This window comes from Desulfovibrio sp. 6_1_46AFAA, from assembly GCF_000224635.1.
Classification (GTDB): Bacteria; Desulfobacterota; Desulfovibrionia; order Desulfovibrionales; family Desulfovibrionaceae; genus Desulfovibrio; species Desulfovibrio fairfieldensis.
The window spans coordinates 129,461-187,131 of sequence record NZ_JH114305.1; the positions used below are offsets into that span (position 1 = coordinate 129,461).

Sequence of the window (57,671 nt, forward strand, 5' to 3'; positions counted from 1 at the left end):
GCAGGCCCAGCAGGGTATTGAGCTTGGCGAGATAGGTGTCGCGGTTGTTTTCCACCTGGATCAGCTGGTTTTCCGCCTGGCTCACATTGACCTCGGCCTGGAGCACATCCAGGCGCGGGCGCAGGCCCACGTCATAGAAAGCCTTGGTAATGCGCAACTGGTCGCGCAGCCGGGCCAGGGAATCCCGCTCGCTGCGCACGTTTTCCTCGGCGCGCAGATAATCGAGGAAATAGGTCTGGACCTGTTCGGTCATGTCCAACTCGGCCTTGCGCAGGGAGGCCTTGTCGCTGTCGGACTGGAGGGCGGCTTTCTGATAGGTGGCCAACAGCCTGAACCCCTGAAAGACCGGCTGGGAAACTTCCACGGCCCAGGAATAGGTGCCCAGTTCCGGCGGGCGCGTGCTGGCGGGCGAACTTTTCCTTTCCTGTTTGACCGCCGTGTAGCTCATGCCGAGTTTGGGGCCAAAGGCCCCGCGCGCCGACTTGCGCCCCTCTTCCGAAGAGCGGCTCTGGGATTCCTGCGACCCCAGGCTGGGATTGAACTTCAAGGCCCGCTGCACGGCCTCGGGCATGCTGACGGCATCCGGCAGGCCCAGATGCGCGTCCTTGCCGTCCGGGGAACGCTGCCCCGTGTAGAGCGGCGCGGGTGGGGACTTCATGGCTCCGGCCCCGGACGCGGGCTGAGCCGCGGCCACGGGCGGATCGGCAAAAAAAAGGGCAACGCAGCCCAGCCACAGCCCGGCCAGCAGGCAGAGCGCGGGAGCGCGGCGGAAAAAGACGATTATGCGCATGGCCCATAGCATACACGTACAGACGCGGCATTGGCAACACAGACTTTATCCCGGGCCAGGGCAATCGAATGAATAGGATGAACGTGTATCCAAAGCGAAAGAGAAAAATACTCTTACGGCAGCCCTCCTGTAACTTTGCGGTTATTTTGCGAAATCCGCCTTTTCCGCGCGGGTGGCGTTATCGGCGCGTTTTTGATGCTCACATATCCGGAGATGAGGCATGCATTCAATTGCCCGGCAGCCTGAACCCGCCCGGCGGTGACGTCCGCGCTCGGAACGGGCGGTGCGGCGCTTTCCGCCTTGACGGGGCCGTGAATTCGTCTTTAACTAGCTAACTATACGTCAGCAACAGGACAATAACCATTATGGATGCAACCGCCGCGCGGTCCATTGATGCCGTCCGCCGTTTTTTCAGGGCCTATCTGCGGGAGAGAAACCCTGAAAAGACGGCGCACTGTCTTTGTGAGGATGTGCGTTGGATCGGCATCGGCGCATCCGGAACCATTGGGGAGGGTCTGGAGGCGTTCCGCGCGCTGCTGCGTGAGGAATTCCGGGCGATCCCCGGTCCACGTGATTATGAACTGCGTAATGCCCGCGCCTTTGTCTGCGGTGCGGACTGTGCCTGCGCGGGCGGCGAATTGCTGCTGTCCGGAACGTCGCCCGACGGCGAAGCCGCGCGCCTGGAAATGCGTTTTTCCGCCGTCTGCCGCTGCCTGGGAAAAGAATGCCGCATCTGCGGCATCCATATTTCCATGCCCGGCCAAGGGCGGGGCACGGACGGATTTTTTCCGGCCAGCCTCGGCGAAACCACCACCGCCGGGATGTCCTTCCGCTCCAAGGAACAAGCCTTTGAACTGCTCAAGAACAGCATCCCCGGCGGCCTTATCGGCGGCTTCATGGAGCCGGGCTTTCCTCTCTATTTCGTCAACGACAACCTGATCCGCCACCTGGATTACGACTCTTACGAGGAATTCGCCGCTGATATCCAGGGGATGGTCGGCAACGGCATCCACCCCGAGGATCGTGAACACGTCAACCATGTGGTGTCGGAATCCTTGGCGGTTTCCGACCATTACGAAGTCGTCTACCGCATGCTCGCCAAGGGCGGCTCATTCATCTGGGTGCTGGACCGGGGCTGCCTGACCACGGACCGGGGGCGCAAGGTCATTGTCAGCATCGTCATCGACATCACCCAGCAACGCCGGCTTCAGGAGCGGCTCCAACGGGGCATGGCCTCGCTGGAACGCAAAAACGCCGAGCTCGGGGCTTTTTATCAGGTGGTGGTCAGCGGCATCGCCAAAATCCTGGATGACCCCGGCTATACCCTGCTCTACGCCAACGACCAGTTTTTCGACAATCTCGGCTACACGCGGGAGGAGATCCTCTCCCTCTTCAACAACGAGTCATTGCGCATCATGCACCCGGTCGACGCGGCGGCAACGGATAAAAGCATCCGCGAGCTCAAGGAGCAGGGGCGCTTTTCCGTCAAATGCCGCTTCGTCAAAAAAAACGGCGAGAGCGTGCGCATCCGTCTGGACGGCTGCCAGACCAGCGAAAGCCACGACGGCTACAACGTCATTTACTGCTTCTATACGGACATTGAGGAACAGGAACGCCGCGACGCCGTCTACCAGCGCCAGCAGCACTTCATGTCCCTGATCAGTTCGAGCATCGCGGGCGGTTCCTTCATCGCCCGCGCCGAGGCCGGACGACCGCTGGCCTATGTCAGCGACAGCCTGCTCTCCCTGCTCGGCTACACCCGCAAGGAGTTTGAAAAGGCCTGCGGCGGCAAGCTGTCCGGCATCATCCACCCCGATGACCGCGGGCGCGTCCCGGCGGCCTGCGCGGACCCGCAGAGCGACTATTACGAGGAGGAATACCGGATCAGAAAAGCCGACGGCAATCTGATCTGGGCTCTGGAAAAAGGTCGCCTGGCCACGGACGAGGACGGTGAACGGATTTACATCTGCATTCTTCTGGACATCACCGACAGGAAACTCCGCCACGACGAACTGGTGCAACGCACCCGCCAGGACCCGCTCACCGGCCTGTACAATCACGACTACGCCCGGCAATACATCCAGACCTATCTTGACATCCACCAGCGCGGGCACGCCTCGGCCCTGCTGCTCTTCGACCTGGATAATTTCAAACGCGTCAACGACCGGCACGGCCACCTGGAAGGCGACGCCGCGCTGGTCCGCTTCGCGGAAATACTTAAAAAACAGTTTCGCAGCCGGGATTTCCTGGCCCGCACCGGCGGCGACGAGTTCATCGCCTTTCTGCAGGACATTCCCTCCGAACGGGAAGCCGAGGCCATGGCGGACGGCGTGGCGCGGCGCATGCGCGACTCGCTCGGCAGGGAATACGCGGACTGCGGCCTGGCCCTCAGCGTCGGCGTGGCTTTCACCACCGAGCGGACCTCCTACAATCTGCTCTTTCATACCGCCGACGAAGCCATGTACCGGATGAAGGGCAAGGGCCGCGACGGGTGGGAATTTGTGCTGGACCGGGCGGAACGGGCCTTCGAACGCCATCTGCTCTTCAAGCACGCCTTCGGCATCATTCTGCGCATTGATCTCGACAGCGGGCAATACCACATCCGCTACGGCGCGCATGCGGTCAGCGCCCGACTTCCCTCGACAGGCCTCTATGAGCAAATGCTGGGCGGCGCGCTGCTCCATCCTGTTCTGCCCGAAGACAAAACCATGCTGCGGAAAAATCTGGGGTTGGCGCAACTCCGCGCGGCCTGCGGGCGCGGCGAGGATGTTCTGTCCTGCGAATACCGCGTGCGCCGGACGTCCGGCGAAATCCTGTGGATAGAATCCCGCTTCCACTTCCTGCGCAACGGGGGCCAGAACCTGGCCTACAACGTCATTTCCGACGTCACCGAAAGCAGAAAACAGCGCGAGCAGATCCGCATCGCGGAAATTTACGCCTTCACCCTCCAAGACACTTCGGACGAAATTTACGAACTGGACATGGAGCGCGGACGGTATCAGACCATCCGCAGTTCGGGCGACGAATTTCTGCCCCTGCCCCCGGAAGGAACGCTGGAAGAACTCCAGCGCGCCGTCCGCGACGGCATGATCCACCCCGGCGACCGGGAGCGCTTCGACCGCTTTCATTACCGCGCGCGGGAAGCCCGAAACGGCAAGCCCGGTCGCGAAGACTTCCGCTGTCTCTGGCGGGACGGCGCGTATCACTCGGTTTCCATCAGCGTTCTGCCCGTCAAGGGGTCCGACCGGATATTCCTTGCCTGCGTCATGGGCATTGACGAGCGTAAACGGCTGGAAAATTTTTCCAGCGAAAACGAACAGCTGCGGCAAAACAGGCTGGAGGACGAGCGCTACCGCATCATTGTGGAACAAAGCCGCGGCATTGTGCTGGATCTCGATCTGGAGCGGCATGTCTACTACGCGCCCGGCCTTGAAAAGCAGTTCGTCTGCGATCCCATTGTGCGGGAAGGTCCCATGGGCATGCTGCGCTCCCTGGAGGTCCACCCGGACGACCGCCCGCTGCTGGACGGCTTTCACGCGGCTCTGCGCAACACGTCGGAAGGTGAAACAACCCTGCGCCTCAAGCGGCGGGACGGGGCCTTCATCTGGTGCCGCGTGGCCGTCACAGTGCGCCGGAACGCGGCGGGCCGCCCTACCCGTATTGTGGGCGCCGTCACTGATGTGGACGGCGACGTGCGCACCGTGCGCCAGCTCCGCTACCGGGCCGAGCATGACCCGGTCACGGGCTACAGCAACCTGGCAAAATTCAAGCTGGACGCCACGCGCCTGCTCGTCGCGCGCGCCGGGCGCAAATACGCCCTGTGGCACTGCGATTTCCGCAACTTCAAATATATCAACGACATGTACGGCTACGACGTGGGCAACCGCCTGCTCAAGTACTGGGCCGACCTCACCGCCGCCAGTTTCAGTTCCGAAGAGACCTTCGCCCGCGCCACGGCGGACAACTTCGTGATGCTCTGCGCTTACCGGGATATCGCGGAAATGGAGACGCGCTTCTGGAACGCCGCGGAGCTGCTCGGGCATTTCGAAGAACTGGCCAGCAAACGCTTCCGCGTGGAAGTGGCGGGCGGCTGCTACCTGGTGGAAGACGGCGATGCCCGCGGCATCGACGACATGCTGGACCGGGCTACCATGGCGCAGAAAAGCGTGAAACCCCTGGGCGGCAGCCGTTATGCCTTTTATTCCGAAGCCATGCGCAAAAAAATCTTCTATGAGCAGGACCTCGAGGCCTCCATGGAAAAGGCCCTGCACAACGGGGAATTCCGCGCATGGCTGCAACCGCAGATCGACATCCGCAACGGCGACAGCCTGATCGGCGCGGAAGTGCTGGCGCGCTGGCAGCGGCCGGGGCGGGGTTTCGTGCCGCCCTCCGATTTCATCCCCCTGTTCGAACGCAACGGCTTTATTGTCGATCTGGATGCCTTCATGTTCGAACAGGCCTGCGCCTATCTTGCCTCGCGCCGTTCGCGCGGCCTGCCCCCGCTGCGCCTGTCCGTGAACGTTTCGCGCATGAGCCTGGGGCAAAAGAGCTTTCTCAAGCGTTACACCACCCTGCGGGAACGCTACGCCGTCTCCCCCGGCATGCTGGAACTGGAATGCACCGAAAGCCTTGCGATCAAGGATTTTCCCCTGTTCCGCGAAGTCATGGCCCGGCTGCCCGGCTGCGGCTTCCGCCGGGCCATGGACGACTTCGGCACGGGTTATTCCTCGCTGAACCTGTTGAAAAACATCGACCTCGACGTGCTCAAGCTGGACATGGAATTTTTCCGTAACACGGAGGAGACACCCCGCGAACGCGCCGTGATCGAAAGCGTGGTCAGCATGGCGCACGCCCTGAACATGGCGACGGTGGCCGAGGGCATCGAACGGCCCGAGCAGGTGGAATTCCTGCGCGCCATCGGCTGTGACGCCGTGCAGGGCTATATTTTCTCCCGCCCCGTTCCTCCCGACGACTTTGAGGAACAAGAAGGCCGTTTCGCCGCGCCGTAAACGAGCATTTCAATCAACGTTGGGATGCTCGTTTACGGCGGGCAAAACCCGCCGACCCGCATTTTGCAGTTGAGGATTTGCAGAGCGGTTAACGCATGTTACGCGTCAACCGCTCTAACTTATTCCCCCCGCTCACGCGCCGCGCCGCGCGGCTTTTTGCCATATTTTCCGGGCCGCTGGCGGCGCGGGCCGAAGTTCAGGGGCTTGCGCGGATGCGCGGTGCCCGTGCCGCCGTCATCCACGGCGGCGCTCACCCGCGTCCCGCAGATGAACACGCCGTGATTGAGCACCGCCAGCACATGCTCGGCCACTTCCTCGGCCACTTCCACCACGCTGTATTGCTGCCGGATGCCGATGGCGCCGATGTCGCGGCTTGATATGCCGGATTCTCCGGCAATGGCGCCCACCAGCTCGCGTGGGGAAACCTTGTGCGTATGCCCCACACTGACCCGCAGCTTGGTCATGGGCGCGCTGTTTTTCCGTCCGCGGGGATTCGAGCTGTCCCCGCCCCGGGCGTCACGCGAAGGCCCGCCGTCCGGGGCGGAACGCCGGGGTGGTTCGGCAAAAACATCGGGCTCGCGCGACGCGTCCTGATTGCCGAAATCCCGCTGCATCAGGAGCTTGAGCAAAGCGGCGGCCATCTCGCGGCCGGTGACCCCGCCTTCCGGAAAACGCTCGGCCAGAAAATCTTCCACCAACGCCAGCCAGCGTTCCGGCGTTCCGGCTTCAACAGTCTGGCGCACTTCCTCCAGCAGCCGGGAAGTGCGGATATTGTCCACGTCCCGCAGGGTCGGCAGGCGGCCCTGTTTGATGCGGGCCTTGGTGCAGCGGATGATGTCGCGCAGCTTATATTGTTCGCGCATGGTGACAAAAGTAAAGGCGCTGCCCACGCGGCCCGCCCGGCCGGTGCGCCCGACGCGGTGCACATATTTTTCCACGTCATGCGGCATATCGTAATTGATCACCGCGTCCACATCATCCACGTCAATGCCGCGCGCCGCCACATCCGTGGCGACCAGAATCTCAAGGCCTTCCGTACGGAAGCGCTGCATCACCCGGTCCCGCTGCGCCTGGGCCAGATCGCCGTGCAGACCGTCGGACTGGTAGCCCCGCTGCTGCAGGTGCGTGGTCACTTCATCAACGCCGCGCTTGGTGGAGCAGAACACCAGGGCCTTGCGGAATCCCTGCGAATCCAGGACCCGGCAGAGAGCGTCCATCTTCTGGTACGGCCGCACCTCGTAATAGGTCTGCTCAATGGCCGGAATGGTAAGCATTTTATGGGCAATGGTCAGCATTTCCGGCTCGCGCAGAAAGCGCTTGCTCAACTCCCGGATGGGCGGCGGCATGGTGGCTGAAAACAAAATCCGCTGGCAGCCGTCCGGGGTTCGCTCCAGGATGGCTTCAATATCCTCGCGAAAGCCCATGTCCAGCATCTCATCGGCCTCGTCCAAAACCACGACGTCCACTTCGTCCAGGCGCAGCGTGCCGCGCTGCAAATGGTCGATGATCCGGCCCGGCGTTCCCACCACGACCTGCGCGCCTTTGGCCAAAGCCCGGAACTGCCGTTCAATGAGCTGACCGCCGTACACGGGAAGAATCGTGACTCCTTTCTTCCGCGCGGCCAGCTTGCTCAGTTCCTCGGCCACCTGAATAGCCAGCTCGCGCGTGGGGCAAAGCACCAGGGCCTGAACGCCCTTTCCGGAAATGACTTTTTCCAGAATGGGCAGACCGAAAGCCGCTGTCTTGCCGGTGCCCGTCTGCGCCTGCCCGACCGCATCCCGCCCGGCCAGCAATGCCGGAACTGCCAATACCTGGATGGGAGAAGGCTCCTCAAAGCCCATATCCTTAACGGCGTCCAAAAGGTCTTGGGACAAACCCAGTTCTTCAAAAGATGCGGTCATACTTTTCCTGTGGATAAAAAATTCGTGTAATGAATAATCATAGCCCCATCCCGCCCGATGCACAATGAGCGCGAAAGCCCTGGTACCTTTTGCACTTGCGGGCGATTCCGGAAACGGCGCCGCCCCCTACTCCACACTTGGAATATTTCCTTCCGGATTTGCAAATTTCGCATCTCAAACCGACTTCGTTCTAAAAATAATAATCAATAATTACAGTAGATTGATATAAATAATCAGCATGGCATACGAATTGCTGTTCCAGGGCATCACAATCATGGAGCAGGCTATGTTTCTTCTGTTATTCCTTGTGGCGGTCCTTGTCGGAGGGCTCATCGGCACCGTGGGCGTGGGCGGCATTCTGCTGATTCCGGCCCTCAACGTCCTGGCCGGACTTTCCACGCACACGGCCATGGGCACGGCCCTGTTCAGCTTCATCTTCACCGGCCTGCTGGGCACCTGGCTGTTCTGGCGGCACGGCAGCATCGACTGGCGCATCACCATTCCGGTCTGTCTGGGCGGCCTGCTCTGCGGCTATCCCGGCTCCCTTGCCAACGCGGCGGCTCCAGCCCGCCTGCTGGATCTGCTGCTCGGGGCCGTAATCATCTTCGCGGGCGTCTACGCCCTCTTCCCGGCCAGGGGCGGCAGCCTGGAATACCGGACCGTAAAAGGTTGGGGCACTCTCCGGCAAAAACTATTCCTGCTGGCCATAGGCGGCGCGGTGGGCTTCGGTTCCGGCCTGACCGGCGTGGGCGGCCCGGTGCTTTCCGTGCCGCTCATGGTCATCATCGGCTTCCCGCCCCTTACGGCCATCGCCACCAGCCAGGTCATCCAGATCACCGCCGCCCTGTCCGGCAGCGCGGGCAATCTGGCCCACGGCTTCATCGACACGGGCACAGCCCTCTGGGTCACGGCCGCCGAGCTGGTCGGCGTGATGGTCGGCGCGCGTCTGGCCCACAGCATTTCCCAGGCATCCCTCAAAAAAGTGGTTTCCGTGGTCTGCATCGTGGTGGGCGCGTTCATTGTCCTTCGCGCCCTTCAGGTGATTTCCACATAAAAATAAAAACTGCGTGGACGCAGTTTTTATGTGTCGGCAGCGGCGCGAACGCGAACGCGCCTTGCCTCCGAAACGCTTCCCATTTTGACGCGACATCCCTGTCGCGGATTCCGGTTCTGGAAAAACTTCAGGAATTTTTCTCTGAAACCGGAAAAACACCCGCAAACGGCACAGGAGGAACTTCCATGCCCATTCGTCTCAAGGAACGCCCCATTTTCATGATCGGCGCCGAACGTTCCGGCACCACCCTGGTTATGGCCCTGTTGGGTTGCCATTCGCGCATCGCCGTGCCCGAAGTGGTCTGGTACTACCCGCGCTTCTATCCCTATCTGCACACCTACGGCGATCTCTCGCAGGAAAAAAATTTCCGCGTCCTGGCCGAGGAAATGGTCTTCGGCCTGAAAACCCCCTTCTGGGGCATGCGGGTCAACCCCCGCACCATCGTGGACGAAGTGCTGGAACTGGCCCCGGAACGCAGCTTCGCCGGGCTCTACGCGGGCATGCATCTGCGCTTCGCCCAGTATGTGAACAAGCCGCGCTGGGGTGAGAAGACCCCGCACAATCTCTATTTTGTGGGCCCCATGCACCAAGACTTTCCGGACGCGCAGTTTATTTATATTACGCGCGACGGCCGCGACGCCTGCGTGGACTACATGGAATCCTCCTTCGGGCCCACCAACATCTACTGCGCGGCCCAATCCTGGAAGCGCTGCTGGAATGCGGTCAGGGAATGGCGCGAGCCGCTGCGGGACAAGGGCCTCTGGCTGGACGTGAGGTACGAAGAACTGGTGCGCGAACCGCAACGGGTCATGCGTGACGTCTGCGAATTCCTGGGCGAGGATTTCGAAGACGGCATGTTCGATTTCTACAAGACCGATCTCTGCAAGGCGCGCGGCGCTTCGCGCGACCACGCCCCGCTGGGCAAGCCCATCAGCGACAAGTACGTGGGCATCCACAAAGACCTGCTCTCCCCGCGTGATCAGCGCATTTTCGCCGCCGTGGCCGGCAAGGAGCTGGAGGAGGCCGGCTATAAAAACGACGTGAAGCCGGAAATGCCTTCCGAGCGGGTGATCGAGAAATATCTCGAATTCGACGGCCGCATCCGTGCCGCCACCCTGGACGGCTTTGAAGGCCATATCGTCTTTGAAAGCTACAACGACTGGCTCATCGACCAACGCGAAGAACGCCGCAAAAAAGGCGTCTGGAACCCGGCTGACGCGCCTGTGGTATTTCCCGTGGGAGATCCCGACGAGGAATACATCACAGGTCTGCGCGCCTCCGCCCGCTGGAAAAAACATTTTTCCATCAAGCGACGCTATGTGGGCGACGTGGTGCTGTAGCGGCCACGCCATATCCGTGCGGACCGCACGGGAAAAACTCTCCCCGGCGGGCCGGGCTGCGGCCCGCCGGAAAAGCCCCGGAGAAAGCTCATGTCCGACTCCCCTTCCGCGGCACGCCGCGTTCTGCTTATCCTGAGCGGCCCGGCTCTCCTGCTGCTGGCCCTCTGTCTGCCCTGCTTCGGCCCGCTCAACGCCCGTTTCGGCTTCGGCATCCTGTTCTGGATGGTCTGGTGGTGGATCACCACGGCGGTGGATATCAAACTGACCTGTCTCGTGCCCATTTTCGTGGTCTGCGTCTACAGTTACATGCCGTTGGGCAAGGTGCTGGAAGCCTATGTGCACAAAGAGGCCGTGCTCATTTTCGGAGCCACGGCCATCACCTCCGCCTGGGTGCGCTGGGGCTTCGCCAAACGGCTGGCCCTGAACTTCCTGATGCGCGTCAGCGGCAACGTGCGCGCCCAGACCGCCGGTTGGTTCATCCTCTGCGGCGTCACCTCCTTTGTGGTGGGCAACACCACAGTGGCGGCCATGTTTGCGCCCGTGGCCGTGGCCTCGCTGATGTACGCGGGTTTCAGCACGAATGAAGAGCGCTGGAACTCCAAGGCCGCGTCCAACATCCTCATTGCCGTGGCCTGGGGCGCCAGCGTGGGCGGCATGGCCACGCCCCTGGGCGGCGGCCAGTCCGTAGTGACCTACGGCCTGCTCAACAAGTATCTGGGCTACAACATCTATTTCATCGACTGGACCCTGCGCATGCTGCCTATTTCCATACTGGTGGTGCTCGGCGTGGGCGTCATGATGTACTTCATGAAAACGGACCGGGAAACCTTCGGCGGCAGCAAGGAGTTTTACCGCCAGGAGCTGGCGAAGCTCGGCCCCATGAGCTATGAGGAAAAAGTCTCCTTCTACGGCTTTGCCCTGGCCATTGCGCTGGCCGTGCTCCAGCCGCTCTACGCCCCGTATGCCAAGGGACCGCAATGGGCCTGGCTCCAGCCCACCCAGCTGTTCTGCATCATTCCCCTGCTCCTGTTGTTCTGGCCCTCCCGCACAGCCAAGGGCGAAAGCATTCTTTCCACCAGGACCTTGCGGGAACATTTTCCGATAACTATTCTCTTCATGTGGCCCGCGGCCGTGGCTCTGAGCAAAATTCTGGGCGCCACCGGGGCTTCCGCCGTGTTCGGCCAGTGGATCACGGCCTTTGTAGGCGTCAGCGACACCTTTTCCATCGTGGCCTGGAGCGTGGCGGCCAACGCCCTTTCCCAGGTCACCAGCGATACGGCGGCCGCCGGGGTCATGGTGCCGCTGGCCATAGAGGCCATGAATCACTGGCACGGCCTGCAATTCGGCGCGGTGCCCTGGGTCTGGATCACCGGCGCGGCCATCAGCTGGAGCTATGCCGTGGCCTCGGCCACCGGCGCGCAGGGCATTGTGGCCGGTTACGGAGCCAATCTGCGGACCATGTTCCTCTGGGGCCTTGTGGCGGCGGTGGTCTCCGTGGGCATCACCATCCTCTACTTCTGGCTGACCGTGGTGGTGATGGGCCTGGACTTCTACATTCTGCCGCCCGCGTAAGCCGTCCCCTTTCCCGCATGCCGGGCCTCTCACAGGGGGGAGGCCCGCCCCTCCGTTACCGTGCCCGCCCGCAAGGCGGGCGCGGTTGACCTTTTCCGAGGGCGGCGGCCACAACCGGAACACCGCCCAAAGTTCCCGGCAACCTCCTCCACGGAATACAGCCATGCGCAATGACTCCTTTCACTTCGCCTTTGTCTCCAACTCCCTGCCCGTGGCCCAAACCGTGCGCGACTACGCCGCTGCGCGCCATCTGCACATGGAAATCCGCCTGGCGACCATGGAGGAAGCCCTGCCCGTGGCCCGCGCCCTGCTGGACGACGGCACGGACGTGATCCTGGGCGGCGGAGGCACCGGCAAACTGCTGCGCCGCCATTTGCGCCGTCCGGTGGTGACCATCGCCCGCAGCCATCTGGACATCCTCGAGGCCTTGATCTGTGCACGCGAACAGACGCAGCATATCGCCTGCACCTGCTATGGCGCGATACCCCGCTGGCCCGCGCTGTTCGCCGAACTGCTGCACGTCCGCCTGCTGCCTGTGCCCTTCACCACCACTCAGGAATTGGTGGCCGGAATCAGCCAGGCCGTGGCTCAGGGCGTGGGTTGCGTGGTGGGCGGGGGCATCTGTGCTGAAATCGCCCAGGCCCAAGGCTGCCGGGGCGTGGTGGTCAAGCCGGGCGAGGAGGCTCTGGAACGGGCTCTGGACGAGGCCTTGAATATCGCCCGCTCCCAACAACAGGACCGGGAACAGACGGCCTGGCTGCGCGGCGTGCTGGAATCCCTGCACGAAGGCATTGTGGGGGTGGACACCGAGGGCCGTACAGCCACCAGCAACCGTGCCGCTGAAGCTCTGCTGGAAGGGATGTCCGCTCCGGTTGTCGACGGCACCGGCCTGCCGGAGAGCCTGGGCATCGCCAAAGCCCTGAAAACCGGCCGGGGCGAAGAGGGCATCATCCGCCGCGTCAACGGCCGGGAGCTGGTCATCAATACCCGCCCGGTACTGGTGGACGGCAAACTGCGCGGCGCGCTGGCGGCCTTTGCTCCGGCCGCGCGTCTGCGCGACCTGACCCGCAAACTCAAAAACCGCGGTCAGCGAGGCTTCACGGCCCGCCATAGTCTGGACAGCCTGTTGGGGGCAAGCCCGACCATGCACGCCTTGCGGCTTCAGGCCGCGCGTTTCGCCGATGCGGACGCGGCCCTGCACATCCATGGCGAAAGCGGCACCGGCAAGGAGCTGTTGGCGCATGCCCTGCACCAGGCCGGACCACGCAAAAACGGCCCCTTTGTAGCCCTGAACTGCGGCGCGCTGCCCGAAACCCTGCTGGAAAGCGAACTCTTCGGCTATGACGAGGGCGCGTTCACCGGCGCGCGGCGCGGCGGCAAGGAAGGCTTGTTTGAACTGGCCCAGGACGGCACCATCTTTCTGGACGAGATCGCGGATATCAGCCCGGCCGTGCAGATCCGTCTGTTGCGCGTGCTGGAAACAGGCGAAATCTTCCGCCTGGGCGGCGACAGGCCCATTGCCGTCAATGCCCGCGTCATCAGCTCGTCCTGGAAAGACCTGGTGGAGGAGGTGCGGGCCGGACGCTTCCGGGCGGATCTCTACTACCGTCTCTCCCTGCTGCGCCTGCAAACGCCGCCTCTGCGCGAGCGGCCGGAAGACATCCCCGCGCTGGCCCGGCATATGCTGGACAGACAGGCCATGGCGCGCAAAAAACTTTCGCAACGCGCCCTGCGCCTGTTGGAGGGTTATTCCTGGCCCGGCAACGTGCGCGAGCTGGACGCCCTGCTGCGCCGCTACTGCCTGCTTTCAGACGCCGACGCCTGCGACGAAGCCCTGTTAGAAAAGCTGCTCGACGACCTGCGCGTCACCCAAGGGCGCCTGGCCCCCTCCGTCCCGCCTTCCGGATCTGCCGGGGCAACAGCAGGCCTCCCGGCCCCTACGGGCGGCACGCACGGACAGGGGGGCCTCAAAGAACGCCTGGAAAACCTGGAGCAGGAAATCATCCGCGCCGAACTGGAAAAATGCGCGCACAATCGCGGCCGCGCCGCCAAAAATCTGGGCATCAGCACCAATACCCTCTGGCGTAAAATGAAAGGCGGCCCGCGCTAGTGCCACTTGGCGCCCCCCTGTGCGTGTTTCCGTTCGTGGGAATGAAAACGCGCCCGGGTTCTAAAAAAAATCTTGAAAAAAGAGCTCTCTCGTTGCATTGTTCGCCTCGAAGCCCAGTCGCGGGCTCCGGCGCTTCCGCCCCTTTGCGGTGGACGTTTTTTTGCGTCCGCCGCTCCGTCCCGCGTGCGGCTTTGATCGTGCATTGTTACGGAGAACCACATGGAATTCAGCTTTTTTTCGATGATCGCCCAGGCAAGCCTGATAGCCAAGGCCGTGCTGGCGCTTCTGGTGCTCATGTCCATCGGCAGTTGGGGGATGATGATCCAGAAGTTCATCGCGCTCAACGCCGCCAGCCGTAAGGCCCTGAGCGGCGCCGAGCGCTTCGACAAGGCGGCCAGCCTGCGCGAGGCGGTGCAGTCTCTGGGTTCCGACCCGGCCTCGCCGCTCTATTACATCGCCCATCAGGGCGTGCTGGAGTTCAACCGCTCCAAGGAGCTGGGCAATTCCAGCGAAGTGGTGGTGGACAATGTGCGCCGCGCCCTGCGCCAGGGCGTGGCCAGCGAACTGGCCCGCCTGCAGCGTTCACTCTCACTTCTGGCGACCACGGCCAACACCGCGCCCTTTATCGGCCTGTTCGGCACGGTCTGGGGCATCATGAATTCGTTCCATTCCATCGGCATGCTCAAGTCCGCCTCCCTGGCCACGGTGGCGCCGGGCATTTCCGAGGCCCTGGTGGCCACGGCCATCGGCCTGGGCGTAGCCGTGCCCGCCACAGTGGGCTTCAACATTTTCATGGGCAAACTCTCCCAGGTGGACACCCTGCTGGTCAATTTCGCGGGCTTCTTCCTGAACCGCGTCCAGCGCGAGCTCAACGCCCACCGCCCCGTGCAGCGCGCGGGCGCCACGGAGCTGTAGTCATGGGCGCGAGCCTCGGCAACAGCAAATTCGTCTCGGAGATCAACGTCACGCCCTTTGTGGACGTGATGCTGGTGCTCCTGATCATCTTCATGGTCGCCACGCCCATGATGAGCCAGGGCCTGGACGTGGATCTGCCCCAGACCAAACAGGTGGAAGTCCTTCCCACCGAGGCGGACCACATGATCCTCACCGTGCGGCGGGACGGCAAGATCTTTCTGGATGAATACGGCGTGGACAACATGGAAGACCTGGAGGGCTACCTCCAGCGCCTGGTCAAGGAAAAGAACAAGAGCCTCTTTTTGCAGGCCGACAAGGAAGTGCCCTACGGCATCGTGGTGGAAGTCATGGGGCATATCAAGGCCGTGGGCATTGAAAAGCTGGGCGTGATGGCCGAACAGCCCGAGGGCGCGGCCCCCGGCGGCGCGAAACCCGCTGCCGCCGGAACCCGGAAGTAGGTTCGCATGCGCCTGGCCTCCTACGTTCTTTCCTTCTGCCTGCATCTGGCGGCCTTTCTGCTGATCTGGTTCTGGCCCAGCCATCCGCCGGTGCGGCTGGACACGCCGCCGGTGATGATCAGCCTGGTGGAAGGCGCGCCCGGCGGCAACCGGACGCCCTCGCCCATTCTGGGGCATATGGGCGAACTAGGGGACGGCCCCCAGGCCCCCACCCCGCCCGCGCCCAAGAATGAAATCGCCGCGCCCGCGCGGGAAGAGGTCAAGGAGCCCGCGCCCGTGCCCGCGCCGCCCAAGGAGGCCGCGCCGGTCAAACGGCCCGAGCCCGTGAAGGAGCCTCCCAAGCCGATACCGGCCAAGGAAGAGGCCACCCCGGTAGCCAAGAAAAAGAAAGACCTGCCCAAGAAGGAAGAAGCGCCCAGGGAAGAACCCAAGAAGCAGGAAAAAAGGGAAGAGCCCAAGAAGGCCGACAAGCCTAAAAAAGACGAAAAGCCCAAGAAAGACGGCAAAACCAAGGAAGATCCCATTGCCGCCGCATTGCAGAAGGCCCGCAAGGCCAGTTCCCGCGCCGATTCGGGCGACCGGGGCAACGCCATTGAGCAGGCCCTGGCCCAGGCCCAGCGCAAGGCCGGGGGCAATCGCGGTGGCGGCGGCGGCGAAGGCGACGGCCCCGGCGGGGGCGGTCTGGGCGACGTCTATATGGGCCAGGTCATGTTGGCCGTGCGTCCCAACTGGGGTTTCGCCTCGGCCGGGCGGGTCAATCTGAGCTGCGTGGTCCGGGTCAAGGTGGACATGCAGGGCAAAGTGCTCCAGGCTGAAATCAGCCAGAGTTCCGGCAACTCGCAGTACGACGCCTCGGCGGTCAACGCGGTGGTGCGCACCGGCCAGGCCGGGGAATTCCCGCCGCCGCCCTCGGCTGAATACTCGGACCTGGACCTGGTATTCACCTTTGACGAACTCATGGGGCGCTAACCTGAGGAGAACGACGCTTATGCCATCCATCTTGCGTACGGGCCTTGCGGTCCTGCTCACAACCCTGCTTTTCACGGCGGTTCCGGCTGCCGGGGCAAGTCTGGCGGCGGCGGATCAGAACGGCGGCTACTCCGGCAAGGTGCTGGACAAGGTCATCGCGGTCTGGGCGCCGCCTCCGGCGCTTAAGGGCGAGTTTGAAGTCAGGCTGAAAGTTTCTCTGGACGGCCAGGGCAAGGTACTGAACTGCGCGCCCACCAAGGCCTCGGGCATGGAAGCTCTGGACAGCTCCGCCTGCGGCGCTGTGCGCCAGGCGGCTCCGTTCGGCACGCCGCCCTACGGCATGCCCCTGGACGTGCACCTGGCCTTCTGGACCGGCATGCCCAAGGGCAAGGCCAAAACCGAAACCCTTTCCAATGAAGAGGCCATGCGGGCCGAAGTTCTCGCCCGCGACAAGGCCGAGCGGCTCATGGGCCAGCAACGGGCCAGCTCCGTCGAGGAGCGCGCCCGTGAACGTGCCGAGGCCATTGCCAAAAGCGCGGGCCGGCCCCTGCCCGAGGTCGCGCCCGCGCCCGTGGCCCCACCGGCGCGCGCCAAGGCGGCAGCCGACGCCGGAAGACAGAAAAAAGCCGCCAAAGGACCGCGGGCCGGTCTGAGCCCGGACAGTCCGGCCACCGAGGCCATCAAACCCGCCAAGGAAAAGCCCGCCGCCCCCAAAACGGCCAAAGCCGAAGCTGCGCCGCCCGCGCCATCGGGCACGGGCCTCTCCGAAGAGGAAATGCGCCTGGATCTCTCCGGCGCGTCCGCCGGGCATGCGGCAGTTACGGCGCCAGCCCCGATGACGGCCCCGGCCGCTACGGACACGGTTACGACCGCGCCGCGGAGCGGACAGAACGAGTCCCGGAGTATGGCGCAGGACCAGTACGACCCGCGCTACCGTAAGTATTTTTCCACCATTACCTGGAATCTGCGCAACGCCATGTTCATTCCCGCGGAAACAGCGCCGGGCACCTATTATGCCACGGTGCGTCTGCAGGTGGACGCCGCGGGCGCCATCAAGAAATCCACCCTGTTGCAGAGCAGCGGGGACCAGCGACTTGACAAATTCGTGCTCCAGGGCATACGCCGGGCGGGCAGCGTGGAACCGCCGCCCGCGGGCCTCGGCAACACGTTGGATCTCACCTTTACACTGGTGCGCCGCTGACGCGCGCCGACCGAATGAGGAATACCGAGCCATGAAAAAAATCCTTCTTCTCCTGGCCCTGGCTCTCTCCGTGGCGCTGGGGCCGTTGCCCGGCACCCGGGCCGAGGCGGCCATGCGCGTGGATATCATGAATCCCGGCCAGAATATCGTCAATCTGGCTTTGGCCGCCCCGCTCAAGGGCCCCCAGGCTCAGGCCACGGGCATGGGCGCGGAATTGCAGACCCTGGTGGAGCAGAATCTCAGCTTCCTGCCCTTCATGCGCCTCACGGACCCCAAGGCCGTGCTGGGCGGCGTGGTGCTGGCGGGCTACGAACCGCCCGCTCTGGACTTCAAGCGTTTCCAACTGGCCGGTTCGGACATTGTGGTCACCACCTTCTGGCCCGACGGCGACAGCGGCACCAAACCCGTCCAGATCCGCGCTTTTGAAACCAATACCGGCGGCCGCCTGTTCGGCAAGGAATATCCCAAAGTCAACAAGCGCGATCTGCCTGAAGTGGCCGACCGCTTCTGCGCCGACCTGCTGGAAGCCCTGACCGGCAACGGCGCCTTTTTCCGCTCCACCCTCGCTTTTGTGAAAAAGACCGGCAAAATGAGCGCCAACGTCTGGCTGGTCAAGCCCACGGGCCGCGACCTGCGCCAGATCACCAACATTCCGGGCGAGGCCCTTTCCCCGGCCTGGTCCCCGGACGGCCGCTTTGTGGTCTTCAGCCACATCGACCCCAAATCCCACGCCCTGGGCGTGTGGGACCGCTCCACCGGCAAGGTGCAGCGCATCCGCTTCCCCGGCAACGTGGTCATCGGCCCGGCTTTCATGCCCGACAACAAGGTGGCCGTGGCCCTCTCCAACGGCAAGTATCCGGTCATCTTCCTGCTCAACCACGTTTTCCAGAAGGAACGCGTGCTGGAACAAAGCAACGCCATCAACGTTTCGCCCACCTTTGACAGCACGGGCACCAAGATGGCCTTCACCTCCTCCCGCCTGGGCGGCCCGCAGATCTTTCTCAAGGACCTGGGCAGCGGCAGCATCACCCGGGTGAGCAAGAACGGCACCTACAACACCGAGGCCAACCTCTCCCCGGACGGCACCCTGGTGGTCTACAGCCGGATGACCGATTTCGGCCACCGCATTTTCGTGCAGGACATGCTCACGGGCATGGAGCGCCAGATCACTTTCGGGCCCGGCAGCGACGAGCAGCCTTCCTTCTGCGCGGACAGCTACTTCATCGCCTTTGCCTCCACCCGCAACGGCGGACGCGGCATCTACCTGACCACCCGCCACGGCGGCGACGCCAAGCAGGTGCCCACCGGCGGCGGCGCGGCCTCTTTCCCGCGCTGGGGCATGCCGGTGACGCAGAAGTAATTTTTCGCTCAATGCGGCGGAAAAACGTATTTTTACCCGGTCGTCTGAAATTTTTTCAGAGGCCGGGTAAAAAAAATTTTACGAATCAGCCTTCCATACCTTGACAAAAATAGAAGGGCAGATACCATCTCTCTCGCGTGGTCAAGGGATCACGCGTTGTGCAGAAAGGAAAGGTACTTTTTTTTGGAGTATGAGCTGTTCAGGAGGACACACACATGAAACGCTACGCTCTTATTCTCGCTCTGGTTATGGCCCTGGCCGCCGGTTTCGGCTGCGCGAAGAAAACCACCGGTGAACCCGGCTACGATGACGGCCTGACCCCTGAAATGCGCGCCGCCATTCAGCAGATCACTGATGCCCGCGTGTACTTCGCTTTCGACAAATTCAACATTCAGCCCGAATACAAAGACATGCTGAAGACCAAGGCTGAGCTGATGAAGAAATACCCCAGCATTCGCGTGCGCATTGAAGGCAACTGCGACGACCGCGGCACCCAGGAATACAACCTGGCCCTCGGCGAACGCCGCGCCCGCGCCGCCTATGAATACCTGGTCACCTTGGGCGTGAACCCCAGCCAGCTTGAAATGATCAGCTACGGCAAGGAAAATCCGGCCGTTCAGGGCACCGGCGAAGCCGTGTGGGCCAAGAACCGCCGCGACGACTTCCGCGTGATTGCCCACTAGGCATCCGCTGATTCCGTCTCTTCAAGGCCGCCCGTGAGGGCGGCCTTTTTTGCTCCGGGCCAACCGTAGACGGTCGGCAGAGCAGACGCATCTAAAAAGTTTTTATTCCCCGATAGATTGGGGAACGAACAAAAAAGAGGCGAAGCCACCTTTGCTCCGCCGGAGCGAAGCGCAGGCGGATGGCTGGCGCCGGGAGAATCCTAAAAAATAAGATTTTTGCGGGCCGGCAAGGAAAATGGCACTTTTTGCGCGGAAACCGACCGGAAGGCGGCCCAAAGGGCTGTGCCCGTTGGGCGAGCCGGGCGAGCCTTACGAGCATCGAGAGCAGCGCTGTACTCAAGTGTACATGAGCAGCAAAAAGCGCCAGATGACGCAGCCGGCACACAAAAGGCTGGTTTTGACGGATCATCACGGCAAATAAAAGGCCTGCAAAACCTGGAATTAGATGCGTCTGCCTTGGGATGGTCGGCCCGGACGCTTGCGGCCCGTACCGGCTCGGGCTACACTATTTGCCCGGCGCGTCCCGAGCGCCGCGAACAGCCGCAACCCAAGGACATTCCCATGAAGATAGTCATTCTCGACGGCGCCATACTCAATCCCGGCGATGTGGACTGGGGCCCCATTGAAGCCCTGGGCGAAGTGACCTTGTACGATGAAACCGCCAAAGAGCAATTGGCGGAACGGGCCAGAGGCGCCGACGTCCTGCTGGCGAACAAAACCTGCCTGCGCCGCGACGATCTCCCCATTCTGGACAGCGTGCGCATGGTGGGCGTGCTGGCCACGGGCTATAATACAGTGGATGTGGAGGCTTTTGCCGAGCGCAATATCCCGGTCTGCAACGTGGTGGCCTATGGCGTGGACGATGTGGCCCAGCACGCCATGGCCCTTTTGCTGGAACTCTGCCGCCACACCAGCCAGCATACCGAAAGCGTCAAGGCCGGAGACTGGGAACGGGCCGAGCAATGGTGCTACTGGAAATACACACCCCTCTGTCTGGAAGGACTGACCATGGGCATTGTCGGTTTCGGCTCCATCGGCCGCCGGGTGGGCGAGCTGGCCCATGCCTTCGGCATGAGCGTGCTGGCCCACTGCCGCACGCCCAAGAATCCGCCGTCCTACAGCCCCTTCGCTTTTGCCTCTCTGGACCAGGTTCTGGCGGGATCGGACATCATTTCCTTGCACTGCCCGCTCACGCCCCAGACCCGCAACCTGATCAACGCCAAGAGCCTGGCCAAAATGCGCAAGGGGGCTATCCTGCTGAATACCGCGCGCGGCCCGCTGGTGGACGAGGCGGCCGCCGCCGAAGCCCTGAAAAGCGGACAATTGCGCGGCCTGGGCACGGACGTGCTCTCCAAGGAACCGCCCAGCCGGGACAATCCTTTGCTCAGCGCGCCCAATACCCTGATCACCCCGCATATCGCCTGGGCCACGGTTAAGGCCCGCCAGAACATCATTGACCTTACGGCGGAAAATATCCGCCGCTGGCAGGAGGGCACTCCGGTCAATGTGGTCAACGGCGTGGGCAAGGCCTAAACGCGGTCCGCATTCGCTGACACTGCCAATCCGACCGGAAGCGCCCCAACGGGGCATGAATCTCTTTGTCGCAACAGCGAGAGCGGTTCAAGTGTCACATGTTCTCATGACAAACACGCACGCCGTCGGCGACAGGCGGAGCAGAGCCAAGTTCGGGCGCGCCGCCCTGTGAGTTGCAACGTATGTTCATTGATATCCATACCCACGCCTTCCATCCCAAAATCGCATGCAAGGCCGTGGACCACCTCAACAATTTCTACAACGTGGCCTGCGCCGGCGACGGCACCATCGACCATCTGCTGGCCCGCGAAAAGCACGCCGGAGTGGACAAATGCGTGGTGCTCTGCGCCGCCACGGCCCCGGCCCAGGTCATTCCGGCCAACAATTACGCTATGAGCCTGCAAAAGGCCCATGCCGAAGTCATCGGCTTCGGCACCCTGCATCCCGGCTACGCCAACTGGGAGGCGGAACTCCAGCGGATCAAGGCGGCCGGGCTGCGCGGCCTGAAACTCCACCCGGACTTTCAGGGGTTCTGGCTCAACGACCCGCGCCTGCTGCCCATTTTTGAAGCGGCTCAAAAGGATTTTATTTTTGAAATCCATATCGGCGACAACATCAGCCCGGAGAAAAATCCTTCCTGCCCTTACAAGCTGGCGGCCATTCTGGATGCTTTTCCGGGCCTGAACATTATTGCGGCTCATCTGGGCGGCTACCGCATGTGGGAACACGCAATGAAGATCCTGGGCGGACGGCGGCGCGAAAATCTCTGGTTCGACACCTCCAGCGTCACCCCCTTTGTGACGCCGGAGGAATTGCGCGCCCTGCTGGCTGCCTTTCCCCAGGAGCGCCTGCTCTTCGGCACGGACTGGCCGTTGTACGATCCCGAGGAAGAGCTGGAGCGCCTGCAACGCATGGCCGGGCTGGACGATGCCCGGTTGGAGGCGGTCATGAGCAACGCCGAACGGCTTTTCGCGGCCCAGGGCCCGGCCCTGGCGTGAACGGCGAATGCCCGGAACTGAAAGACGGGCAAAGCACGCATTGACAGGCCGCCCCCTTTGCGGGTAAAGCATAGTTCAAGCCGGGCGGCGGCAACACTGCCAACTCCGTCAGGTCCGAAAGGAAGCAGCGGCAACAGCCGTTGCCGGGTGTCCGGCCCACAAAAAAACGCGACAATCAAAGTTGTCGCGTTTTTTGTCGTTTGCGCAACGGACTTCACACGCAACAGCGGGGCAATCTCAAATCCGCCCCCCCAGGGCCTGTTGGCGCATTTCATGCGTGAACCGCTCTAACCCGGCGCACGCTCGGGCATGCCGAACGGCATGGGCGGAAACTCCTGCTCGCCCGGCTGGGCCGGAACCGCCTGATCCATGGCGGCAAAAGCCTCTTCGCCTTCCCGAGCTTCCCGCGCGGCCATCAGGTCAACCTGATAGATGCTGCGCATTTCTTCCAGATGTGAACGCATGGCCTGTTCGGCCAAGTCCGAATTACGCTTTTTCAGGGCCTCAAAGACGGCCACGTGCGCGGTATACGAGCGCTCGCTCTGCCGCCGCACCTGCATGGAGGCGTACAGGGGCGTGATCAGCCAGCCGCCGAAGCCCTCGGCCAGCAAGCCCAGAAAAGGATTGTCCAGAAATTCCACCAGAGCGCGGTGAAAGGCGATATCCGCCTCGGCAAAAGAGCGGATTTCCGATCTGTCCAGAAAGTTCCGCTGATCGGCGAGAATATCCTTCAAGGCCTTCAACTGCTCGTCCGTCACCTGATGTGCCAGTTGCCGGGCCACGGAGGTTTCAAAAAAGAGGCGCAGGTCGTGCAGCTGCCGCCAGCCGTCCGGGGAACTGGAATAAATCTGCAAGGTGGCCCGCATCTCCCCCAGCAGGGGTTTGAGCGTCAGCTTGCAGACCCTGGCGCGCATGCCGGGCGATATTTCGATCAACCCCATACGGCCCAGCGCGGACAAGGCCTCGCGCACCGCGGGCCGCCCCACGCCGAACTCCTCCATGAGTTCCCGCTCGGAAGGCAGCTTTTGCCCTTCTTGGTAGATACCCGCCCGAATATCCTCCAGAAGACAGGTCAAGACCTCGGTATGCACCCGTGGGCGCTGAATATTACGCCGCCTGTTCCCAAGTATTTCTGTATAGTTGTTTTTCATGCGTATCGTTGGTAAGGTGTGAACAATCGGTGAAAAAAACTATGCCAGCGAGTTCAGTGTGCCCCGCTGCCACATTTTTGTAAACCCGGCTGAACAAATTCGGAAAAAGCTTTTGAGGCCGAAGTTTCTTTGTACTTTTTTTGGTATGACATGTTGACTTGTTAATAGCAATAGCCTATTCAGAATGAAACGGCAAAAAGCCGCGCCACCCGGCGATCTGCCGGGCAGGCGGGCGGGCGCAAACGGGTTTACGCGGCCGGATGTCCCCTGCGGGGGCCGGTCCGCCCCGAAGCACTTCCGCGAGGAGAGATGCGCGCCGGAACAATGTCGCCTTGGTTGACGTGGTTGAGGTAATTTTCAGACGATTTTTATCCACAGGAGTCCTCACATGGCTGTTATGCGTTCCATCTTCTATGTGCCCGGTAACAATCCCAAATTCATTGAAAAAGCGCCCACCATCCCCGCCGACATCATCACGCTGGACCTGGAAGACGCCGTTCCCCCGTCCGAGAAGGAAAACGCGCGCAAGATGATCGTCGAGAATATGCACAAGATCGCCAAGGAAAGCGTGAGCGGCGCTGAAATCTATGTGCGCATCAACAACTGGGAAACCGAAATGACCAACGATGACCTGGAAGCCGTGGTGCAGCCCGGCCTCAACGGCGTCACCCTGGCCAAGACCGGTCATCCCGACGACGTGAAGCGCCTGGCCTGGAAGCTGGAAGAGCTGGAACGCCGCCGCGGCATGGAAATCGGCTCCGTGAAAATTTCCATGCTGCTGGAAACGGCCAAGGGCATCATGAACGCCTATGAATGCTGCATGGCCAGCCCGCGCAACGTCAACGCCATCTTCGGCGCCGTGGACTATTGCCGCGACATGCACGTCAAAATCACCAACGAAGCCGTGGAGCAGCTCTGGGGCCGCGCCAAGGTCGCCATCGCCTGCCGCGCCGCCGGCCTTGTGGCCATCGACGCTCCCTTCGTCTCCTTCAAGGACACCGAAGCTTTCGAGCGGAACGTGCGCGACGGCCTGCAGATGGGCTACGGCGGCCGCATGATCATCCATCCCAGCCAGGTGGAGCCCTCCAACCGCCTGTACGCCCCCGACCCGGCCGACGTGGAATGGGCCCAGGGCGTGGTGAAAGTGTTCGAGGAAGAAGGCCTCGCCAAGGGCAAGGCCGCCGTGTCCTACCTGGGCAAGATGGTTGATACGCCCGTGTATGACAACGCCAGAGACATCCTGGCCGCCCAGGCTGAAATCGACGCCAAGAACAAGAAATAAACGCGGCGCTGCCGCTGCGGGTTCCGGGCAACGTGCCCGGAACCCGTTCAACCGGGGCCGTCTGACGCGCGAGTGCACTGCGGCATTTCCGGCTCCGCCACCCGGATTGCTTCCAAGGAGAGAACCTATGTCCCGAATCAAAAATCTGCGTGAAGAAGCCCTGGCCATGCACAAGGACTATCAGGGGAAAATCGAAGTCCGGGTCAAGGTGCCGGTGCGGGAAACTGACGATCTGACTCTGGCCTATTCGCCCGGCGTTGCCGAGCCCTGCATGGAAATCCACAAGAACCCGGCGGATGTGGATGTCTACACCAACCATTCCAATTTCGTTTGCGTGGTGTCCAACGGCACGGCCGTTCTGGGCCTCGGCGACATCGGCCCCGCCGCCGCCATGCCGGTCATGGAAGGCAAATCCCTGCTCTTCAAGACCTTCGGCGATGTGGACGCCTTCCCTCTGTGCGTCAACACCAAGGACACCGCCAAAATCGTCGAAATGGTCGAGCTGCTCGCTCCCACCTTCGGCGGCGTGAATCTTGAGGACATCAAGGCTCCCGAATGCTTTGTGATCGAGGACAGCCTGAAGAAAAATGGCGTCTTCAAGGGCCCCATTTTCCATGACGACCAGCACGGCACCGCCGTGGTCACCCTGGCCGGTCTGATCAACGCCCTGAAAGTAGTGGGCAAGAAGCTGGAAGACGTCAAGGTGGTCACCAGCGGCGCCGGCGCGGCGGGCATCGCCATCATCAAGCTGCTCATGGCCGTGGGCCTCAAGAACGTGATCATGTGCGACTCCAAGGGCGCCATATGGGAAGGCCGCCCCGAGGGCATGAATCCCTACAAGGACGAGATCGCCAAGCGCACCAATCCTGAAAAGGTCAAGGGCGGCCTGGCCGAAGCCATCAAGGGCGCCGACGTCTTCATCGGCGTGTCCGCCCCCAATTCCCTTAACGAGGACATGATCCGCAGCATGGCCAAGGACCCCATCGTCTTTGCCCAGGCCAACCCCATTCCGGAAATCTGGCCCCTGCAGCGCGCCTATGACGCCGGCGCCAAGGTGGTTTCCACCGGCCGTTCCGACTGCCCGAACCAGATCAACAATGTTCTGGCCTTCCCCGGCATCTTCCGCGGCGCCATCGACGTGCGCGCCACGGATATCAACGACGCCATGAAAATCGCGGCCGCCTACGCTCTGGCCGATATGGTCAAGCCCGAGGAACTGGGCCCGCAGATGATCATTCCCTCCACTCTCAACCCCGATGTGGCCCCGATGGTAGCCGCGGCTACCGCCAAGGCAGCCATGGACAGCGGCATCGCCCGTGTGAAGATCGAACCCGCCGTCGTGGCGGAAAATTTGCGGAAGCGCCTGGCCAAGCAAGTGCGCGCCTGAGCATGTCGCTCGCACAATCCTCTAACCCTGTTGGGGAAAATGTATGTTGAGTGATTCCCTTGCCAAGGAATTCGAGGCCATCGTCGGTAAGGAAAATGTCTTTACCAGTGAAGCTGACCGCCAGAACTACGCCTACGACTCGTGCGTGTGGGCTCCGTGCATTCCCGGCGGCGTGGTGCGTCCTACCAGAACCGAACAGCTTGGCCCGATCATCGAGCTTTGCTACAAGGAAGGCCTGCCCATGACCGTGCGCGGCGCGGGCACCAACCTTTCCGGCGGCACCATCCCGGACACCACCGACACCATCGTCATTCTGACCACCGCGCTGAACCGCATTCTTGAGATCAATACGGAAGACCTCTACGCCATTGTGGAGCCCGGCGTCATCACCGCTCCCATGGCCGCCAAGATCGCTTCCATGGGCCTCTTCTATCCCCCGGATCCGGGCTCCATGTCCGTGTCCACCATCGGCGGCAACGTGGCTGAGAACTCGGGCGGCCTGCGCGGCCTGAAATACGGCACCACCAAAGACTACGTCATGGGCATGGAAGTCTATGCCAATACCGGCGACTTGGTGCGTTGCGGTTCGCGTTGCGTGAAATGCGCCACGGGCTACGCCATTTCGCCCCTTATGGTGGGCAGCGAAGGCACTCTGGCCGTCACCAGCCAGGTGACCCTGAAACTCGTGCCCCCGCCGAAGGCCTCCAAAGCCATGATGGCCCTGTTCACGGACATGCAGTCCGCCTCCAAGGCCGTGGCCGCCATCATCTCCGCGCACGTGGTGCCGTGTACCCTGGAATTCCTGGACCACGCCACCATCAACTACGTGGAAGACTATGTGAAAATCGGCCTGCCCCGCGACGCCGGCGCCATGCTGCTGGTGGAAGTGGACGGCCATCCCGCCCAGGTCGAGGACGACGCCGCCGTTGTGGAAAAGGTGCTCAAGGAATGCGGTTCCACCGAAGTGGTCGTGGCCAAGGACGCCGAGCAGAAGAAGAACATCTGGGAAGCCCGCCGCGTGGCCATTCCGGCCCTTGCCCGCGCCAAACCCACCTTCATGATGGAAGACGTCACCGTGCCGCGCTCCAAGATTCCGGCCATGATCGCGGGCCTGGAAAAGATCGCCAAGGACCGTAACGTGACCATCGCCACCTTCGGCCATGCCGGCGACGGCAACCTCCATCCCGGCATCCTCTGCGACAAGCGCGACAAGCAGGAATGGGCCCGCGTGGAACTGGCCGTGGACGACCTCTTCAACCTCGGCCTCGAACTCAAGGGCACGCTTTCCGGCGAGCACGGCATCGGCCTGGCCAAGAAGCAGTGGCTTGAGCAGGAGACCTCGCGCGGCTCCATCATGTTCTCGCGCCGGTTGCGCAACGCCTTTGACCCCAAGGGCCTGTTCAATCCGGAAAAAATTGTCGGGGCCCGTGGGTAGAAAATCCGCCGGGGCGGCCTCTGGCCGCCCCGAACCATAAATCTCAAGCAAGCCGGACGGACGGCAGACATTTTCCGTCCGGCACAGGGGCTGGAGCATGAACGATCTTACCAGGCTTGCCAATTCGTTGATGGCTCTGGACGACAAGCTGGTCTCCTGCATGAAATGCGGCTTCTGCCAGGCCTTCTGCCCGGTTTTTGACGAAACCGGCGAAGAGGGCGACGTAACCCGAGGCAAAATCGCCCTTGTGGAAAACCTGGCCCACCTTGTCATTCAGAACCCTGAGGCCGTTTACGAGCGGCTCTCCCGCTGCCTTCTCTGCGGCGGCTGCAACTTCAGCTGCCCGGCAGGCGCGCCCACGATGGAGATCTTCCTTGAAGCGCGCGCCATTGTGGTCAGCTATCTGGGGCTTTCGCCCCTCAAAAAAGCTATTTTCCGTACCCTGCTGCCCAATCCGAAACTGCTCAACACCTTGATGAAAGTCAGCTCGCCCTTCCAGGGCCTGTTCATCAAGAAGGACAATTCGCCGCAGAATACGGCCTGTGTGCCCATGTTCAAGGCTTTCATCGGTGAGCGGCATATCCCCATGCTGGCCAAAAAGACGCTGTCGGCCAAACTGGGCGCCCGCGACACCCCGGCCGGAAAAAGTGGCCTGCGGGTCGCCTTCTTCCCCGGCTGCATGGGCGACAAGATCTACACCGACATGGCCGAAGCCTGCCTGAAGGTCTTCGAATATCACGGCGTGGGCGTCTACATGCCCGACAATCAGGCCTGCTGCGGCATTCCGGCGCTGACTTCCGGCGACCTGAAGAGCTTCGGCAAACTGGCCCGCTACAATCTGGACGTGTTCAGCAAGAGCAAGTTCGACTATATCGTCACGCCCTGCTCATCCTGCACCGCCACCATCAAGGAACACTGGCGGAACGCCGAGGGTCTCACCCCGGCCCAGCGCGACTTCGCCCGCTCACTGGGCGAAAAGGCCATGGACATCAACGCCTTTGTGGTGGACGTGCTCAAGGTCACGCCGCCTGAGGGCGCGGGCCAGGGCAAGACCAAGGTCGCCTACCATGAATCCTGCCATCTGATGAAATCCCTGCGCGTCAGCAAACAGCCCAAGGATCTCATCAATATGAACCGGGATTACCAGCTCGTGCCCATGAAGGAAGCCGACCACTGCTGCGGCTGCGGCGGCACCTTCACCCTGACCCAGCCCGAGCTTTCCGCCAAGATCGGCCAGCGCAAACGCGACAATATCGTGGCCAGCGGCGCCGAAGTGGTGGCCATGGGCTGTCCGGCCTGCATGATGCAGATCTCGGACATGCTCGCCCGTAACCGCGACTCGGTCAAAGTCAAACACACTATTGAAATCTACGCGGACTCCCTGCGCTGAAAACCAAGGCCGCTCCCCCCGCTGACGGGGGGGCGGCCTTACCGGGGCTGTTTCTAAATCGGTTCTTTTACCATGCGGCTTCGTTCGAGGCTGGCTTTATCTAAGGCGGCATAGCCGCCAACTGCTGAAACGAACCGCGCTTTTTACTCCACACAAGCCCCCGCTCCACAGGCTTTGCGCCGCATTGGCGGAGGAGCCGCAGAGCGGAAAAGCACAAAAATCAGCCGCCCATCGGCGCGGCACAGCCCTAGGCGGCTCCTGATTTCCGTCGCGCCGACAAAAGCAATGCCCGCGCCGCTTTCCACGTTGCCGGAGAGGAGCGGCAGCCCCCTGATTCCAATCTCCGGCCCAGAGACCGATAAGCGCGAACTGTCCAGGAGGCCTTTTCCGGCGGCAATGTTGCGGCTCAACGCCCGACGTTCCCTGCAATACCCGGTCATAACGCGCTTTGACGCAACCTCTTCCCTCGACAGGCAACCTTCAGGAGACAGTCAATGAAACTGAATAAAACAGGCGAAGCCGGAGCCGCTGAAAGCGGCGACATTCTCGTGACCGTCGCCCCCGCCGAGGAACCGGGCCTTCAGATCGAACTGAGCGGCAAATCGGTCATCCTCAAGCAGTTCGGCAGACAGATCAGGGAACTGATCCGGAAAACCGCCGAGGAAAACGGCGTGGAAAACGCCCGGATCAGCGCCAAGGACAACGGCGCTCTTGACTGCACCATCAAAGCCAGAGTCCGCGCCGCCATCCAGCGGGCCGTGTAAAGGAGTCGGCAGCATGAAAAGCATTTTGCTCATCAACGGCAACGACCCCAAAGCCCTGCTCAATTCCACGCTCTACGGTGCCGACGCCGTGGCCTATGACCTGCATGAAGCCGTGGGAACGGCCGACAAGGACGCCGCGCGCCTACTGTTGCAGGAAGCCCTGGCCTTTTTCGATTTCGGGGACAGCGGCGTCTTTGTGCGCGTGAATCCCCTGTCCGAAGGCGGCACGGAAGACATTGCCGTGGCGGGTAAGGGCAAGCCCCAGGCCTTCATCCTGCCGCGGGCCGATGCGGAAAGCCTGCTCAAGGCGGATGCCGCCGTTGCCGCGCTGGAAGCTGAAAACGGCTTCGCGCCCGGCTCCGTCAAACTGGTTCCCACTGTGGAATCCGTGGCCGCCGTGGAGAACATCAACGCCCTGCTGGCTTCCTGCCCCAGGATCGCCGCCGTGGTGTTCAATGCCGCGAATTTCCTGAAAGATCTGGGCGTGGCCGACACCGGCGACGCCATGCAGATTCTCCACGCCCGCAGCAAGGTGGCCCTGGCCTGCCGGGCGGCCGAAGTTCCGGCCATTGACCGGCCCTGGTACGACGCCAAGGATCGCGCCGGTTTTGAAGCCGACGCCCGCAATGCCCGAGCCCTGGGCTTTACCGGCAAGCTGGCGGTCAACGGCGGGCAGGTGCCGCTGATCAACGAAATTTTCGCCTGACGTCCCGACCTCTCCGGCGGCCCGTCCGCCCGCAGCGCGAAGCCATACTGACGCGCCCGGGCAGCAAGCATCCAGATAACGGAAAAGGGAAAAGAGCATGAAAAATATCCTCGGCCGTGAAATCCCCGAATTCATCGAGGGCTATGGTCAGGTAAAGCCGTTCAAAGGCGCCTACGCCAGCATCGATTCCAGAACCAGGACCACCATCACCCGCCGTTCGGTCAAGCCCGGCGACAAACTGGAATCCGGCGACGCCAAGCTGCTGGCCTCCATCGAGGAGGCCGTGGAAAAAACCGGCCTCAAGGACGGCATGACCGTGTCCTTTCACCACCATCTGCGCAATGGCGACTATGTGACCAACATGGTCATGAAGGTCATTGCCGACAAGGGCATCAAGGACATCCACGTGGCGGCCACCGGCATTTTCGCCTGCCACGAGCCGCTGGTGGAGTATATCAAATCCGGCGTCATCACCGCCATTTCGGTCAACTACATTTCGCCCGGCCCGGTAGCCAAGGCCATCACCAAGGGCCTGCTGCCCAAACCGGCGGTCTTCCGCAGCCACGGCGGCCGCCCGCGCGCCGTGGAAGCGGGCGACCTGCATGTGGACGTGGCCTTCATCGCCGCGCCCTGCTGCGACGATTACGGCAACATCAACGGCACCCAGGGCAAATCCGCCTGCGGCGTGCTGTCCTACATCTATCCCGACGCCCAGTACGCCGACCAAGTGGTGGCCGTGACCGACAACCTGGTGCCCTACCCGGCCTGCCCCATTGAAATCTCCCAGGATTTCGTGGACTACGTGGTCGTGGTGGATTCCATCGGCGACCCCAACGGCATCGTCTCCGGCACCACCAAGGTCACGTCCGATCCCATTGGCCTGAAGATCGCCGCTGCCGCCGCCGAACTTATTGACGCGACCGGCTACATCAAGGAAGGCATGTCCTGCCAGACCGGCGCGGGCGGCACTTCCCTGGCCGTGGCCGCGGAAATCAAGAAACGCATGCAGGCCAAGGGCGTGGTGGGTTCTTTCGGCGCGGGCGGCATCACCGCCTACTTTGTGGAAATGCTCAATGAGGGCCTGTTCCGCGCGCTCTTCGACGTGCAGGACTTCGATCTGGTTTCCGTGGCCTCGGCGGGCAGCAATCCCAAACATATGGCCATGAGCGGCTCGCTGTACGGCAACCCGCACAACTGCGGTCCGGTGGTCAACAATCTGGACATCATGATCCTGGGCGCCACGGAAATCGACACGGACTTCAACGTCAACGTGGTCACCGGCTCGGACGGCACCATCATGGGCGCTTCCGGCGGGCACAACGACACGGCGGCGGGCAGCAAGATCTCCATTGTGGTCACCAATCTGCTCAAGGGCCGCCTCTGCGTGCTGCGCGATCACGTCACCACCGTGACCAGCCCCGGCGAAACCATCGACGCCCTGGTCACGGACCGGGGCATCGCCATCAACCCCCGTCGGACCGATTTGCTGGAAAAGCTGAAAGATTCCAAGCTGCCGATCATGGACATCCAGAAACTCAAGGAAATCGGCGACAAACTGGCAGGCAAGCCCGATCCCATCGAGTTTACCGACAGGATCGTGGGCGTGGTGGAATACCGCGACGGCACGGTCATCGACGTGGTCAGGCAGCCCAAGTAAGGACAAGCCTCCCGGCATGCCGCCGGGAGCAATACCATTGCATTCCCTCCGGCCGGGCGCTGACACCCCGCCCGGTTTTCGGCACACAGAAGGCGCGCGGAATTTCCGCGCGCCTTCTGTGTTAACGCAGGTCAACTTTGAAAGTTACCTACTCCCTGAAGAACTTACTTTTTCGCGGCAGCCGCCTCGCGGGCCTGCGGGCTCATATGGCAGGGGCGGCAGCCTTTGAAATTGGGGTATTTTCCCGCCAGCTTACGGTGGCAGCCATAGCAGGAGCGGTCCGTATCCGGGGAATGATAAGCCATGAACAGACTCATGGTGTCGCGCTCGCGCGCTCCCTTGATGGAATGGCACTCCTCGTTGGTACAGGAGGCGTAACGGTCTTTCGGCAGCCCTTCATGATGGCAGGTGCGGCATTTGACGCCCTTGTGCGAGGAATGGTTAAACGTCACGAACATGCGCTTGGAGGTGCCGCCGTTGAGCTCGATGGGCTTCTTGATGTTGCTCAGATTCCCCCGGCTTTCCCCCCCTGCCTGAGCCGGACCGGCACACAGCAGGGAAAACGCAAACAGGGCGATAAACAGATACTGCATGGGATGCTCCTGTTAAAAAAGATTCCAAAAGGAAGCCTTGAGCGGGCTCAGGCCTTTGCGCGCCGCCACCATGTCCAGATGCATCATGCCCAGGGCCATGGCGTCCATGTCCGGAACCCCGCCGCATTCGCGCAGATCCACTGTGGGACAATAGCTTTTGCACTTGATGCACCAATCAAGCCGCTCGCCCCTGGACTTGCCGCTTTCGCGCAGAATTTCCATAACCCCGTTGCCCTCCTCGCCGCAGGCCGGGCAGGCCCCACGCCGGAACGTCCAGCTTGTGCCGCACAGGGAGCAATACAGATGTTTTTTCCCGCCGCCGCCGGAAAGAAAGGCGTTTTTCTCGTCAAAAGCGGGCTTGTCCAGCCAACCCATGACCGGAAAGGAAGAACAGACCGGACAATAGCCCTGCCGCCACGCCCCGGCCTCATCCCAGGGAGCGTTTTGTCCGGCCCGCCCGGCTTGGTCGGCCAAAGCCCGCAAGGGCGGAGACAGGACGAATTCCGCCACGAATTCCAACACCTCGGGAGGCAGGCCCGCTTCGGCCGCCAGACGCTGGAAAGTCGAGGCGTCCCCGGCCAGCACGGCTTCGGCCAGGGCGTCGCGCCTGTCTCTCCGGGACTGCGCCGGGGCCAGGAAAAAGGCCTCCAGAGCCGCCTTGTGGGCGGCCACATCCCCCTTGGCGCAGAGCAGGGGAAGCAGGGTCTCCGCTGTCCTGCGCACGGCAGCGCGCAGCCCGGTCAGAGGCACGCCCGCCAGAAGGCTCCGACCCTGCTCGGCCCGCTCTCCGCTCCAGTCCGGCAGGCGCGGCCCGCCGTCTTCCGCCATGCCCGCCGCGTCCGCCCGCTCCGCGCTCAATTCCGCGGCCAGGGCCGCGCGGGCGATCAGCACGTCCTCAAAAGCCCGCAGCACAGGCTCCAGTGCGGGACGGCGCGCGGCCACGGCCGCCAGGGTCCGGGCCACGTTCTGACAGGATGCTGCCATGTCTGCTCCTCAAAACGCGAAGGCTCCGGCCTTCGCCGAAGGTAAAGGCGGCGCGCGGATATGTCCGGCGCGCCGCCGTGTACGCCGCCCTACATAAAGGAGGCGTGCTCGTAATAGTGTTCTTTTTCTTCCGCCAGCAGGTAAATGACGCTTACGTCCTCCACATCGACCAGATGCGCCTTGGGGAAGCGTTCCCTGGCTGCGGCCAGCCGCTGTTGCGCCAGGGTCAGCAGGGCGTCGCGCTCGTCAAAGACCATGGCCCCGGTGGGACAGGTTTTGACGCACATGGGCGGCAGCCCCGCCTCCACCCGGTCGATGCACATGTCGCACTTGGTGATGCGCTTGGCCGCGGCGTCATAACGGGGAATGTTGTACGGGCAGGCCTCGGTGATGGCCCGCGCGTCCTCGGCGTTGAGGCCGGCGGATTTGTCCGTGGCCAGAACCGCGCCGGTCTTGGCGTCCTTGACCATTGCGCCGGGCACGGCCATATCCGCCACGTCCACGCACACGGGCGTCAAGCAGTGACGGCACTGATCGGGAAAGAAATTCCAGACCACGTCGCCCGCCGCGTTCAGATGCTCGTGAAAACGCACGATTTTGTAGTTGTAGGGATTGAGATCCGGGGGATTCTGATGCGTGCCGCGCTGTTTTGTGGCATTGGCCGGCAGATCGTGCCATTCCTTGCAGGCCACCTGGCAGCCGCGACATGCCGTGCACCGCGTGGTGTCGACTAAAAAGGCTTTCGGCATTGCAATGCTCCTTGGCGGGCGCGCCCCTGCGGACGCGCCCGCCATTCGGGTCAGGCGATTTCCGTCAACGTATCGGCCTTGCGGATGTTCACGCAACAGGCTTTGGTTTCGGGAATGGTCGTGTTCGGATCATAGGCCGTCACGGTCAGACGGTTGGTGGAGTCGCCGCATTTGGGCGTGGTCCAGCCGAAGGCAAAGGGCATGCCCACCAGGTGGACCGTTTTGCCCATGACCGTGAAGGGCCGGATACGGATGGTGACCATGGCGATGGCCTCCACGCGCCCGCGCGCGCTTTCAATGATGACGCCGTCGCCGTTCTTGATGCCTTTCTCCTTGGCCAGATCGTGGCTCATTTCAATATAGAGCTGGGGTTCGGTTTCCAGCAGGTTGGGCACATTGCGCGTTTCGCCGCCGCCGCACCAGTGTTCCGTCAGGCTGTAGGTGGTCAGCACAATGGGATAGCGCGGGTCGGCCGCTTCGGCGAACTTGTCCAGTTCGGACGAATGGAACTTGTAGACCGGGCTGCGCAGCTGGCCGGAGAACGGATGCCGGGCCAGAGGCGTTTCCGCGGGCTCGTAATGTTCGGGGAAGGGGCCGTCCAGGCGGCCCGTGCCGTAGAGCTGGGCATAGCCGTCCGTGGTCATGATAAAGGCCAGTTTGCCCTTTTCGGCGTCGGCCTGCGGCGGCCACGGGCCGTCGGGCACGTCGCCCACCCATTTCTTGCCGTCCCACTTGATCACGGGTTTTGCGGGATTAAGCGGCTGGCCGTTCAGATCCACCGAAGCGCGGTTGTAGAGGATGCGCCGGTTCACCGGCCAGCACCACGACCAGTTGGGGAACAGGCCGATGGCCGCCTGCATGGGCGTCTGGCTGGGGTCGCGGCGTTTGGACTTGTTGCCCTCCTCTTCCGTATAGCTGCCGCAGTACAGCCAGTTCAGGGAGGAGGTGGAGCCGTCCTCTTTCAACTGGCCGAACGCGGGCACCAGCTGGCCGCGCTTGTAGGTCTTGTTGCCGACCTTGGCGTCGGCCCAGTACAGGCCGTTGATGCGGCGGGTCCATTCCTCGGCGTCAAATGTTTCAGGCCAGTTCAGCTTGAGCAGCGGTTCGGGCAGCGTGCCGCCCTCGGCCGTGTACAGCGCGCGGATCCGGTTGACCAGCGGCACGAAGATGTCCGCGAAGTTGCGGGCCTCGCCGCCGGGTTCCACGGCCTTGTCGAACCAGAGCAGCCAGCGGCCGCTGTTGCTGATGGTGCCTTCCTTTTCCACGCGGTGAGCCGAAGGCAGCAAAAAGACTTCGGTCTTTTTCTCCTTGGGATCCGCGCCGGGACGCCGCCAGTTGTCCGTGGTTTCCGAATGGTGCAGTTCCGAACAGACCAGCCACTCCAGATTGTCCAGGGCCACGCGCATCTTGTTGGTATTGGGGAAGCTGTTCATGGGGTTGACGCCGAAAATGAAGCCGCCCTTGATCTCGCCGTGGAGCATCCTGTCCATGACGTACATGTAGGAATAATCGACGCCCGCTTCCCCCTTGGGCAGCAGCCCGTAGCAGAAGTCGTTTTCCGGCGTGGCTTCGTCGCCGAACCAGCCCTTGAGCAGGCTGGCAAAGTACTTGGGCCGGTTGCCCCACCAGTTGGCGCTGTTTTTCAGCGCCGTGACCGGGGTATTGGCCTTGTTGAACTCCTCCAGGGTCTGCCACTGGGCCAGGGGCAGGGCGATATAGCCCGGCAGGATGTTGTACAGCAGGGCGTGATCCGTGGAGCCCTGCACATTGGGCTCGCCGCGCAGGGCATTGATGCCGCCGCCCGCCACGCCGATGTTGCCCAGCAGCAACTGTACCAGGGTGGAGGTGCGGATATTCTGCACGCCCACCGTGTGCTGGGTCCAGCCCAAGGCGTAGAGGATGGTTCCGGCCTTGTCCGGCTTGCCCGTGGCGCAGAAGGCCTCGTACACCCGCATGAGGTTCTTTTCGGAAACGCCGGTCACGTCCGAGACGTTCTTCAGGGTATAGCGGGCGTAGTGCTTCTTCATCAGATTGAAGACGCAACGCTCGTTCCGCAGGGCGGCGTCGCGCACGGGCGCGCCGTCCGGGCCTTTCTCAAAGGCCCATTTGCTCCGGTCGTAGCTGCGGGTTTTCGGGTCATACCCGCTGAACAGCCCGTCCTCAAAGGCGTAGTCCTTGCCCACCACAAAGGAGGCGTTGGTGTAGTTGAGAACGTAATCCTTGAGATAGCTCTCCGACTGAATGATGTAATTGACCATGCCGCCGAGGAAGGCGATGTCCGTGCCCGAGCGCAGGGGCACATGAAAATCGCAACGGGCCGAAGTACGCGAGAACTTGGGGTCCACGTGCATGAGCACCGCGCCCTTGTCTTTGGCCCGCATGATCCACTTGAAGGCGACAGGATGATGTTCAGCGGCATTGCTGCCGATAATAAGCACCGCATCGGCATTCTTGATGTCGATCCAGTGGTTGGTCATAGCACCGCGTCCGAACGACTCTGCCAGAGCCGCAACTGTGGGGCTGTGTCAGACCCGGGCCTGGTGGTCCATATGGACAACACCCAGGCCGCGCATAGCTTGATGGATCACCGCGCATTCCTCGTTGGAGGCGTGCGAGGTACCCATCATGAAAATGCTTTCCAGACGGTTGACCGTCTGCCCCTGCGCGTTTTTCAGAATCATGTCCTTGTCGCGGGCATCCTTCACGCGCCGGGCGATCTGGTCCAGGGTCCAGTCCCAGTCCTTCTCTTCCCAGGTGTCGCCGTGCGGGGCGCGGTACAGAGGCTTTTTCAGCCGATGGTCGTTGGTGTACATGCTGTACAGGGCCGCGCCCTTGGCGCAGAGCGCGCCCTCGTTGACCGGAAAATCCGGATCCCCCTCCGTGGACACGAGCTTGCCGTCCCGCACATAGGCGATGACCTGACAGCAAACGGCGCAGAAGGGACAGATCGTCACCACTTCCTTGGCGCCCTCAATCTTGAGCGACCTGGAGTAGGCCAGCGCCTCATCCAGGTTGACCCCCAGTTGTCCGAGGGTCAGGCACAAGGTGCCCACGCCCGCGAGTTTCAAAAAATTTCGCCGAGAACAGCGCATAAGGCATCTCCTTGTTGGAGCATGAACGGTTCCCTTGAAAGTCATATGCGCCGGAAGCGCCCGATCTGTTCCGGGCGGTCCGAAGCGCATATTCCTCGCAATATGCCTGAAAAAACATATAGGGGTACGTTATGCCAAAATAAACAACGACGCAAGGAGGGAAGCGGATTTTACGCTCCGCCACGGTCCGTGCTCGGAACTCGGCGGGGACGACGCGGCGGCGTCAATAGACGTCAAGGGAATAGGTTTTCTTGCCTTTGTGCTTGGCCTCATACAAGGCGGCATCCGCGCTGCGATACACGTCCAGGAACGACAAACCCGGCCTGGTGACGAGGATCGCGCCGATGCTTACGGACACGCCGGCCTCAATGGAAAGAGTGCCGACTCCTTCCCTGATCCGCTCGATAATGGCTACCAAACGGCGGGCCGCCTCGTCCCTGGTAAAATCGGCGCGAAAGAGCATGACAAACTCATCGCCGCCAAGCCTGCCCGTAATGTCGTCGGAGCGGCACGCATTGCGGAGGATGTCGGCCACATACTTCAGAACTTCGTCTCCGAACACATGGCCGTGCTTGTCATTGATGGATTTAAAATCATCAATGTCTATGATCGAGAACATGTACGCGGTTTGCGAATTGATCTGATCCTCTATGGCCTGCTGCATGGCGGAACGGTTGAGCAGTTGTGTCATGGGGTCGCAACGGGATTGCAGCAGCAACTGGCGCTCTTTGCTTTCGCGCCGCGCCTCAGCGTCTTTCAGGGCCTGAATATTTTTTATCGTGCCGATGATGCGCAGAGAACGTTCATTCGACTTTTCAATGCTGCCGGCTCGTATGGCATGCCATGTCAGAGCGCCGTCAGTGGCGTGCAACTGAAGCTCCATGTCCTCAAAATTTCGCCGTTGCGCGAACTCGGCCAGAAAAATATCCACATTCCGCTGGGTCGGCGGGGCGATTTCCGCCGGATCCTCCCGCTTTCCGCCAAACAAGACCATCTGACCCGTATCAATATCATATTCAAAAAACGACTCGCTCACGAGTTCCGCAAAAGCTTTATACCGGTTGGCCTCGAGCTCAAGCTGCGTATTGGCCCAGGCAAGTTCCTCGTTAAGCGTGACCAGCTCGGTGATATCCGTATAAATCAGGTAAATGACAGGGTAAACGCCCTGATAAAATTCCTTTGCGAAAACGCCTGTCACCTTTACCCAGACATCCCTGCCGGACAAATGTCTGAGTCGGTAACGCATGTTGAAGGTCTGGCCTGAGGCGACGCTCTTGGCCATGTTTTCCCGCACATACGCCAAGTCATCCGGATGCACATAGAGGCTGCTGTTGAAGCCTTCCTTCTCAATTTTGCCGCGCGTGGTGCCGACGAGCGTCGCGAGCCCCTCATTGTAGTACAGAATGGTGAGGGTGGGATCACAGGCGAATTTGCCGATCCCGTCCGCCGCATAGCTGAGAACGGTCTCCAGCTCCTTGTCCTTCTGTTTGGACATTTCTATGAGCCATCTCAGATCCTGTTCGTCATGCATGCTTTTTTTATCGTTATCCACGGAGTCGCTCGCTCTCGTCAGTAACAATGGCCGGACGGATGAACCCAGTGCGCGCACCACGCGACACGCTTAATGAGGAAAAAGCATTCCCTCGCAAGGCGGCAATGGCGAAAAATGCCTAATGCCCGGTAATGCCGTATTTTTTCAGTTTGTACTGGAGAAGGCTTTTGGAAATGCCCAGATACTCCGCCGCTTTGACCTGCACCAGATCGGCACGCACCAGGGCCCGGCGTATCAGCGCGGCCTCGATTTTTTCCAGGGTGTCGGCCAAATCCAGCTGTACGGGCAGCAGGTCCACGGCGCTCTTGAACTGGGATTCCTCGTCGCGGATTTCCGCAGGCAGGTTGTCCACCTCAATGATCGCGCCCGGCACCAGCACCAGGCAGCTCTCCACCACGTTTTCCAGCTGGCGGATGTTGCCCGGCCATTCGTAGCCGGTCAGGTAATTGAGGGCCTCGGTGCTGAAGGTCTTGGAGGGCATGTTGTTGTCCGCCACGACCTTTTCCACGAAATGGGCCACCAGCAGGGGGATGTCCTCCCGCCGCTCGCGCAGGGGCGGCAGGGGAACCTGGACCACGTTCAGCCGGTAATAGAGATCGTCGCGGAAGGTGCCCTTCTCCACCATGGCCGCCAGATCCTTGTTGGTGGCCGCCACCACGCGGATGTCCACCTCGATCTCCTCGCCGCCGCCCACACGCTCGAACTTCCGTTCCTGCAGAACGCGCAGCAACTTGACCTGCAGGTCAGGCGTCAGCTCGGCGATTTCGTCCAGAAAAAGCGTGCCGCCGTCGGCCTGCTCAAAACGGCCCCGGCGCATGGCCACCGCGCCGGTGAAAGACCCCTTTTCATGGCCGAAAAGCTCGCTCTCGAGCACGCCGGGGTTCAGGGCCATGCAGTTCACGGACACAAAGGGCTTGTCCTTGCGCGGGCTGGTATAATGGATGGCCCGGGCCACCAGTTCCTTGCCCGTGCCTGATTCGCCGGTGATCAGCACCGTGGAGCGGCTGGGCGCGGCGCGGTCCACCATGACCAGCACATCGCGGATGGCCCGGCTGCGGCCCACGATCTTATGCACGCCGTAGCGCTCTTCCATGACTTCCTGCAGAAGGCGATACCGGCGGTGGGCGCGCGCGAGCTCCGCGGCATTGTGGATGGAGAGCAGCAGCTCGTCATTGGAAAAAGGCTTGGTTATGTAGTCAAAGGCCCCGTATTTCATGACCTCCACCGCGCTTTCGATGGAGCCGAAGGCCGTCATGATCAGCACCGGAATATACGGCCAGGACTTCTTGACCCGTTGCAGCACCTCCCTGCCGGTGACCTTGGGCATTTTCATGTCCGTCACCACCACGTCCACCTCGCTTTCGCTCAGAAACGCCAGCGCGGTTTCCGGGTCGCTGATGGCCGTGACCGTGTATCCCTCGTCCTCCAGCAGGGTCTGAAGAACCAGAAGGTAATTTTTTTCGTCGTCCAGGACCAGAATATGCGATTTTTCACTCATCTTGAACCTCAGGCGCTTCAATATCGGCGGCGGGCAGCAGCACCCGTACCAGCGCCCCGCCCTCGGGGCCGTTCTCAAGCTCGATCTGGCCGCCGTGACTGGTTATGATCGACTGGACGATGGGCAGGCCGAGGCCCGTGCCGCCGTCCTTGGTAGTAAAGAAAGGATCCAGCAGACTGGACAGAACAGCGGGATCAAAACCCGGCCCGGAATCCAAAAATTCCAGGCGCACGCGGCCAGGCCCGCTTTCCTGCGCCGGATGTTCCAACGCGCCGCGAATACGCACGATGCCCGGCCCGTCCATGGCCTGCTGGCCGTTGATCAGGATATTGTAAAAGGCCCGGTACAGCAAATCCTTGTCCCCGTGCACAAACAGACCGGCTTCGGTTTCACGCTCCACGGCCACGCCGTGGCGGCCCAATTCCCCTTCCAGAAAAGCCATCACCTGGTCCAGCACCAGATTCACATCCACCAGATCCTGGCGGGGCTGGCGCGGCCGGGCGTAGTCCAGAAAATCATTGACCGTCTGGGAAAGGCGTACGGATTCGTCATAAATGGCTCCCAGAATGCGCGCCGTGCCCGAATCGGCCTTGTCCGTGCGGCGCTGAAGCAGTTCGGCGCTGGAACGGATGATGCCCAGGGGATTGCGGATCTCGTGCGCGATGCTGGCGATGACCCGCCCCATGCCCGCGAGCTTTTCATTGCTGTGCAGCTCGTTTTCCAGCAGGCGGTTCCTGTGCATGCGCTCGGCCAGCACCCGCTCGGCGCGGTGGATGAGCATGAGCAGCAGCCCGAACAGGACCACCGAGGACAAAAGGCACATCACCACAATGATGCCCTGAAAGGCCAGCACCTGCTCATAGTCGCCGGTGATGTCCTGGGTCAGCTCCAACGCGCCCATGACCGGCGCGTCCTCGCCCGGCCGCAACGGCTCGCCGCGCAGGGGATAGAGCACGCGCAACACAAAAGTGCCCTCGCGCAGCGGCACCCGGAAAGGAGCCTGCCAGGCCGGGATGCTGGAAATAATCTCCGACTTGGGAGCCGCGCCGTGCAGCACGTCGTCCAGGTTGGGCGGAGACAGGCCCGCCCGGCCCACATCCTCCTTCTTGGTGGAATAGGCCACCAGGCGCGAAAAATCATAGATGCGCAGCCGCTCCACCGGCAGGCCCTGGATCACGGACTGTACCACCCGGTCCAGATGCTCATACTGGGTGGGCTGGCGCAGGGCGATACGCCCGCTGGCCAGAATGGTGGGCAGGGCGAAACGCCGGAAAATCTGGCTGTTGAGGTTTTCCACCAGCAGGCGCGCGAAATCCTCCTGACGGGTCAGCAGGGTTTCGCGCGCCGAATTGGAAATGAAGAACGAAAGTCCCAGGCTGGTCAGCAGAATGACCACCAGCGACAGCCAGGACAGGGTGCGGGCATAACTCAGCGGCAGTGCGCTTTCAGCAGGCGCGGCCTGTTTCCGGCATTCACAGGTTTCCGGCGAGACATGGTTTGATTCGCTCATGCGCGCCCGTCCTTACAGCGTGTTGCGCCGGGGACTTCCGCGTGACGCCGGGCAAAGTCCGGCTGCGGAAATCTCGTGGGCGTTGTTACGCTTTGCTTTATGCCGCCGGAACATTTCACCGCAATGGATATTTTCATGGACGCGGTTCTAAAAGCTCTCTTTGCGCTGCGGTGCGGCCAGATAGGCGGCCAGATCCGCCTCTTCCTGCGGATAGCCCCCCGCGCCCAGACGGGCGTTGGCCAGGCGCTTGCCCAGTTCCACGGCTGGTTGGTCCAGAGGATTGATGCCCATGAGCCAGCCGGTGAACAGGGTGGCCGCCTCCAACAGCATCATCAGCGCCCCGGCGGCACGCGGCCCGGTGTCGCTCATTTCGATATGCACCAGGGGCACGCCGCTCTTGCACAGGGCCATGCGCGTGCCCAGAGCCTCGGCCTCCAGCAGGCTGCCGAAGGGCTTGGCGCGCAGCCAGGCCCACTGCTCGGGCACGTCCATGCCGAAATTGCGGCCCTGGGCCTGGTTGCGGCTGGTCAGGAAAATGCAGCCCTTGTCGCGCGGGCCATCCAGGAACATCTGATTGATCGAGTGCTGGTCCGTCACGCCGGTGGCGGGCACGGGCATAACGCCCTTGCCGTCCTTGCCCAGGCTTTCGGCCCAGAGCTGGCCGAACCAGGGACCGTAGGCGGCCCACTGCGGGATGTAGCAAAAGAAAATCAACTGGCTGTAGCCGTGGTCTTCCAGAGCCTTGGCCCAGCAGGCCAGGGCAAAGGAAGGGTGCCGCGCGATGCTTTCGGGCTGCTCCACCAGAGGACAGGCAACTTCGGCCGCCCCGTCCAGCAGGGCTTGCCAGTCGATGCCCAGAAAAGCGGCGGGCAGCAGGCCCACGGCGGACAGGGCGGAATAGCGCCCGCCCAGATAATCCGGTACTTCCAGAGCCGTGAGGCCGTAACGCGCGGCTTCCTCACGCAGGTAGCCCTTGCGCTCGTCGGTGACCACGATCATCTGCTCCTGCCAGCATTCCCCAAGGGCGGCCTTGAGCCAGTCGCGCACCAGAAAATACTGGGCCAGGGTCTCAATGGTGCCCCCGGATTTGCTGATGCAGACCACCACGGTTTCCGAGGGACTGAGTTTGGCGAGCAGGGCTTCGAACTGTTCCGCGCAGACATTATCCGCGATCCAAAGCCAGGGGCCCTTGTGACCGGGGCCGTCCTGGCCCGGCGCGAAAGCCCGCTGCATGGCGCGCGCGCCCAGCGCCGAACCGCCGATGCCCAGCACCAGCATATGCTTGTAGGCCTTGAGGCGCGGGATCAGCGGCGCCATTTCCACTTCCAGCTTGGCGCGGTAGGGCATGGTCAGAAAAGGCAGCTCACCCGCTGCCGTTTCACGGGCCAAACGTTGCGCAAGCTCCGCGCTCCGGGCCTCGCAGCCCGCCGCATCGCTTTCGGACAGACGGGCAGTATACGCTCTGGACCACTCAAGACTATGAGGCATGACGCACCTCCCGCGTTTTGAATTTGGGCTGGATATCCTGCAACAGAAGCATGTCCGCCTGCTGTTAAAAAAGCCGCAAAGCCTTCGGCGCGAAAAAACGGCGGCGCACGGCCTTATAGGTTTGCGGCCGCACACCGAAACGGCAGTGCCAGAGCGGGCAGCTTCCGCGCGCCGGGCAGGCCCGCACCTCGCGCCGATTGCCCGCGCAGTTCATGCACTGCCGCCGCACGGCGCGCAAGGCAGCCCGCGCAACATCGCCCGCCTCGACAGCCTCCGGCGCCACAGGCGATTCGCCGGGCAGGGCCGCCATGCGCCAGGCCCACAAAGGGCACTGGTCATCAGGACAGGAACGCACCGATCTGGACGATGCCCCCTGGCATTCCAGGCAGAACTGCCGAATGGCCGCTATGGCGCCGCTTCTGGCCATGCTTACTCAGCCGCCGCCCCGCAGCATTTCTTGTACTTTTTGCCGCTGCCGCAGGGACAGGGGTCATTACGGCCCACCTTTGGATCGGGCCGCCGGTAGGCTGTGGGACGCAGGGCCACGCCGTCCACATAATAAATTTTATCGTCCTTGCGCCGGAAAAAACTTTTCTCGCCCAATTGCCGGGGAATGCCGTCCAGCTCATAAAAGGCGCGGAACTCCACGATATCGTAAAGCTCGCCGTTTTCGCCCACAGGCGCGTCATCCTCGCACCGGCCCATTTCCAGACGCAGCCAGCGCACGTCCTTGCCCTGCTCCGCCAGTTTTTCCGCGGAGAGTCCTTCCCGGAAATCAGGATGCGTGCTCTCCACCAGCCAGTCATAACGCCCCAGGGCATAGGCCGAATAGCGGGAACGCATCAGGGCTTCGGCGCTGGACGGCCAGGCCGCGCCGTCAAGACAGGGGCCGCAGCATTCCGCGAGAGACAGTCCGCTGCCGCAGGGACAGAGTTGGGACATGAAAAAAGCCGCCTTTCTTTATCCACAGCCCGGAATGGGCCGCACCGATCTCTTACAGCATAGCCTATGGCCTGACGGGCGGCAAGAGCGGGCCGGGGGGATGGCCTCAGGCGCGCGCGTCCTTTTCAGGCACCGGGGCGGCGGGAGGAACGGGATCAGCGGCGGGCCGCAGGCAGACCAGGCCACCGAGGAGCACGGGTGCCTCCTCCAGCAGGATCAGTTCCAGAACGCCCTTGTGCAGTTTTTCCGCACGGGCTTCGCCCAGGGGCCGCCCGTCAGCGTCCAGAACCATACGCAGGTCGCCTGGGCGGGGCGCTTTTGGCCCTGAGGCCAGGCACCAGATACGGCAGGGGGGGCTGTTCCGGCTGACGCGAAAAATCTCGCTGCAGCCCAGTTCCGTCAAAAGGCGCAGATAGCGGCGGCCCAGCAGATAGGTGCCCACGCCGCAGACAATCCCGAGGGCGCCGGACCAGGCAGCCAGAATAAAGGGATTCCAATCGGCGATCCGGCGGATGTAGGAAGGCGAACCCGCCCGCCGGGCAGCTTCGTCGGCCCAGACCACCAGAACAAAAGGTTGCTCGGCCTGGCCCGCGGCCCCTTTGAAGGACACGCGCAGCTCATAACTGCCCGGCTCGGCCTGGGGTTCGGCCTGTACCCCGCCGCGCCACATGCCGTTGCCGAACCAGTAACCGGTGAAAAAGCCTTCCAGATTGAAATGCAGGGGGGCGTTTTCGGGCTTGAAACGTATCAGCACATCACTGTCGAGCGGATTTTTGAGCGCTGACGGACCGGAAAGCGAGATGGCCTCGCCGGGCAGGAGGTCCACCTGATTGGAACCGGTGCGCATTTCCGCCAGCAGGCCGTCCATAAGCCCCAGCAGGGCCACGGCCAGCAGAAAGGCGCTGATCTTGCCCACAAGACGCTGGCGGCGGCGGGCCTGGCGGCAAGCCTGCCAGAGAGGTGTGTTGAGCTGTGAAAGCATATCTCTCCTTATAAGGGCAAGCGGCGGCGGGGACAAGCAAAAAGCGCGCGGAAGCCGCGCGCTTTCAGACTGATGGCAAACTCCGCTTCGCGTGGTTTGCGCCACCAACGGCGGCTTCGCCGCCGGGTGGAAAGACACGAAAATCAGTCGCTTAACGGCGCGGCAAAGCCGCGACCTGCTCCTGATTTTCGGGGCTGCCGACTTTGTCGGCAGCCTCAACGCGCGTGGAAGCCGCGCGCTTTCAATCCATCCCGGACTGCCGTGTCGTTCAGCGGGCCAGCAGGCATGTGCCCCCAGCCTCCTCCAGCACATGCCAGCGCACCAGTTGGCGGCCCTTGCGGGGCAGCTCGATCAGGCTCTCATGCTCCGCCGGAAAACGCCGCCGGATCAGGCGCGTCAGATAAAAGGCCCCGGTCCAGACCGGCACGGTGATGCCGAAAAACCAGCAGCAGAACACCGCTTCCGACGGCCATGACGACCACTGGGAGGCCCGGTACATGGACAGGAACACCGCTCCCAGCATGAGCAGGTTGGCCATAACGCGAATCAGCCCGACATACAGGGATTGTTTGTAGCTGTTCATGGCATTTCTCCGGCCTGCGCCGCCCCGTGGAGCGGGGCTTGCGCCCCGCTCCCGGTTCTACGGCGGATTTACTTCTTGAAGATGTTGGTCTTGCTCACGTTCATGATGCGGATGGCCTGGCCCTTGTCGGCATTGCGGTAGGCAATGCGCATTTCGTCGCCTGCCGTCCAGACATAGGGGGGCAGATCCAGCGCGGGCGCGGGCACCTTGAAGGTGATCAGAGCCTGCAGGCGCTTGGAGTACACGGTGACGGTCTGCTTTTCCTTGTCCACGACGGGGAAGGTCTTGCCCGCCACCTTGGGATGCTTGGCGCTGATGTTCTTCTCCACGTCCGTGAATTGCACGGGCAGTTCCTTGATGCTCTTGGAATCCGGGTCATACAGCAGCAGAGCGGACTTCTCCAGTTCGATCATCAGGCGGCCGCCCACAGTGGGGGCCGGGCCCATGTCGCGGGCTTCGGCGGGCAGCTTGAAGGTATGCACATCGCCGCTGTAATGGGGCGCGGACTGATCGTGAGTCACGTCCACCACGATGGTCAGGGTTTTCGCGGCCGGGTCGAAGGCCACACAACGGCCCTGTTCCACGCCGCCGTCAAAGTCGCAGGCCGCGAGAGCAAAGGAGAGGGCCAGGACCAGCGTAAGCAGCAAACTACGTATTTTCATGGCTTGTCTCCTTCTAGTTGCCGGCGGCTTGTTGCTTCTTGGCCGCCAGTTCCGCCTTGGCGCCCTGGACCATCCGGATGGTGATGTAAATGGAGATGGCGCTCACGAAGCCCAGTACTTCCACAGTAGCCAAGGGTCCGAGGATCCAGCCGTACACGGGGAACTGAGCCTGGAGCAGCTTGAGCACGACGGACATCAGGCAGCCGAGCACGGCCAGACCGAACACGATGCGGATGCCGTAGCCCTTGACGTACTTGGTGGCGACAGTGCCGATCTGGGCGCCGATGGCCGCGCCGCAGAGCATGATGATGGCGGCCAGCAGTTCGACGCGGCCCTTATACGCATAGGACGCCGTGCCGTACAGGCCGGAGATGGCCACTTCGAAAAGGTCCGTGCCCACGGCCAGATGGGTCGGGCAGCCGATCAGATACACCAGAGCGGGCATGCGGATCAGACCGCCGCCGATGCCCAGGATACCGGCCAGCCAGCCGGTGAACAGGCTGACGATGATAGGCAGCCACGCCGAGCAGGTGATGTTGGCATGCTTGAAGTGCACGACAGGAGGAACCTTGAAGGCCTGGAGCTTGGTGGCCCAGTCCAGACCCACGGCGGTCTTGTCCAGTTCCTGCTTGTGAGCCTTGGCTTCGCGCTCCTTCCTGCGGCGCAGGGCCACGTCATGGAAGACCAGCCAGGCCAGCAGAACAAGCAGCACCACGTACAGCCAGCGGACGACCTTGTCCACCGAGCCGATACGTTCAAGCCACATGACCATCTGGGCACCGATTTCAACGCCCACGACGGTACCGACCAGCATGGTCAGGCCCAGCGCGTAGTCCACGTTGCCGAACTTGCCGTGCCGCATGGTGGAAATCAGAGATTTACCGGCCATCTGCGCCACGTCGGTGCCGATGGCGAAGGCCATGGGGAAGCCGAGAATATTCAGACCGGGGGTCACCATCCAGGCGCCGCCCAGACCGAAGAAGCCGCCGATGACGCCGACGCCCAAACCAAGAATGACCAGACCGGGCCAGAAAATACTCACGCCGGAAATGGGCATCAAAATATACAGCCAATCCATATCTGCCTCCTTTCCGGGCTACTTTTCAGCCAGTTCGCGGTGTTTGAGGTCGATGCCGATGCGCGACATGACGACGTCGGCGAGAAGGCCGAGGATACAACCGAGAATCGGAATGATGATCATGGTCAGAATAGCGAAGAAGAAGTGGCTTTCATTATACATCTCCGCCCACCAGTACAGAAGGCCGTCCAGTTTGCGGGTGTCGGCCACGATGACCACGTCGGCCTTTTTCTTGGCCGCCAGAGCCAATGATGGCATAAGTACGGGCAGCATCAGCGCGCAGCCCATAATCCAGGTCCAAAGCCTGCGCATTTTCTTCATGACATCCTCCACATTGTTTGGTTCCCATCAGGCGGCACGGCCGCCGCATCAAACTACCTGTCAGCGCAATTGTGAAAATATTAGCAATGCCCGTGCCATTGCGTGATTTATGGTGTTTTTTTCGCGCTATACGGGCAAAATCCATTGAGGCCCTTGTCAAAAGAGCTGTTTTTTTCTATGCTCCGTCCAGGGATTGCGCTATTTTTGCGCAAATAGGGAGGAGTATGCGCGTTTTTGGCTCCGTCACCGGTGGAAGCTCCGTGGAAACCGCCCTTTTTTTTGCGAATCGCAGCCTCGCCGGCCGCATGCTGATGCTGGGGCTGCCCTTGCTGGCCCTGGTCCTGGCGCTTATCTTTTTCGCCACCGGGCGCAGCATCGAAAACATCGTCAATCGTGCAATAACGCGCAACGCGCGACTTCAGGCCCAGGCAATGAGCCTTGCGCTGGAGCAGACCCTGGTGGAAACGCGCAACCAGTTGCTGATCCTGGCCGCCGGCTCCATGGACCGGCAGGAGATGGTGCGCCGCCTCAAATTCCGCTCCCGGGCCGACGGCCTGCGCTATCGCGAAGTGGCCTTCATGGGCCTGACGCCGGAAAACCGCTATCTTCTCCTCAATTACGGCGGCGAAATCATTGCCGTGCCCCCTCACGTGGCTCTGGACGCCCCGGCGGGCCCCTTCCACAACATCAGTCCCGGCCAGAAACCCGGCAACGTCAACGTGGGCCAGCCGCTGGAAGTAACCTATTCCATGGTGCCCATCGACAAGTCGCTGCAAAGCCTGGCGTTTTATGTGCTGCGTTTTTCCACGCCCATTTACGACGCGGCGGGCAATTTTCAGGGCATTCTGATTCTTTCGCTGGATCTCAAGGCCCTGCGCGACACCATGTCGCTGTTTTCCTCGCCCGACGCACCCATCAACGGCGGCGAGGAAACCCGCGTGCGCAGCCTCTTTTTCGACCGGGACGGCTGGATGCTCTTCCAGTCCGAAAGCCTGGACGCGGATTCCGGCGAAAGCCTCTTGAGCTCCGACGCGGTACGGGCCGGTTTTCGCGGAGATTTCGGCCGCCCCGGCTTCAGCCCGGCCTTCCGGCCCGGCCCCGAGCATATCAACTACTGGACCATGGTAGCCGAGGTGCAGGCCGGCCGGTCCGGCCAGCTTTCCCTCTCGGGCACCGGACCGGTCTGGAATACCGGCCAGAATCGAGTGGAGGGCGTAAGCTACGCGCCGGTGACCTTCATGTCCGGACCGGAAGGGCCGCGTGTGGTGGTCGGCGGCCTCGGCATGCTGGACAGCAGCTTTACCTCCACGCGCACGGGCATGCAGTTGTTGAGCATTTATTCCCTGTGTTTTCTGGGCGGCACGCTGCTGTTGGGCCTGAGCCTCTGGTGGCTGGCCCACAGCACCGGCAAGAGCCTGAACAGGCTTTCCGGCGAACTGCGCAGCCGCAACGAGCACGACAGCGCCGACGCGCTCAATCTTCCCCCCATGCCGCTGGAACTGGAAAGAATCAAACGGAATGTGAACATTCTGCTCGCCAGGCTGCGCCGGGCCAAGGCCGACCAGATCTCCCAGGCGGCGGAACAGAACGCCCAACAGCAGCGGGAACCGGTGGAGGACCTACCCGATCCGGCGGATTTGCCGGTCCGCGGCCTGGTGGGCACCTCCCTGCCCATGCAGACCCTCTACGGCCAGATCCAGAAGGCCTCCCAAGTTCTGGCCGACGTGCTGATCGTGGGCGAGACGGGCACCGGCAAGGAACTGGTTTCCGAATCCATTCACCGCTTGAGCGACCGCGCCGACGGGCCTTTCATCACCATCAACTGCGGCGCGCTGGACGAGGCCCTGCTCATGGACACCCTGTTCGGGCACGTCAAGGGCGCGTTTACCGAAGCCAAGCAGGCGCGCAAGGGGGCTTTTCTGGCCGCCGAGGGCGGCACCCTGATGCTGGACGAGGTGGGCAACGCCGCGCCCAAAGTGCAGCAGGCCCTGCTCCGCGCCCTCTCCACCCGGCGCATCCGCCCCCTGGGTGCGGACCACGACGTGCCCTTCGACACCCGGATCATCGCCGCCACCAACGCCGAACTGCGCGGGGACGGGCAGGACGGCTCCTTCCGCGACGACCTTTACTACCGCCTGGCCGTCATCACCATCCAGACCCCGCCTCTGCGCCGGCGCAAGGAGGACATCCCGGCCCTGATGGTCCACTTCATGGCTGAAGCCGTCGCCACCCGCGAACAGGGCATGCCCCGGACCATTCCCAAAATCAGCCGGGGCGCGCTGGAAAAGATCATGCGCCATCACTGGCCCGGCAATGTGCGCGAACTGAAAAACACCCTGACCCGGGCCTTGACCTTTTGCGACGAGGACCTGATTCTGGCGGAAAACATCCAGCTTGATCCCGGCGTCCAGTACGAGGCCCGGCATGGAGCCGATCCGGCCGCCTCCGCCGGGGAACAGCCCGGCGACACCGCGCCGGAGAGAACACGGGACGGAGAACGGGACAAAACCCGGGACGCGACAGCCCGCCCCGCTCCGAATCAGGACAAGGTCACGGCCGGGCCGCCTGTCGCGCCGGACCCGGAACAGCTCAACCACCGCCAGCGGGAACTGCTGCCGCGCCTGGCGGCTCTGGGCAGCGTGAGCCGCCAGGAATACCAGAACCTGGCCGGGGAAGGCATTTCCATGCGCACGGCGCAGTATGATTTGCAACAGATGGTGCGGCTCGGCCTGATGCGCAAGGAAGGGCGCGGCCCGGCCCAGCGTTATGTGATCGTGCAGCCCGGCGGATACGTTCCGGCTGACAAAGGACGCTCCTGATGAACGCCGTACAGAGCCTGAAAAAACTCCTGGGCCTCAAGCCGCGCATCAGCCGCGAGCAGGCCATGGCCGCCTTTACCCGCCGTTACGCCTCCTTCAAGGAATTGCTGCAGGCCAATGCCGATCTGGCGGGCATCATGGCCTCCCTGAACGCGGCCCAGCGCGGCGAGCGCAGCCTGGAAACCAGCCAGGTGCGCAAGGAGGCCCGGCGGGCCATAGTTCAGAGCGAGCGCATGGCGACCTGCCTCAACGACATTTCCAATCAGCGCCACCAGGATCTCAATACGGCCGTGGAGGCCCTGGGCGCCCGCATTGAGCACGAGCTGGAACAGCATACGCGCGGCGACGTGACCTCCCTGACCCTGCCGCTCAGCGAGGTGGACGCCAGCATGGCCTACAGCGTGGGCGGCAAAAACGCCAACCTGGGCGAATTGCGCAACATGCTGGACATGCCCGTGCCGCGCGGCTTCGCCATCACCATCCAGGCGGGCATTTTGCTGCTGCTGCAAAGCAGCGGGCTGTTCAAAAACATTCATCTCACGCTCCGCGCCGTGGACCCTGACGACCCGGCCAGCATCCGCGAAGCCTCGGCCAGGGTGGAACAGCTCATTGTGGACGCGCCCGTTCCCGACGAGGTGGGCGGAGCCCTGCTCCGCGCCTGGGATGAATCTTTCGGCGAGGGCGACGCGGTGGCGGCCCTGCGTTCCAGCGCCATTGCCGAGGACGGCGTGCAGTCCTTCGCCGGGCAGTACCGCAGCATCCTGGGCGTCACCCGCCAAACCCTGTTGCCTTCCTTCAAAAAAGTGGTGGCAAGCCTCTTTTCGCCGCGCGCCATGACCTACCGGGCCAGCCACGGCTATACCCTGGAAGCCTCGGGCATGGGCTTGTGCTGCCTGGAAATGGTCCGGGCCAAGGCCGCCGGTGTGGCCTTTTCCCGCCATCCCGTGGATCTGCGCTCCAACTGCGTGCTGATCAACGGCCTCTGGGGCCTGGGCGAGATGGTAGTGGACGGTTCGGGCACGCCCGACCAGTGGCTGGTTTCGCGGGCTACCCGCAAGATCACGCGTGAAACCATCGCCCACAAGGAGGCGCGGCTGGTTCTGGTGCGCCGGGGCGAGACCGTGGAAAGCGAGGTGGTGGACGTGCCCGAGGCACTGCGCGACGTGCCCTGTCTCAGCCGCGAGCAGGTGGAGCGGCTGGCCGCCATGGCCCTGGAACTGGAGCGCCACTACCAGTATCCCCAGGATCTGGAATGGGCCGTGGACGAGGACGACCAGATCATTCTGCTCCAGACCCGGCCCATGGGCCTGGACAGCACGGCGGCGGAAAGCGCGGCCCCGGCCCTGAAGCACATGCGGCCGCTGCTCTCCGGCGCGGACGTGGCGGCCAAGGGCGTGGGCTGCGGCCCGGTGGTGCCGGTACAGCCGGACGAGGATCTGACCCATTTTCCCGAAGGCGCGGTCATGCTTATGCAGCACTCCTCGCCCAACGCCATGACCGCCATGCAGCGGGCTGCGGCCATCATTGCCGAAACCGGCAGCCTCACCGGGCACATGGCCTCCATCTGCCGCGAGTTCGGGGTGCCCACATTGATGAATCTGGCCGGAGCCACCAACCAGCTCACGCCGGGGCAGGTGGTGACCGTGGACGCTCTTTCGGGCCGGGTTTTCGACGGCGAAGTTCCGGAATTGCTGGCCCTGCGCCTGAGTCGCCGCCAGCCCAGGGCCGATACGCCCGCCCTGGTGCTGTTGCGGCGGGTGGCTCCCTACATTCTGCCCCTGCATCTGGTGGACCCGCAGTCGGCATTGTTCAGCCCGGCCAACTGCACCTCCCTGCACGACGTCATGCGCTACGCGCACGAACTGAGCTATTCGGAAATGTTTCTGCTGTCCGACTGCCTGTCCGAAAACTGCGCGGGCGGCGCGGCCAGCCGTCTGGTATGTTCCGTGCCGCTGGATCTCTACATCATCGACCTGGGCGGCGGCCTGAAAAATCCCGAAGCAGCCACGGCCACCCCCGAGGAGGTCACCAGCGTGCCCTTCCGGCACGTTCTGGGCGGCATGCTCAATCCGGCCGTGCAGGCCAAGGGTCCCCGCCCGGTGAACATGAGCGGCTTTCTCTCGGTCATGGGCCAGGCCATGATCGGCGGCAACCAGCACGGCGGCGAGCGTTTCGGCGACCGCAGCTACGCCATTGTTTCCGACCGCTACCTCAACTTTTCCTCGCGCGTGGGCTATCACTACGCCATTCTGGACACATGGTGCGGCGACACCTTGAGCAAAAACTACATCCGCTTTGAATTCGCGGGCGGCGCGGCGGGCAATGAGCAGCGCGCCCGGCGGGTGCGCTGCATCGGGCTGATCCTCACGGAACTCGGCTTTACCGTCGTGGTCACGGGTGATAGGATACGCGCGCGCTACCAGAAATATCCCAAACTTGAACTGTGCTCGCGCCTGGATCAGTTGGGACGTCTTCTGATCATGACTCGCCAGATGGACATGCTCATGGTCAATGACGAAGCTGTCCAGGCATATGCCGCCAAGTTTCTCAACGGCGAGTATCATTAGCGTATTTCAACTTTGAAATGCTCTAACGCCGAACACGGTGAGGCGCGCCGCGAAGACCGACCCGACGGGCGACCCGTAGGGCCGTGCCTGTAGCCCAAAGGCATACAGGCATCGAGAGCAACGCGGCGTGGATTCCGGCGAAGCAACCAAAGGCAGCCCGAAGGGCTGTCCCCGTTTGGCGACAACGGGGCCATACGGGGATCGACAGCAGCGATAACCGCGCTTTTTGACGGAATGAACCCTTTGAAACGCAAAGCGTTTCAAAGGTAATCCGCTCTGAGAGCGGATTTTGCCGGAGCAGATTCCTTTGAAAATTGACATTCTCAAAGGTTGTGCGGCAGTTGCCTGCGCGCGACGTTCCATGGGTGCGCGGGCTTCCGCGACGGCGCGCGTCCGTTGTGGGCAACGCCCAAGATAAACGAGGCCCTCATGCCCCCCTTCAGTGGACCGCAAGAACAGCCCAAGCGTTGGGACAAACCTTCCGAACCGCCGCAAAAACTCTTAAGCCGCGACTTTATCCTGCTCTTCTGCATGGCTATGTGCAGCAACAGCTACATCGCCGTGTTCTACTGCTTCGAGCAATGGCTGGAAGGTCTCAGCATCACCCCCAACTGGCGCGGCGTGCTGCTTTCCTCCCTCTTCGCCATGGTCCTGCTCTGCCGTCCCCTGGCAAGCGTGCTGCTGCTCAAGCGCGGCAAGCTGCTGCCCATGCTGCTGTCCATCATCGTTTCCAGCTGCGTCCTGCTGGCCTATCCCTACGTTCAGGGAGAGCATGTCATCGGCGTCATCTGGCTGCTGCGCACCATCCAGGGCATTGCCCTGGCCGTATATTCCAGCTGCACGGTGGCCGTGCTGGTCAGCTGCATCCCCACGGGCCAGAGCGCCAGGGGCTTTGCCCTGTTCTCCCTGACCATGCTGCTGCCCTATTCGATCATTCCGGCCCTGTCCGAGCGTATCCTGCCCATTCTGGGCGGCGAACCGCATCTCTTCGCCTTCACCGCCGTGCTTGGCCTGCCCGCCCTGGCCATGCTGATTCCCCTGGCCCCGCGCCTGCGGACGCCGGAAATGCCCGCCCAGGGCGCGGGCAGCCTTTCAGGCCGGGCTCTCTGGCAGGCCGTGAGCCATTCAGGCCTGTTTTTCATCTACATGGCCTGTCTGACCTTCAGCATCATGACCGTGCTGGCCATCTTCTTCATGAAGGGACTCTGCTCGGTCACCGGCGCGCAACCGGCCTGGTTTTTCTCCATTTACACGGTGACCATCATTCTGGTCCGGCTGTTCGGCAGCCACCGCCTGGATACCTTGCCCCGCTACCGCGTGACCACGCTCTGCTGCGCGGTGCTGGCCTGCTGCATGCTGGGCCTGGCCTGGGGGCCGCTTTGGGCCTTCATTCCCCTCACCTGCGTCTACGGCTTGGGCCTGGGCCTGCTCTACCCCCTGCTGGCCGCCGCCGTGTACGACCGCTCCACACCCACCACCCGCTCCATCAATTCCAATGTAATGATGGCGACCTTTGACGCCAGCGGCATGCTGGGCCCGTTGCTGGGCGGCATGGTCATCCACGCGGGCTACGGGTATCGCGGCGTGTTCACCGCCACCGCCGTCACCATCTCGCTCTGCGGCTGCTGCATGCTGATAGACAGAATGCGCATGATCTGGCGGGACAACGCAAATCAGCGCCCCCCCCTCTAGAACAGCTCGCCAAGCGAGGTATTCCCATGGTATATTAGAAAAAAACGGTCTGCTTTGCAGGCTCGCGCTCCTGGAGCGGATTGCCATTGAAATGCCTCGCTTTTCAATGGATTCAACCGTGCAATCAGATCAGCCACAGCGTAAGACGAAAAGGCGTTCATCCCTCCGCCGGAGCATGAAACCGGCGGTTCCTGTTTTACATGGACGCATTGCCCCTGTATCGCACTTTTATTGTGGAGTTGCCCATGACCCCGGAAATGCAACGTTGTGTCCGTAAATTTTATCTCAATGAAGCCCTGGATGCCGAGGTTTATACGATTCTGGCGGCAAGAACCAAATCAGAGCACAATCGCAAGATTCTGGAAACCATTGCGCATGACGAAAGAAACCACAAAGCCCTGTGGGCTTCCTTTCTGGACAGCCGCCCCAAGCTCAGCGCGTTCCGGATCTGGTTTTTTACGCTTCTGGCAAAAATTTTCGGCCTGACCTTTGTCCTCAACCTGATGGAATCAGGCGAGACCGAGGCCGTTGAAGGATACAAGGCGATTTCCGAGCAATTCCCCATTGCCCGGAAAATACTTGAGGACGAAAGCCGACATGAAGAGGAACTGGCCGCCATGATTGAAGAGGACGGCCTCAGTTATATCAGTTCCATGGTTCTGGGGCTCAATGACGCCCTGGTGGAACTGACAGGCGCTCTGGCCGGTTTCACTCTGGCGCTAAACGACAACAAAATGATCGGCCTGGCCGGTTTTATCACCGGCGTCGCCGCCACCTTGTCCATGGCGGCCTCTGAATATCTTTCCAAGAAAACGGATTCCGGCGAGAAACATCCGCTGAAAGCGGCCGTGTATACCGGCCTGGCCTACCTGTTTACCGTGGCCCTGCTGCTCGCCCCGTATATCATCTTTTCCGCGCCGCTTGTGTCCCTGGCCTTCTGCCTGCTGATCGCCGCCCTGATTATTCTGGGCTTCACCTATTTTGTTTCCGTGGTGCGCAAGTCCTCTTTTCTGCACGGATTCCGGGAAATGCTGACCATCAGCTTCAGCGTGGCCCTTATTTCCTTCCTCATCGGCTGGGGGGCCCGCGCCTGGTTGCAGATTGAGATCTGATGCCGCCCGCTTTCGCGCGATTCCCGCAAGGCAATGGCGCGGGTCCGGCGCCGCGCCCTGCAAATCCGGCGGACGCGCCTGTTAGACCATTTTGCGCTTGAAATTATCGCTTAACGGCGAAGTAAATTCGCCTTGCGATAATTTCGCGGTGCGGATTCTCACAGAAAATCCGCACCGAGCGTTGAGATATTTTCAATATCAAAACGCTCTATTGGCTCAGATTCAGGCTTTCGGCGCGCACGCGGCCCAGCAGCTCTTCCAGGTTCTCCACGGAAGTCAGGCGGAAGCCGTTTTCCACCGGACTAAGCCGCCCGAGCACCGGATAGCTTTCAGCGTTGCCCGCGTCATGCACCACAAAAGGTACCAGCCAGCCGTGGCCGTCGGGCCTGGCCTGGCCGATCCGCCGGATTTCCTTGCGGCCCGTGGAGGCGTCGGCAAAAAGCGGGGCCAGCATCCCTTGGGCGCTCCCGCCGCTGGGCGCACGTCCGGCAAAAGCCCCGGAGGACACGCCGTTGATCACAAAGGCACGGGCCTCGCTGAACAGCAGATCGCGCAGTTTGTTTCCCCCGGCGTCCCCGGAGGCGGCCTGGGAAAACATCACGGCCAGCAGGGGCGGCAGTTGATCAGCCACCTCCGGCTTTTGCACATCGCGCAGAAAAAGGGTCAGGGCCGCGCCCAGAATGGCGTCCACATCCACCAGGCGTTCAAAGGCGGCGGCATCCGCCGCGTCAATGGCTTGTCCCACCTCCACCAGGCATTGGCGCGGGTCAGCCGTATTCGCGGCCCGCGCCGGTGAGGGCGACAGCATCGAAAAGAGGCCCAGGCCCAAGAACAGGCAACAGAATATATAAGGGAGCAGGCCCAGCCTGCGGCACGAAGCAGGAATCAGCATATGCCCTCCGGCAACGGGCCTTTGAGCGCCAGGGGCAGCCCGCAACTGACAAAAATCACATGGGTGCAGGCCCTTGCCAGCGTCTGATTGGCAAGACCCAGCACATCCCGGTACAAGCGCCCCAAGGGCGTAGGCGGCACAATGCCCAGGCCGGTTTCCGCACTGACCAGGGCCACGGGCCGGGCGCGGCATCCATTTTCAGCTAGGCCGGCGGCCAGGGCCGCCACCCGCGCCTGAACCGCCTCAGGCGTCAGACCGGCGGCCAGCAGATTGGCAATCCAGAGGCTCACGCAATCCAGCAGAACCACTCCGGCCCCGCCAAAAGCGCTTCCGGCCGAGCTGCCGCCCAACACGGCCAAAGGGTCCAGAGGCTCCTCCACGCAGTGCCAGCCCTCGCCGCGCGCGGCCTGATGCCGAGCCACGCGGGCCGCCATTTCGGCATCCTCCACCCGGCAGGTCGCCAGAAAAAGACGCCGGGGAGACTGCGCCTCGGCCCAGCGCTGGGCCAGTCCGCTTTTGCCGCTGCGCGTGCCGCCCACAAAAAGAAGCAACGGCGCGTTCACCGGCCCTGGCCGCCCACCTGGACAGGCGCGGGCACGGTCAAGGACTGTGCGGGCGCGGGAGCCGGGGCCGCCGGAAGCCTTGTACCGGCCTGCGGCTGTGCATTCCGGGGCAGCGCATTTTGAGGCGCGGTATTCCGGGCCGGGGCCGCCGGGGCGGACAGAGCCGGTTGCGCGGCCGGATTGTCCCGGTTGGCGGGCGCGGCGGCACCGGCCTGAGCGCAACGCCGGGCCAGATCCCGCAGCACGGCGGCGGCGCTCTGCACCGAAGCCGGAGCCTGCGGCCCTTCCCGCAAACGCCGGTCCACCCAATAGGCCACAAACAGCAGG

General features: G+C 62.4%; 45 protein-coding genes and 1 other RNA gene (2 of these 46 running past the window's edge). 25 read left to right on the forward strand and 21 right to left on the reverse strand.

Features of this window, described 5'->3' with window-relative positions; translation table 11 throughout:
- Positions 1-790, reverse strand: the 5' portion of a protein-coding gene (locus HMPREF1022_RS15440; protein ID WP_008686134.1) for a TolC family protein. It extends 662 nt beyond the left edge of the window; only the first 790 of its 1,452 coding nucleotides appear in the window; its start codon is at positions 788-790; the stop codon falls past the left edge of the window.
- Positions 791-1,155: 365 nt separating this feature from the next.
- On the opposite strand from HMPREF1022_RS15440, the gene HMPREF1022_RS15445 reads away from it, so the two are divergent.
- Complete coding sequence (locus HMPREF1022_RS15445) at positions 1,156-5,799, forward strand: EAL domain-containing protein (RefSeq protein WP_009303876.1); 4,644 nt, start codon at positions 1,156-1,158, stop codon at positions 5,797-5,799.
- Positions 5,800-5,918: 119 nt separating this feature from the next.
- Here the strand turns inward: HMPREF1022_RS15445 and HMPREF1022_RS15450 are convergent, their stop codons facing one another.
- Complete coding sequence (locus HMPREF1022_RS15450; RefSeq protein ID WP_008686136.1) at positions 5,919-7,700, reverse strand: DEAD/DEAH box helicase; 1,782 nt, start codon at positions 7,698-7,700, stop codon at positions 5,919-5,921.
- 286 nt (positions 7,701-7,986) lie between these two features.
- Between HMPREF1022_RS15450 and HMPREF1022_RS15455 the strand changes: the two genes are divergently transcribed.
- The 13 genes from HMPREF1022_RS15455 to ffs all read left to right on the forward strand — a co-directional run bounded on the left by HMPREF1022_RS15455 (position 7,987) and on the right by ffs (position 22,055).
- On the forward strand, positions 7,987-8,754 hold the full coding sequence (locus tag HMPREF1022_RS15455) for a sulfite exporter TauE/SafE family protein (RefSeq protein WP_009303877.1): 768 nt from the start codon (positions 7,987-7,989) through the stop codon (positions 8,752-8,754).
- Positions 8,755-8,939: 185 nt separating this feature from the next.
- Positions 8,940-10,094 (forward strand): sulfotransferase family protein, encoded by a 1,155-nt coding sequence (locus HMPREF1022_RS15460; RefSeq protein WP_009303878.1) that lies wholly within the window; start codon positions 8,940-8,942, stop codon positions 10,092-10,094.
- 90 nt (positions 10,095-10,184) lie between these two features.
- Complete coding sequence (locus tag HMPREF1022_RS15465; RefSeq protein ID WP_009303879.1) at positions 10,185-11,666, forward strand: SLC13 family permease; 1,482 nt, start codon at positions 10,185-10,187, stop codon at positions 11,664-11,666.
- 163 nt (positions 11,667-11,829) lie between these two features.
- Positions 11,830-13,776 carry a sigma-54-dependent Fis family transcriptional regulator gene (locus HMPREF1022_RS15470; RefSeq protein ID WP_009303880.1) on the forward strand — a complete coding sequence of 649 codons (1,947 nt, stop codon included), beginning with the start codon at positions 11,830-11,832 and terminating at the stop codon, positions 13,774-13,776.
- Between the two features lie 219 nt (positions 13,777-13,995).
- On the forward strand, positions 13,996-14,691 hold the full coding sequence (locus HMPREF1022_RS15475) for a MotA/TolQ/ExbB proton channel family protein (RefSeq protein WP_008686141.1): 696 nt from the start codon (positions 13,996-13,998) through the stop codon (positions 14,689-14,691).
- A gap of 2 nt (positions 14,692-14,693) precedes the next feature.
- Complete coding sequence (locus HMPREF1022_RS15480; protein ID WP_008686142.1) at positions 14,694-15,149, forward strand: ExbD/TolR family protein; 456 nt, start codon at positions 14,694-14,696, stop codon at positions 15,147-15,149.
- 6 nt (positions 15,150-15,155) lie between these two features.
- Positions 15,156-16,118, forward strand: a complete 963-nt coding sequence (locus HMPREF1022_RS15485) for a cell envelope integrity protein TolA (protein WP_009303882.1) — start codon at positions 15,156-15,158, stop codon at positions 16,116-16,118.
- A 19-nt stretch (positions 16,119-16,137) separates the two neighbouring features.
- Positions 16,138-17,319, forward strand: a complete 1,182-nt coding sequence (locus tag HMPREF1022_RS15490; RefSeq protein ID WP_009303885.1) for a TonB family protein — start codon at positions 16,138-16,140, stop codon at positions 17,317-17,319.
- 31 nt (positions 17,320-17,350) lie between these two features.
- Positions 17,351-18,679, forward strand: a complete 1,329-nt coding sequence (locus tag HMPREF1022_RS15495; protein ID WP_009303886.1) for a PD40 domain-containing protein — start codon at positions 17,351-17,353, stop codon at positions 18,677-18,679.
- Between the two features lie 215 nt (positions 18,680-18,894).
- Positions 18,895-19,362: a peptidoglycan-associated lipoprotein Pal gene (pal, locus tag HMPREF1022_RS15500; RefSeq protein WP_008686147.1), complete on the forward strand. Its 468-nt coding sequence runs from the start codon at positions 18,895-18,897 to the stop codon at positions 19,360-19,362.
- 561 nt (positions 19,363-19,923) lie between these two features.
- Positions 19,924-20,895 carry a D-2-hydroxyacid dehydrogenase gene (locus tag HMPREF1022_RS15505; RefSeq protein ID WP_008686149.1) on the forward strand — a complete coding sequence of 324 codons (972 nt, stop codon included), beginning with the start codon at positions 19,924-19,926 and terminating at the stop codon, positions 20,893-20,895.
- A gap of 182 nt (positions 20,896-21,077) precedes the next feature.
- Complete coding sequence (locus HMPREF1022_RS15510) at positions 21,078-21,893, forward strand: amidohydrolase family protein (protein WP_008686150.1); 816 nt, start codon at positions 21,078-21,080, stop codon at positions 21,891-21,893.
- A 76-nt stretch (positions 21,894-21,969) separates the two neighbouring features.
- An RNA gene (gene ffs, locus HMPREF1022_RS17715) (signal recognition particle sRNA small type) lies at positions 21,970-22,055 on the forward strand.
- Positions 22,056-22,180: 125 nt separating this feature from the next.
- Here the strand turns inward: ffs and HMPREF1022_RS15515 are convergent.
- Positions 22,181-22,969 carry an FCD domain-containing protein gene (locus tag HMPREF1022_RS15515; protein ID WP_269465403.1) on the reverse strand — a complete coding sequence of 263 codons (789 nt, stop codon included), beginning with the start codon at positions 22,967-22,969 and terminating at the stop codon, positions 22,181-22,183.
- A 463-nt stretch (positions 22,970-23,432) separates the two neighbouring features.
- Here HMPREF1022_RS15515 and HMPREF1022_RS15520 point away from each other — a divergent pair, with 463 nt between their 5' ends.
- The 7 genes from HMPREF1022_RS15520 (at position 23,433) to citF (ending at position 31,665) form a co-directional block, all read left to right on the forward strand.
- Complete coding sequence (locus HMPREF1022_RS15520; RefSeq protein ID WP_008686153.1) at positions 23,433-24,326, forward strand: HpcH/HpaI aldolase/citrate lyase family protein; 894 nt, start codon at positions 23,433-23,435, stop codon at positions 24,324-24,326.
- A 127-nt stretch (positions 24,327-24,453) separates the two neighbouring features.
- On the forward strand, positions 24,454-25,713 hold the full coding sequence (locus HMPREF1022_RS15525; protein ID WP_009303896.1) for an NAD(P)-dependent malic enzyme: 1,260 nt from the start codon (positions 24,454-24,456) through the stop codon (positions 25,711-25,713).
- Between the two features lie 43 nt (positions 25,714-25,756).
- The gene (locus HMPREF1022_RS15530; protein WP_009303898.1) at positions 25,757-27,148 is read left to right on the forward strand and encodes an FAD-binding oxidoreductase; all 1,392 of its coding nucleotides are present in this window, start codon (positions 25,757-25,759) and stop codon (positions 27,146-27,148) included.
- Positions 27,149-27,245: 97 nt separating this feature from the next.
- On the forward strand, positions 27,246-28,538 hold the full coding sequence (locus tag HMPREF1022_RS15535) for a (Fe-S)-binding protein (RefSeq protein ID WP_009303900.1): 1,293 nt from the start codon (positions 27,246-27,248) through the stop codon (positions 28,536-28,538).
- 494 nt (positions 28,539-29,032) lie between these two features.
- Positions 29,033-29,302 (forward strand): citrate lyase acyl carrier protein, encoded by a 270-nt coding sequence (gene citD, locus HMPREF1022_RS15540; RefSeq protein ID WP_008686157.1) that lies wholly within the window; start codon positions 29,033-29,035, stop codon positions 29,300-29,302.
- A gap of 13 nt (positions 29,303-29,315) precedes the next feature.
- A complete protein-coding gene (locus HMPREF1022_RS15545; RefSeq protein ID WP_008686158.1) occupies positions 29,316-30,008 on the forward strand; it encodes an HpcH/HpaI aldolase/citrate lyase family protein in 693 nt (230 codons plus the stop codon).
- Positions 30,009-30,105: 97 nt separating this feature from the next.
- Positions 30,106-31,665 (forward strand): citrate lyase subunit alpha, encoded by a 1,560-nt coding sequence (gene citF / locus HMPREF1022_RS15550; RefSeq protein ID WP_008686159.1) that lies wholly within the window; start codon positions 30,106-30,108, stop codon positions 31,663-31,665.
- Positions 31,666-31,829: 164 nt separating this feature from the next.
- On the opposite strand, the gene HMPREF1022_RS15555 is transcribed toward citF, so the two are convergent.
- The 15 genes from HMPREF1022_RS15555 to HMPREF1022_RS15630 form a co-directional block, all read right to left on the reverse strand.
- On the reverse strand, positions 31,830-32,258 hold the full coding sequence (locus HMPREF1022_RS15555) for a cytochrome c3 family protein (protein ID WP_009303903.1): 429 nt from the start codon (positions 32,256-32,258) through the stop codon (positions 31,830-31,832).
- A gap of 12 nt (positions 32,259-32,270) precedes the next feature.
- Positions 32,271-33,242 (reverse strand): formate dehydrogenase accessory protein FdhE, encoded by a 972-nt coding sequence (locus HMPREF1022_RS15560; RefSeq protein WP_009303904.1) that lies wholly within the window; start codon positions 33,240-33,242, stop codon positions 32,271-32,273.
- Between the two features lie 89 nt (positions 33,243-33,331).
- Positions 33,332-33,991: a 4Fe-4S dicluster domain-containing protein gene (locus HMPREF1022_RS15565; RefSeq protein WP_008686162.1), complete on the reverse strand. Its 660-nt coding sequence runs from the start codon at positions 33,989-33,991 to the stop codon at positions 33,332-33,334.
- A 50-nt stretch (positions 33,992-34,041) separates the two neighbouring features.
- The gene (gene fdnG / locus HMPREF1022_RS15570) at positions 34,042-37,083 is read right to left on the reverse strand and encodes a formate dehydrogenase-N subunit alpha (protein WP_083823338.1); all 3,042 of its coding nucleotides are present in this window, start codon (positions 37,081-37,083) and stop codon (positions 34,042-34,044) included.
- 223 nt (positions 37,084-37,306) lie between these two features.
- A complete protein-coding gene (locus HMPREF1022_RS15580; protein WP_009303907.1) occupies positions 37,307-38,635 on the reverse strand; it encodes a sensor domain-containing diguanylate cyclase in 1,329 nt (442 codons plus the stop codon).
- A gap of 118 nt (positions 38,636-38,753) precedes the next feature.
- Positions 38,754-40,133: a sigma-54-dependent transcriptional regulator gene (locus HMPREF1022_RS15585; RefSeq protein WP_008686166.1), complete on the reverse strand. Its 1,380-nt coding sequence runs from the start codon at positions 40,131-40,133 to the stop codon at positions 38,754-38,756.
- Positions 40,126-41,643, reverse strand: a complete 1,518-nt coding sequence (locus HMPREF1022_RS15590; protein ID WP_008686167.1) for a two-component system sensor histidine kinase NtrB — start codon at positions 41,641-41,643, stop codon at positions 40,126-40,128. Before HMPREF1022_RS15590 ends, HMPREF1022_RS15585 begins: the two co-directional genes overlap by 8 nt.
- A gap of 147 nt (positions 41,644-41,790) precedes the next feature.
- Complete coding sequence (locus tag HMPREF1022_RS15595) at positions 41,791-43,131, reverse strand: hypothetical protein (RefSeq protein ID WP_009303908.1); 1,341 nt, start codon at positions 43,129-43,131, stop codon at positions 41,791-41,793.
- A gap of 64 nt (positions 43,132-43,195) precedes the next feature.
- Positions 43,196-43,558 carry a hypothetical protein gene (locus tag HMPREF1022_RS15600; protein WP_008686169.1) on the reverse strand — a complete coding sequence of 121 codons (363 nt, stop codon included), beginning with the start codon at positions 43,556-43,558 and terminating at the stop codon, positions 43,196-43,198.
- A 2-nt stretch (positions 43,559-43,560) separates the two neighbouring features.
- Complete coding sequence (locus HMPREF1022_RS15605; RefSeq protein ID WP_008686170.1) at positions 43,561-44,073, reverse strand: YchJ family protein; 513 nt, start codon at positions 44,071-44,073, stop codon at positions 43,561-43,563.
- A 106-nt stretch (positions 44,074-44,179) separates the two neighbouring features.
- Positions 44,180-45,055 (reverse strand): hypothetical protein, encoded by an 876-nt coding sequence (locus tag HMPREF1022_RS15610; RefSeq protein WP_009303909.1) that lies wholly within the window; start codon positions 45,053-45,055, stop codon positions 44,180-44,182.
- Positions 45,056-45,323: 268 nt separating this feature from the next.
- Complete coding sequence (locus HMPREF1022_RS15615) at positions 45,324-45,638, reverse strand: hypothetical protein (RefSeq protein ID WP_009303910.1); 315 nt, start codon at positions 45,636-45,638, stop codon at positions 45,324-45,326.
- 68 nt (positions 45,639-45,706) lie between these two features.
- Positions 45,707-46,300 (reverse strand): DUF4881 domain-containing protein, encoded by a 594-nt coding sequence (locus HMPREF1022_RS15620; protein ID WP_009303911.1) that lies wholly within the window; start codon positions 46,298-46,300, stop codon positions 45,707-45,709.
- A gap of 13 nt (positions 46,301-46,313) precedes the next feature.
- A complete protein-coding gene (locus HMPREF1022_RS15625; protein WP_008686174.1) occupies positions 46,314-47,378 on the reverse strand; it encodes a sulfite exporter TauE/SafE family protein in 1,065 nt (354 codons plus the stop codon).
- An 18-nt stretch (positions 47,379-47,396) separates the two neighbouring features.
- Positions 47,397-47,699 carry a DVU0150 family protein gene (locus tag HMPREF1022_RS15630; RefSeq protein WP_008686175.1) on the reverse strand — a complete coding sequence of 101 codons (303 nt, stop codon included), beginning with the start codon at positions 47,697-47,699 and terminating at the stop codon, positions 47,397-47,399.
- Positions 47,700-47,923: 224 nt separating this feature from the next.
- Here HMPREF1022_RS15630 and HMPREF1022_RS15635 point away from each other — a divergent pair, with 224 nt between their 5' ends.
- The 4 genes from HMPREF1022_RS15635 (at position 47,924) to HMPREF1022_RS15650 (ending at position 55,889) form a co-directional block, all read left to right on the forward strand.
- Positions 47,924-50,518 carry a sigma 54-interacting transcriptional regulator gene (locus HMPREF1022_RS15635; protein WP_009303912.1) on the forward strand — a complete coding sequence of 865 codons (2,595 nt, stop codon included), beginning with the start codon at positions 47,924-47,926 and terminating at the stop codon, positions 50,516-50,518.
- Entirely contained in the window at positions 50,518-53,085 is a 2,568-nt protein-coding gene (locus HMPREF1022_RS15640; protein WP_008686177.1) for a PEP/pyruvate-binding domain-containing protein, read from the forward strand. The genes HMPREF1022_RS15635 and HMPREF1022_RS15640 overlap by 1 nt, the downstream gene beginning before the upstream one ends.
- Positions 53,086-53,514: 429 nt before the next feature.
- The gene (locus HMPREF1022_RS15645; protein ID WP_009303913.1) at positions 53,515-54,777 is read left to right on the forward strand and encodes an MFS transporter; all 1,263 of its coding nucleotides are present in this window, start codon (positions 53,515-53,517) and stop codon (positions 54,775-54,777) included.
- A 200-nt stretch (positions 54,778-54,977) separates the two neighbouring features.
- Positions 54,978-55,889 (forward strand): VIT1/CCC1 transporter family protein, encoded by a 912-nt coding sequence (locus HMPREF1022_RS15650; RefSeq protein WP_232221626.1) that lies wholly within the window; start codon positions 54,978-54,980, stop codon positions 55,887-55,889.
- A gap of 208 nt (positions 55,890-56,097) precedes the next feature.
- On the opposite strand, the gene HMPREF1022_RS15655 is transcribed toward HMPREF1022_RS15650, so the two are convergent.
- The 3 genes in view from HMPREF1022_RS15655 to HMPREF1022_RS15665 are tightly spaced (each overlapping or abutting the next) and all read right to left on the reverse strand, a layout consistent with a single transcriptional unit that may run on beyond the window.
- Positions 56,098-56,781, reverse strand: coding sequence for a hypothetical protein (locus tag HMPREF1022_RS15655; protein ID WP_009303914.1), 684 nt, complete (start codon positions 56,779-56,781; stop codon positions 56,098-56,100).
- Positions 56,775-57,344, reverse strand: a complete 570-nt coding sequence (locus HMPREF1022_RS15660) for a bifunctional adenosylcobinamide kinase/adenosylcobinamide-phosphate guanylyltransferase (protein WP_009303915.1) — start codon at positions 57,342-57,344, stop codon at positions 56,775-56,777. The genes HMPREF1022_RS15655 and HMPREF1022_RS15660 overlap by 7 nt, the downstream gene beginning before the upstream one ends.
- Positions 57,341-57,671 carry the final stretch of a hypothetical protein gene (locus tag HMPREF1022_RS15665; RefSeq protein ID WP_009303916.1) on the reverse strand. The gene runs 1,067 nt beyond the window's last position, so only the last 331 of its 1,398 coding nucleotides appear in the window; its start codon lies beyond the right edge, outside the window — the gene reads right to left on this strand; it ends in the stop codon at positions 57,341-57,343. The genes HMPREF1022_RS15660 and HMPREF1022_RS15665 overlap by 4 nt, the downstream gene beginning before the upstream one ends.

Excerpts from the sequence above, each read along its gene's own strand:
- HMPREF1022_RS15555 (WP_009303903.1), bottom strand. The coding sequence starts at position 32,258 with ATGCAGTATCTGTTTATCGCCCTGTTTGCGTTTTCCCTGCTGTGTGCC.
- HMPREF1022_RS15505 (WP_008686149.1), top strand. The coding sequence starts at position 19,924 with ATGAAGATAGTCATTCTCGACGGCGCCATACTCAATCCCGGCGATGTG.
- HMPREF1022_RS15520 (WP_008686153.1), top strand. The coding sequence starts at position 23,433 with ATGGCTGTTATGCGTTCCATCTTCTATGTGCCCGGTAACAATCCCAAA.
- HMPREF1022_RS15525 (WP_009303896.1), top strand. The coding sequence starts at position 24,454 with ATGTCCCGAATCAAAAATCTGCGTGAAGAAGCCCTGGCCATGCACAAG.
- HMPREF1022_RS15545 (WP_008686158.1), top strand. The coding sequence starts at position 29,316 with ATGAAAAGCATTTTGCTCATCAACGGCAACGACCCCAAAGCCCTGCTC.
- HMPREF1022_RS15510 (WP_008686150.1), top strand. The coding sequence starts at position 21,078 with ATGTTCATTGATATCCATACCCACGCCTTCCATCCCAAAATCGCATGC.
- HMPREF1022_RS15450 (WP_008686136.1), bottom strand. The coding sequence starts at position 7,700 with ATGACCGCATCTTTTGAAGAACTGGGTTTGTCCCAAGACCTTTTGGAC.
- HMPREF1022_RS15530 (WP_009303898.1), top strand. The coding sequence starts at position 25,757 with ATGTTGAGTGATTCCCTTGCCAAGGAATTCGAGGCCATCGTCGGTAAG.
- HMPREF1022_RS15605 (WP_008686170.1), bottom strand. The coding sequence starts at position 44,073 with ATGTCCCAACTCTGTCCCTGCGGCAGCGGACTGTCTCTCGCGGAATGC.
- HMPREF1022_RS15485 (WP_009303882.1), top strand. The coding sequence starts at position 15,156 with ATGCGCCTGGCCTCCTACGTTCTTTCCTTCTGCCTGCATCTGGCGGCC.
- HMPREF1022_RS15455 (WP_009303877.1), top strand. The coding sequence starts at position 7,987 with ATGTTTCTTCTGTTATTCCTTGTGGCGGTCCTTGTCGGAGGGCTCATC.
- pal (WP_008686147.1), top strand. The coding sequence starts at position 18,895 with ATGAAACGCTACGCTCTTATTCTCGCTCTGGTTATGGCCCTGGCCGCC.
- HMPREF1022_RS15445 (WP_009303876.1), top strand. The coding sequence starts at position 1,156 with ATGGATGCAACCGCCGCGCGGTCCATTGATGCCGTCCGCCGTTTTTTC.
- HMPREF1022_RS15615 (WP_009303910.1), bottom strand. The coding sequence starts at position 45,638 with ATGAACAGCTACAAACAATCCCTGTATGTCGGGCTGATTCGCGTTATG.
- citF (WP_008686159.1), top strand. The coding sequence starts at position 30,106 with ATGAAAAATATCCTCGGCCGTGAAATCCCCGAATTCATCGAGGGCTAT.
- HMPREF1022_RS15625 (WP_008686174.1), bottom strand. The coding sequence starts at position 47,378 with ATGGATTGGCTGTATATTTTGATGCCCATTTCCGGCGTGAGTATTTTC.
- HMPREF1022_RS15620 (WP_009303911.1), bottom strand. The coding sequence starts at position 46,300 with ATGAAAATACGTAGTTTGCTGCTTACGCTGGTCCTGGCCCTCTCCTTT.
- citD (WP_008686157.1), top strand. The coding sequence starts at position 29,033 with ATGAAACTGAATAAAACAGGCGAAGCCGGAGCCGCTGAAAGCGGCGAC.
- HMPREF1022_RS15535 (WP_009303900.1), top strand. The coding sequence starts at position 27,246 with ATGAACGATCTTACCAGGCTTGCCAATTCGTTGATGGCTCTGGACGAC.
- HMPREF1022_RS15490 (WP_009303885.1), top strand. The coding sequence starts at position 16,138 with ATGCCATCCATCTTGCGTACGGGCCTTGCGGTCCTGCTCACAACCCTG.
- HMPREF1022_RS15610 (WP_009303909.1), bottom strand. The coding sequence starts at position 45,055 with ATGCTTTCACAGCTCAACACACCTCTCTGGCAGGCTTGCCGCCAGGCC.
- HMPREF1022_RS15590 (WP_008686167.1), bottom strand. The coding sequence starts at position 41,643 with ATGAGCGAATCAAACCATGTCTCGCCGGAAACCTGTGAATGCCGGAAA.
- HMPREF1022_RS15595 (WP_009303908.1), bottom strand. The coding sequence starts at position 43,131 with ATGCCTCATAGTCTTGAGTGGTCCAGAGCGTATACTGCCCGTCTGTCC.
- HMPREF1022_RS15635 (WP_009303912.1), top strand. The coding sequence starts at position 47,924 with ATGCGCGTTTTTGGCTCCGTCACCGGTGGAAGCTCCGTGGAAACCGCC.
- HMPREF1022_RS15560 (WP_009303904.1), bottom strand. The coding sequence starts at position 33,242 with ATGGCAGCATCCTGTCAGAACGTGGCCCGGACCCTGGCGGCCGTGGCC.
- HMPREF1022_RS15645 (WP_009303913.1), top strand. The coding sequence starts at position 53,515 with ATGCCCCCCTTCAGTGGACCGCAAGAACAGCCCAAGCGTTGGGACAAA.
- HMPREF1022_RS15655 (WP_009303914.1), bottom strand. The coding sequence starts at position 56,781 with ATGCTGATTCCTGCTTCGTGCCGCAGGCTGGGCCTGCTCCCTTATATA.
- HMPREF1022_RS15650 (WP_232221626.1), top strand. The coding sequence starts at position 54,978 with ATGGACGCATTGCCCCTGTATCGCACTTTTATTGTGGAGTTGCCCATG.
- HMPREF1022_RS15465 (WP_009303879.1), top strand. The coding sequence starts at position 10,185 with ATGTCCGACTCCCCTTCCGCGGCACGCCGCGTTCTGCTTATCCTGAGC.
- HMPREF1022_RS15640 (WP_008686177.1), top strand. The coding sequence starts at position 50,518 with ATGAACGCCGTACAGAGCCTGAAAAAACTCCTGGGCCTCAAGCCGCGC.
- HMPREF1022_RS15585 (WP_008686166.1), bottom strand. The coding sequence starts at position 40,133 with ATGAGTGAAAAATCGCATATTCTGGTCCTGGACGACGAAAAAAATTAC.
- HMPREF1022_RS15565 (WP_008686162.1), bottom strand. The coding sequence starts at position 33,991 with ATGCCGAAAGCCTTTTTAGTCGACACCACGCGGTGCACGGCATGTCGC.
- HMPREF1022_RS15470 (WP_009303880.1), top strand. The coding sequence starts at position 11,830 with ATGCGCAATGACTCCTTTCACTTCGCCTTTGTCTCCAACTCCCTGCCC.
- HMPREF1022_RS15460 (WP_009303878.1), top strand. The coding sequence starts at position 8,940 with ATGCCCATTCGTCTCAAGGAACGCCCCATTTTCATGATCGGCGCCGAA.
- HMPREF1022_RS15480 (WP_008686142.1), top strand. The coding sequence starts at position 14,694 with ATGGGCGCGAGCCTCGGCAACAGCAAATTCGTCTCGGAGATCAACGTC.
- HMPREF1022_RS15495 (WP_009303886.1), top strand. The coding sequence starts at position 17,351 with ATGAAAAAAATCCTTCTTCTCCTGGCCCTGGCTCTCTCCGTGGCGCTG.
- HMPREF1022_RS15630 (WP_008686175.1), bottom strand. The coding sequence starts at position 47,699 with ATGAAGAAAATGCGCAGGCTTTGGACCTGGATTATGGGCTGCGCGCTG.
- HMPREF1022_RS15475 (WP_008686141.1), top strand. The coding sequence starts at position 13,996 with ATGGAATTCAGCTTTTTTTCGATGATCGCCCAGGCAAGCCTGATAGCC.
- HMPREF1022_RS15600 (WP_008686169.1), bottom strand. The coding sequence starts at position 43,558 with ATGGCCAGAAGCGGCGCCATAGCGGCCATTCGGCAGTTCTGCCTGGAA.